Genomic DNA, 55,726 nt, shown 5'->3' with positions numbered 1-55,726 from the left:
CGTTCGGTTCTGTTCCAGAATCAGGTACCGGTGAATATCTATCGGAGTGCTTAATGTCTGACAGCCGCATTGCTGAATGTCATCCTGTTGTTCGTCAGGTTACTGAACGGCTGACAGAGCGCAGCCGGGAGAGCCGGCAGGCGTATCTCGACATGATTCAGCAGGCGGTCAGCCGCGGGCCGGTGCGTAGCGGGTTAAGCTGTACCAATCTGGCCCACGATTATGCGGCAGCCCCCGATCACGACAAGCTGATCCTGCGCTCCAGTGAACGGGGCGCCAATATTGCCATTGTTTCGGCCTATAACGACGTACTGTCGGCTCATGCGCCGTATCAGCATTACCCTGATATCATCAAAACCACGCTGGCGCAGCAGGGTCATGTGGCTCAGCTGGCGGCTGGGGTGCCGGCCATGTGTGATGGCGTGACCCAGGGCCAGGACGGTATGGAACTGTCGTTATTCAGCCGTGATGTTATTGCCATGAGCACTGCCATTGGTTTATCTCATCAGGTGTTCGACGGCATGCTGATGTTAGGCATCTGCGATAAAATTGTGCCCGGACTATTAATGGCGGCACTGAGGTTTGGCCATTTACCCGCGGTGTTTGTTCCTGCCGGACCGATGCCTTCCGGCATCAGCAACGCTGAAAAAGCCAAAACCCGTCAGGCTCATGCCGCCGGTGAGCTGGACGACGATGCCTTGTTGGCCAGTGAAATGGCTTCTTACCATTCCCCCGGCACCTGTACCTTTTATGGGACCGCAAACTCCAATCAGATGCTGGTTGAAATGTTGGGCCTGCAGCTGCCGGGTTCCTCATTTGTTAACCCGAATGATCCGTTACGCCTGCCGTTAACCCGTTATGCCGCGCAACAGGTTGCTGCCATTACGGCATTGCAGCCCGGGTTTATGCCGGTGGGACAGATGATTGATGAACGCAGTATCGTTAACGCCGTGGTGGGGTTATTAGCTACCGGTGGCTCGACGAATCACAGTATTCACCTGATCGCCATCGCCCGCATGGCGGGTATCCGGCTGAACTGGCAGGATATGGCCGATTTATCCAATGTGGTACCGCTGCTGGCGCGGGTCTACCCCAATGGCAGTGCCGATATTAATGCGTTTCAGCGCAGTGGCGGGATGCCGCTGCTGATGCGTGAACTGGCCGGCGCCGGGTTATTACACCAGAACGTCAACACCATTCTGGGAGCCGGGCTTGAACACTATTTTAATGAACCCTATTTGGATGCTGAGCAACGCTTACAATGGCGTCCGGCAGCGGCTGAAAGCAGCGATTTAACGGTGTTGGCTGCGGCCCATGCCCCTTTTATGCGTGAGGGGGGAATGAAGCTGGTCAGTGGTAACCTGGGGCGCGCGATTATGAAAGTGTCAGCGGTTCCCGATGATCGCTGGCTGGTGGAAGCTCCGGCACGGGTATTCACTGACCAGCACCAGGTGCTGGCGGCGTATAAAGCCGGTGAGTTACACCGGGATGTAGTGGTGGTGGTAAAACAACAAGGGCCAAAAGCCAATGGTATGCCGGAGCTGCACAAGCTGACTCCGGCATTAACCAATCTGCAGGATGCCGGTTTCCGGGTGGCACTGGTGACCGATGGCCGTTTGTCCGGGGCTTCCGGTAAAGTGCCGGCAGCGATTCATGTGTCACCGGAGGCTTGTGCCGGCGGTCTGATCGGCGTGATTAACGATGGCGATATTCTGCGCCTCGACGGTCATAGCGGTGAGTTAACGGTGTTGACGCCCGGTTTCAGTGAGCGGGAGTTTCAGGTGCCGCAGCCCGGTCCGTCGCTTGGTCTGGGTCGTGAGTTGTTTCAGGTGTTCCGCAATAATGTGAGCTCTGCTGAGCAGGGTGCCATCAGTATTGATTTTTAGGCTCGACGGCGGATCAGGAGGTCTGTGAGATGAAATGGGATTTATGGCTTGAGCGCGCCAAACCGCTGGTGCCTGTGATTGTGATTGATGACCTGGAGCAGGCCGTGCCGATGGCGCAGGCGCTGGTCGATGGTGGTGTGCGTTTACTGGAAGTGACATTACGGACGGAGCTGGGGCTGGATGCCATTCGTCTGATCAAACGCGATGTGCCGGATGCCATTGTTGGCGTTGGTACCGTCACTTCCGCCCGGCAGCTGGAAGATGCACTGAATATGGGCGCTGAATTTGCCGTCAGCCCCGGAATATCGCAGGAATTACTCGATTGCGCACGTAACTGGGGGGGGCCTTATCTGCCCGGCGTGGCGACCCCGAGTGAGGTGATGCAGGCGCGCCAGGCGGGTTTTCGTTATCAGAAGTTTTTCCCCGCCGCAGCGGCCGGTGGTCTGGATATGCTGAATGCGTTTGCCGGGCCGTTCCATGATGTGATGTTTTGCCCCACAGGCGGTATTGGCGGGGAAAACTATCAGCAGTACCTGCAGGCGGACAATGTGTTTGCCGTGGGTGGCAGCTGGTTAACCCCGAAAGAAGCGTTATCGGCACAAAACTGGCAAGCAATAACGGCATTAGCCATAGCCAGTTAGTCATCGCTGCGGCGGTGATAAGGGGAAAACATGTCAGACACTGCCCGGCAAACCTTCAGATCGCGGCTGCAGCAGATTTATCTGGGTGCCGGTTTTGATGAACAGCAGATCGACCAGCTGAGCGACTCAATATGGCACTGTTGCCAACAATTCTCTGAACAGACAGCTCCCCGGCAGCCAGTGCAACAACGCTGGTCAGAAAACGACGTTATTCTGATTACTTACGCCAACAGTATTCAGAATGGGGACGAGCTGCCACTGCATACGTTAAAACGCTTTCTGAGCCGTTATCTGGCCGACGCTATTAACAGCGTTCATATATTGCCGTTTTTCCCTTATAGCTCCGACGACGGTTTTGCGGTGATTGATTATTATCAGGTGAATCCGGAGTGGGGCAGCTGGCAGGATATCGAGGCCATCGCCGGGCAGTTTGATTTAATGGCTGATTTGGTGATCAATCATTGTTCGCGGGAAAACCTCTGGTTTATCGACTTTATTGGCGATCGTGCGCCTTATAACGGCTATTTTATCGAAGCTGATCCAGGCAGTGATGTGTCCCGGGTAATACGGCCGCGTAATACGCCGCTGCTGACGCCGGTGCATACGCATCAGGGTATCAGGCATGTGTGGGCGACATTCAGTGAAGATCAGGTCGATCTGAATTTTGCCAATCCGGCGGTGTTGCTTGAATTTATCACCATCTTTCTCAGTTATATCCGTCACGGAGCGCGTTTTATCCGCCTGGATGCGATTGCATTTTTATGGAAAGAGATCGGCACAGACTGCCTGCATCGGCCTCAGACTCACCAGGTGGTCAAGCTGTTACGCGATATTGTTGATCTGGTAGCCCCTCAGGTGGTGCTGATCACGGAAACCAATGTGCCGGTGGCGGAAAATCTCAGTTATTTTGGACATTCTGATGAAGCGCATCTGGTGTATCAGTTTGGTTTGCCGCCATTGGTATTACACGCGCTGAATCGTGGTAATGCCGACTTCCTCAGTGACTGGGCGCTTAATATTCCGCAATTACCGGATAACTGCAGTTATCTCAATTTTACCGCCTCTCATGATGGCATTGGTGTTCGTCCGGTAGAGGGCATATTGCCGGAGCGCGAAGTGCAGGATTTGATTGATTGTATGCACCGCTTTGGTGGTTTTGTCAGTATGAAAGCTAACGCTGATGGCAGCGAAAGCCCTTATGAAATCAATATCACCCTGTTTGATGCCTGCATGGGAACACGCCGGGGGGTGGATCATTTTCAGGTGCCCCGGTTTATCTGCTCGCAGGCGATTATGCTGGCGATGCAGGGGATTCCGGCGGTGTATATTCATAGTCTGACGGCGACGCCGAATGATCTGACACACGTTGAACAAACCGGCCGCACCCGGTCGATTAACCGGCGAATCTGGGACGAAGATGAATTAATGTGTCTGCTGAATAACCCGGTGACACCCCAGGCGGAAGTGTTTGCCGAGGTGCGGCGCCTGATTGCTATTCGTCGGCAGCAGCCGGCTTTTCATCCCCAGGCCAGGCAACAGGTCATTAAAATTAATTCCGATTTGTTTATTATCAAACGCAGTACCGCCGATAAATCGCAGGTAATTTTTGCTATTGCCAATGTCACTGAGCGGATATTGCGTTTGCCGCTGGCCAGTCTCGGATTTTTGCCGCATGGGTTATCGGATTTATTAACGCAACAAGCGGTTTGTGATGAGCTGGTGTTGTCGCCGTATCAGAATCGCTGGCTGACGCTTCAGTCGTGAGCGACCTGATTACGCCCCTGGCTTTTCGCCTGGTATAAGCGCTGAAAACGTACCGCTTCTTTCAGCGCCTGATTGCCCAGCCGGAAAAATGCGCGGCGGTTGTTCAGGCCGGTTAGGGCATCGGTGTCTGCCAGGCTTTCGGCTTTATGGCGCGCTTGTTGGAACTGTTCTTCTATGTGTTTGCGGTCGGTAATATCGGTGGCGACTTCAATACGTACCAGGCGACCATCAGTCCAGCGTACAGCCTGATCGCGGCACTGAAACCAGCGGCCGGTTTTGGTATTGCGGAACTCCCAGACATAGGGTTCGGCGGCGTCGCCTGTGGTCGTGATCAGCTGGTCGTTGGTACAGAACTGACAGGGCCCGTCCTGATTGCTCTGTAAATATTGCCAGCATTTACGCTCACCGGGGTCGCCCCATTTTTTCAACGCATAATCATTAACGAAAATCAGCTCATGAGTGTCCATGTCGGCCACGTATACCAGTGCATCCAGGCTGTTCAGTACCGTTAATAAGGCATTGGCGTCCGGGATGGCGTGGCTACTGGCGATCAGATCGGGAGACTTTTTCATAACAAGGATTGTATACGACTGTGCTGTAAGCCTAGACGGGTTGTTGCTGTCTGGCTATTAATTCTGTTGTGCCGGGATCATAGTCTTAAATCAACTGACAATGATACAAAACACAAAATAATAAACAGAGTTTTACAATCAAAGGTCGGCTGTTGGCCGCTAACAATTATTGATAGCATGGCCAACTTTCATCTCAGGCAGTTAATAGTGAAGGTAGTTAATAGTTGAGGTGGTTAATAGTTAAGGTGGTTAAGAGCTATGGCAAATAACAATAAAGCAGTCACTCTGGCATTAATGGCCGTGTTGTTGTGGTCAACGGTGGCGACGGCTTTTAAACTGGCACTGGCTGATCTGACCCCGTTATGGCTGCTGGCTATTGCCAGTCTGACATCGTTGCTCTTTTTAACCGGCCACTTGTTGTGGCAGCAGCGGTTAACCCAGGCCTGGCAGGCGTTGCAGCGGCAGCGGTTTTTCTACCTGAGGCAGGGGCTGATTAACCCGTTATTTTATTATCTGGTGTTGTTTCAGGCGTACGATTTATTACCGGCGCAACAGGCGCAATCGATCAATTATACCTGGGCGCTGACCATGAGTTTGCTGGCTGTCCCTATGCTGGGACAACGCTTGTTTGGTCGCGATATTTTGGCGCTGTTCATGGCCTATATTGGCGTGGTTGTTATTGCCACGCAGGGACGCTTGCTGGCGCTGGAATTTGCCAGTATCAGTGGAGTGTTGCTGGCGTTATTCAGCACCTTATTGTGGTCGTTGTACTGGATCTGGAATACCGCGGCTAAAGATGAACCTGAGATCAGTTTATGGAGTGGCTTCCTGATTGCCACGCCGGTTATCTGGCTGTTAGCAGGATGGCAGGGAGTTCCATCGTCGCTGGCGGTCAGTGCCGGACTAGCTGCAGTTTATGTGGGTTTATTTGAAATGGGCGTGACCTTTTTATTATGGCAAAAAGCCATGCAGGCCACCGACCGTGCGGCCAGTATTGGATCACTGATTTTTCTGTCGCCGTTTTTATCGCTGATTTTTATCAGTCAGATTCTGGGGGAAGATATTCATCCGGCGACGTTTGTCGGATTGGTATTGATTATTGCCGGGCTGGCAGTGCAAAAGCTGAAAAAACCGGCCTGATCGGCCGCTATAAAAAAGCCCGGCTTGCTGTGGCAGCAACACCGGGCTGGTGGCAGGAGCATCAGTCCTGCAGCAGTTTAACCGCTTTTTTGGAAATCGGTTCGGCACAGTAGGCCAGGCCCAGTTTATTCAGATAGTCCATACGGTCGGCTTTTAACGGATTAATTTCTTCCAGTTCTTTGCCGCAGGCTTTGTAGACTTCTTTCAGGTGGGTCAGGTAGGCATTACCCGGCTCCATCAACAGCGCCGCACCACCCGCATCGGTTTTCACCCTGGCATTTTCTTCATCACTCAGGGTGACTTCAAAGACAACCGGTGTTTCGTCGTTGTTAAAATACAGGTTACGGCTTTTGCTTTTTTGTTCGGCCCAATAATACGCCAGCTCTTTACTCTGCGTCAGAAAGACCGGGTCTTCGGCGGTAAATGCCGGTGCTTGAATAGTTTTCAGCGTGCTTTGCATACGTTTCATCAGCGCTGCATCACCACCACCAACCAGCCCCTGGTTGGTAACAGACGGTATCAGGCCTGAGGATGTACCGTGATACCACACATTGCTGGTGGCAAAACCGTCATCCGATAACAGTTGTTTGGCATCCTGGAGAAAATCAGGGGTGTTCAGTTCAGTCATAACGATCCGGCGCAGTAACGATTTAACGGGGGCGAATCATAACAAGGAAAGCCCCGGTCGTCATAAGCCGGGGTTAAATGTTCGTCATAATTGCTGCTTATAGCTATCCCGGCGGCGTTGCCAGTGTGCCCGCAACCGGCCATACAGCAGCAGGTAGGCAACGGAACACAGCAGGCTGGCGAGGGTTCCCCAGTGCAGCCCCAGTAGCGGGTAAAGACTGCTGACCGCCAGGCAATAGACCACCAGGGCACCGATGCCATCGGGGTAATGTTTGATGCTGGCAGATAATACCGGGGCACCATAACTGATATGCAGAATCAGCATCAGCGGGAAAAACGACACCGGAAACGCTGCTAATAAGCCCGCGCGTTGCGGGCCCAGCAGTTCGGCCAGGCCGGTAATCAGCAAAATCGAGAGGGTGGCGATGCTGGCGCGGAGTAATAACGTCAGCCATTTGTTGGCCCAGATGCCTTGAGCTGCCTGCTGAATCTGAGTATCCGCCAGTGAGCGGAACAGGGTGCGGAATATCAGTATAGCGGCCATCACAACCAGCAAATTCAGGCCACGGTGTTGGGGTAACAGCTGCAGTATGCTGGCTGCCAATAAAAAGCAGCCCAGCGCCACCAGTATGGCCAGTGGCAGCCAGTTCAGACCGGCGCGACGCTGAATGACCTGCTGGTATCCCCAGGCCAGGCAAATCGCTGCACTCAGCCCGGGCAGGGTAAATACCGCACTGTCGGCAGCGAACGCAGCCCCTTGTTGCCAGCCAAAAAAGTACAGTGCAATGGCGGTGCCCAGTGGAAAGCCCGCCAGCAGGCCTGCGTGTCGCGGACTCAGACGTTCGGCCACTTTTGCGAGTAAAATAACGGTTAAAAAGGTGACCAGGATTTTAGCAACAATCAGCACGGGCTTATCTCGGTGGTTAGCTCAGTTCGGCATGGCGGATTATTGTGTCACAGATTCCTGTTATCACGCAGTTGGATTAAAGCAGCAGCCGGATACAGAAAGCGGTAATATCCGTCCCTCAAACATCAGGCTCTGAGCCGACCTTTAACCGCACCGACGTTATTACCGCTATGAAAACACTCCTTGTTATTGGCTATGTCTGGCCCGAGCCAAAATCCTCCGCGGCTGGCAGCCGTATGTTACAACTGCTTAAGGCTTTTCAGCAGCAGGGCTATGCCGTTGTGTATGCATCACCGGCGGAGGAAAGTGATCATGCGGTTGATTTGTCGCAGCTGAACATTCGGGCCGAGCGGATAGAGCTGAATAACGCCAGCTTTGATACGTTTATTGCGCAACTGAATCCCCAGGTGGTGATGTTTGACCGTTTTATGATGGAAGAGCAGTTTAGCTGGCGGGTCGAGCAACACTGTCCACAAGCGGTGCGAGTGCTTGATAGTGAAGACTTACATTTTTTACGTCACGCGCGTCACGCGGCGTTAAAAGCCGGGATCACCGCCAATCAGATGCCGGCCGACGAGTATCTGTATTCCGAGCTGGCCAAACGCGAAATTGCGGCTATTTTGCGCTGTGATATTACTCTGACCATCTCTGAGTTTGAGATGACGTTATTGCAGCGCCGTTTTCAGATACCCGCAGACATTCTGCATTATTGCCCCTTTATGCTGGAGCGGGGGCAGGCGGATTTTGAGTTGCCGGAATTTTCACAACGTCAGCATTTTGTATCCATTGGAAATTTTCGTCATGAGCCTAACTGGGATGCGGTGCGTTATCTGAAAGAAACACTCTGGCCGCTGATCCGCCGGCAGCTACCAGCCGCACAATTACATGTTTATGGCGCATATCCGCCGAAAAAAGCCACCCAGCTGCATAACGACAAGCAGGGGTTTCTGCTGAAGGGCTGGGCCGATGATGCCTTACGCGTGGTCGCTGATGCCCGGGTGTTACTGGCGCCGCTACGGTTTGGTGCCGGCTTAAAAGGCAAGCTGATTGATGCCGCGTTGTGTCATACCCCGGCGCTGACCACCACGATTGGCGCCGAAGGGTTATACCGGGATAGTGATGATGCTCGTCAGCGGGCGGGTTACGCCGCAGCAGGGGTAAATCTGGCTGATGCGGCACTGGTCGCTGATGATCCGGCTGAGTACGCTCGTCTGGCAGTGGAGCTCTACCAGCAGCAGCCACAGTGGCAGCGGGCATCACAGGCCGCTGCCCAGGTTATTGATTGTCGTTTCAGTTATGCCAGGCATCAGGCGAGGCTGAGCGATAAACTGGCACAGGTCAGCGCGCAGTTGCAGCAACACCGGCTACAGAATTTTTACGGCAGCATGTTGCGTCATCATAGCCTGAAAAGCAGCCAGTATATGTCGCAGTGGATTGAGGCAAAAAATCGTCTGAAAGATATCGGCGGCTGACATAGGCCGTTCAACCTAACCGAAGATAATAACAATAATATGAAAACCAAACTGATGAATATCTGGCGCTGTTGCGTCGTACTGTTATGTTCCGGCCAGCTGCTGGCGGCGCCGTCGCAGGATGTGGCGCGCGAACAGCTGCGCCAGCAGGCGATGAATCCGAAACTGAGCCAGCAGCAACGAATTACCGCGATTAAACAACTGCATACCGATATGTTGGTGGATGGTCAGATTCCCCGGCGTAAAATCTGTGTCTGGGATATTCTTGGCCGTAATGGTCCGATTTACAGCGCCGCTAAAGACCAGCAGGCACGTTTGCTGGAGCTCGGGGTAATGCTGGATATTGATGCTTACGCCAGTGAAAGTGTACTGGCCGAAGACCTGAAAGCCGGGCAGTGTGATGCCGCTTTATTTACCGGCATTCGTGCCCGTACCTTTAACAAATTTACCGGCACGATTGACGCCATTGGCGCTATCCCCTCAAGCCAGCATATGAATCTGCTGATGAAGGTGCTGGTGAACGCTAAAAATGCAGCGCGGATGGAAGAAGGGCAATACGTGGTGATGGGGTTTGCGCCAATGGGGGCGGCCTACATCTTTGTTAATGACAAATCAATTTCCAGCTTACCCAAAGCTGCCGGTAAAAAAGTGGCGGTTATGGATTATGAACCGATTCAGGCGGAGATGATTCTGCAGCTCGGAGCCAACCCGGTGCCAACCAGCATGGTCAGTGCCGGCAGCAAGTTTAATAACGGAGCGGTGGATGTACTACCGGCGCCGCTGGTGGCCTATCGGGTGATGGAGTTGTACCGTGGTATGGGCGAAAGCGGCGGCATTGTCGATTATCCGTTTTCACAGCTGACGCTGCAGCTGATTGGCCGGCGTGACAAGTTTCCGACCGAAATTGCTCAGCTGGTGCGTGAGGATTTTTATAAACGATTTGCTGAAATTGAAGCGCTGGTGGAAAAACAAACCGGTGATATTAATGATCGTTGGTGGATACCGATCTCTGATCAGGAAAAGTCGGAATACGAGCTGATGATGATGGAGGCGCGCGTTGAATTGCGTGAGCGCGGTTATTACGACGCTGATATGTTACGGTTGCAACGCAAAGTTCGCTGTAAATTTAACCCTGCCCACCCGGAATGTGCGCAGTCGAAGGAATAGATAACGGGAATCCATATGAAACTGTATGACGCTGATTACGCCCCAAGCCCACGTCGGGTTCGTATGTTTATGGCCGAGAAGGGTCTCAGCGGAGTCGAGACCGTTAAGTTTGATTTGCCCAAAGGTGAGAACCTGAGCGCCGAGTTTGCACGTAAGAATCCGTTGCAGAAAGTGCCGGTGCTGGAACTGGATAACGGAATCTGTATCAGCGAGGCGGCGGCGATTTATCGTTATCTGGAAGAAACTCATCCTGATAAACCGCTGTTAGGCACCAGCGCTGAAGAAAAAGCGCTGATTGAAATGTGGGACCGCCGGTTGGAGTTTGCCTTTCTCTATCCAGTGTTCCAGAGCTTTCAGCATGGCTCCGGTATCTTTAAAGACCGCATGACACCGGTGGCGGAATGGGCCGTTGAGGCGCGCAATATAGCGGCATCCTTTTACCCGCTGCTGGAGGAGCAGCTTAGCCATCATACCTACGTGGTGGGTGATAACGTTACCGCCGCCGATATTACTGCGCTGGTGACTCTGGAATTCGCTAAGGTGATTAAGCTGCGTGCAGGTGAGGAACACCCTAATATTCTGCGCTGGCATGAACTGATGAAACAGCGTCCGTCGTACAGAGCCTGATGCTATTTTAAAGGACCCGATGTTATGCCAGTCATAATCACACAATCTGGTTGCAGACTATTCAGCCCCGGCCTGCATACTCCAGGATTTTACCGGCGTTATACCCTTTAATGACTTTTCCATTAATCAGCAATAACGGTACGGGTCCACGGCCTCCTAATGCTTTATACTGGCGAACGCCTTCGTCAGACTTTTCCAGATCGTATTCGTAGTAGGTAATGCCGTTCTGGCGCATTAATTCGCGTGCTTTTTTGCAATAGCCACACCAGCTGGTGGCATATAAAATCGCCTTACCATTGTGAGCGCTGGCAAAATCGGGGGGCGGATTCAGATAAGTATCAATACGGCCCCATTGCTGGTAAACCGCCAGAACAATAAATATCAGGATTAGTTTTTTCATCGTCATTCCCTTGCGTGATCAGTGCTAACAGTAACAAAAACGGCGTGTTGTGAATATCACAACACGCCGTTTTTTATGGCTCGCTGAGTAGTGCTGCCAGCGTTTTAATCGATGCCCTGTGACTTGAGGTACTCATCATAAGTACCGTGGAAGTCGACAATTTTATTATCTTTAATTTCGATAATACGGGTTGCCAGTGAGGAGACGAATTCCCGGTCGTGGGAAACAAACACCAGAGTGCCTTCAAACATTTCCAGTGCCATGTTCAGCGACTCAATGGATTCCATATCCATGTGGTTGGTCGGTTCGTCCATCAGCAGGATATTATGATCGTGCATCATCAGCTTGCCGAATAACAGCCGGCCTTTTTCACCACCGGAACAGACTTTAACGTTCTTTTTGATGTCGTCCTGGTTAAACAGCAGGCGACCTAACGTGCCGCGTACCGCCTGGTCGTCGTGTTTTTCCGTTTTCCACTGTTCCATCCAGTCGAACAGGTTGGCATCTTTTTCAAACTCGTATTCATGGTCCTGAGCGTAATAACCGATATTGGCATTTTCAGACCATTTAATGGTGCCGGACGTTGGTTCAATGCCATCACGGTCAAAGCCGTTGACCAGACATTTCAGGAAAGTGGTTTTACCCGCACCGTTGGCACCGATGACGGCGATTTTTTCACCGGCTTCAATCATCATATCGGTATTGGCAAACAGAGTTTCGCCGTCATAACCGTGTGACAGGCCTTCGATCTCCACCGCCTGACGGTGCAGCTTTTTCTCCTGATTAAAGCGGATATACGGGTTCTGACGGGTCGACGGTTTGATGTCGTCGAGTTTGATTTTGTCGATCTGCTTGGCGCGTGAGGTTGCCTGTTTGGCTTTTGACGCATTCGCAGAGAAGCGGCTGACAAACTGTTGCAGTTCGGCGATCTGGGCTTTTTTCTTGGCGTTTTCCGATTGCTGACGCTCACGGGCGGCGGTCGAGGCAATCATAAAGTCGTCGTAGTTGCCCGGATAAATACGGATGTCACCGTAATCGATGTCGGCCATATGGGTGCAGACGGAGTTCAGGAAGTGACGGTCGTGCGAGATGATGATCATCGTGCACTTCATGTCATTGATGATGCCTTCCAGCCAGCGAATGGTGTTGATGTCCAGGTTGTTGGTTGGTTCGTCGAGCAGCAGGATATCCGGGTTGGAAAACAGTGCCTGCGCCAGTAATACCCGCAGCTTCCAGCCTGGTGCCACTTCGGTCATCGGGCCCTGGTGTAATTCGGTTTCGATACCGGCACCCAGCAGCAGCTCTCCGGCACGGGATTCAGCGGTGTAGCCGTCCATTTCGGCAAATTCGCCTTCCAGTTCAGCGGCACGCATGTAGTCGTCTTCGGTCGCTTCCGGGTTGGCGTAAATGGCATCACGCTCTTCTTTGATGGCCCACAGCTCTTTGTTACCCATCATTACTGTGTCGAGTACGGTGAACTCTTCAAACGCGAACTGATCCTGATGCAGCTTGCCCAGACGTTCGTTCGGAGTAATGGAGACGTTACCGGCGCTGGGCTCCAGCGAACCGTCGAGGATTTTCATAAAGGTCGACTTGCCACAGCCGTTGGCGCCAATCAGGCCATAACGGTTGCCATCGCCGAATTTGACAGAAATGTTCTCGAACAGTGGCTTAGCGCCAAACTGCATGGTGATATTCGCGGTTGAGATCACAGCTTTTGTCCCGGAGTGTCAGGGTGAAACATAAGATTCGAAAGGCCGCGACTATACGCGAAAAGTCAGTGAAAAACGAGCTGGGAAGCGTGTGACTTTGTAATGCTCCGAAGCCCGTTGCAGGCTCCGGAGATGGTTGGGCTGGCGCTTATTTCGCTTCGCCACGCCCCATAAACTTCTTCTCTTCGACGTTGATTTTAACCACATCGCCGGTTGAGATATGCTCAGGTACCTGAATGACAAGACCGGTAGTCATGGTCGCGGGCTTGGTGCGGGCGGTGGCCGAGCCACCTTTGATGGAAGGGTCTGTCTCAACGATTTCCAGCTCGACGTGAGCCGGCAGTTCCAGTGCTACCGGCGCATCGTCCAGTAATACCACCTGCAGGCCCTGGGTGCTTTCGTTGAAGAACAGCACTTCCTCTTCAATTTTGTCTTTGTTCAGGCTGTACTGAGAATAGTCTTCGTTATCCATGAAGACGTATTCGTCGCCGTCACTGTAGGAAAACATCACCTGACGACGCATCACGTCGGCCAGATTCAGCATATCGGAATCTTTAAAGGTTTCGTCGACTTTCTGACCGGTTGCCACGTTATACATACGCATGCGGTACAGGCTGCCACCGGCGCGGCCTTGCGGAACAGAGCGTTCGATATCTTTCACGAAATAGGCGTTGCCGTTAAATTCAATAGCGGCGTTCTTTTTGATCTCACTTGCCTTAGGCATTATCAGGTCCTCTTGATGCTATTCACTGATATCAGCGGTTTATTTTTTAATAGACAGTGTTTTACCGGATTTTTTATTGCTGACAAAGCGCTTGCGTGATTTTTCAGCTTCAGGCCGTGGCGCGGCTTCCGCTTTGTCGGATGTCTTGTGAACCGTTTTAGGTTGGCTGTGCTTCTTCTTCCCGGGGCGCGGCTTTTTCGCATCGCTGTCATTGGCAAGGCGGATATGATCGTCTTCGATGACAATTTTGCGTTCTTTATATAACTGGCCGATGGCCATTTTGAATACCCGTTTGGATACACCGAAGTGCAGTTCTATCAGATCGGCCGGGCTGCGGTCTGACAGCCCTAAGGTACCATCGCCGTCCTGCAGCTTTTTCAGAATACGGCTGGCCAGAGGTGATATCTTGGCATGACCGATGGGCTCCAGTGATAAGTCCAGCCGGTGGTCGTCCCGTACCCGTTTGATATAAGCATCAAGACGGTTGCCGGGGCGAATGGCTTTGCGGATATCGTCATGGTGAATGACCCCCCAGAATTCGTCGTCTACCACGGCTTTGTAACCCAGTTCGGTGCGATGGCTGACCAGTGCCCGGACTTTGTCACCCACCTGATACGGGTCCGGTGCTCCGGGCCAGTTGGCTTTGGCTTCATCGCTGATATAGCGGTTTAACCGGGTGCTGCCGATCAGTCGGCCGGTGTTGTCCAGCAGCACATAGACCAGGCAACTTTTGCCTTGTTCCAGCCGTTGTTTCTGTTCGGCAAAAGGCACAAACAAATCTTTTGCCAGACCCCAGTCGAGGAAAGCGCCGGTGCGGTTTACATCAACGACTTCAAGGCTGGCGACCTGATGCAGTTGTACCCGTGGGCGCTGGCAGGTAGCGATCCAGCGGTCTTCGGAATCGAGATAAACAAACACCTTAATCTCGTCGCCAATCTGAGTGTCTTCTGGCACCTGGCGGGTCGGTAGCAGAATCTGACCACCGTCCTGATCGTCCAGGTAGGCACCGTGAGGAGCCAGCTCCTGTACTTTGAGTGTGTTGTAGCGTCCGAGTTCGGCCATAAGGATCTCTGTCTTGCGGATGGGGGGCGATAATAACCGGCGCAATTCTACCAGTATCTGCAAGGGGTTACGATCAGCTTATCGCGGCACGGCAATAACTTACTTATGGCGGTGATGTAACACCCGGGAGTCGTCTTTGGGGGGGACCAATAAAGTCAGCCGTAGGGGTGGAAAGTGCCAGGCTTAGAAATTAGCGTGAACCTGTCACAGATTCTTACCACTGTTGCTTGTCCACAAATTTTGAGTATGTTATCAAGTACCCCCTCTATTGTGTTCCTGCACATCACAGCGGTTTACAGCTCCGGATTTTCCGGAAGCGGCTGACCCGGTCAGGTGATCTGCATGGGGAAGGTTATGGTGCTGATGCACCTGTGCAGGGATGTTCCATTCATAACAAGGATTACACTGGTTGACCCATGGTGGATATCAAAGAAAAGATTCGCTTCCGCTCCGACCGCAGTATTTACGATGAGCTGCTGGCTGATAAAACGATTAAAACACTGGCTGATAAACGTTTAAAAGAAGCGTCCGGCGATTCTTACCGCCGCGGACTGTTAGGCCACAGTTTACGTATTACCGAAAAAATAGCTCCGGACTTATATAGCCATGTTGCTGCGGCCCGCGATAAGCTGGGATTGTCGGATAAAAAAATTGAAATTTATATTTACAGCAGCCCTGAGCCTAATGCCAGTTGCGCATTTTTAGGTGGCGATGATGTGATCCTGACGTTCAGTTCGGGGTTATTGCAATCGATGGATCACGACGAACTGAATTTTGTTGTTGGTCATGAATTAGGCCACGCTTTATTTGAGCATTATGCATTACCGACTCATGGCATTCTGGAAGCCGGTAATCTGGATGCCGGTGATGCGATGAAACTGATGTCCTGGAGTCGTCGGGCGGAGATTTCTGCCGACCGCGCCGGCTTATTTGTGTGTGAAAGCCCGAAAGCCGCCATCAGTTCATTTCTGAAATTATCCTGTGGTTTGTCACACCCGGTGATCGAATTTGATCTGGAAGAATATTCGTCCCAGATTCAGGATTTATCTGAATTATCCAACAGTGTGGAAGATACCTCGCATTGTTATTCCAGCCATCCGTTTAACCCGATCCGGGTAATGGCCATCGATTTATACAGTAAGTCTGATGAATATCATGAGCTGACGGGTAAACAAAATTCATCGCTGTCGGTTGATGATGCGGATGAACGTATTCATTCGGTGCTGAAATATATGGAACCGGTGGCGGATGAAGAAAAACAGGCGATTCAGAGCCAGGCATTGTTCTGGGGGGGCGCCTGGGTGGCGTTCGCCGATGGTCATCTGGCTGATTCTGAAGCAGAAAACCTGCGCCAGCAGGCTGGCGATGAAATGTATGAGCAGGGAATGGCACAGCTGAACGAAACGGCGAATCCTCTGGAGCTTGCCCGCACTCAGTTTAATGAAGCCGTGCGTCCGTTGTTATCCATGGGGGCATCCGATCGTTGTTCCTTTATTCAGAAGCTGGTGGTGGTTGCCCGGGCTGATCAGAATGTGGATGACAGCGAACTGGATGCTCTGGCTGAAATGGCAAAAACCATGAAAGTGGAACCGTCTTTTGTTCAGCAGATTTTAATGTTTTTAGACTAGGAGAAATAAATGATTACTCGCGTATTCAGCAGGGTTAGCACGTTTTTCAGTGGTAACGAAAAAAGTGAAGAGGAACTGAACCCGTTCCAGAATCCGTTTACCAATAAAATTGTTGCTTACTCTAAGGAGATCGGCTGGAAATTTGAGGTCGTTTCTGAGAGCACAGTACGTATGCTGTTTGAACACGATAACGGTCGTACTCAGCTGGTATTATTCAGCCGTCAGCGAAGTGGTAATGACACGGAAGTGGTTTCTATTCATTCGCCGGTTATTTACCTGAGCACGCTGCGTAACTCCGGTGTTGATCTGAAAGCGTTCTTTAACGAGCTGCTGGTCCTGAATGCAGAATCTTCTAACTACAAGTGGGCATTTACTCCGGTTAGTGAAGAAGATGAAGTTCTGATTGCCTCGGTAGATCTGCTGCTCGATACCATGGACCTGAAAGAAATGGGCATGGCGGTATCGGCAGTTTCTGCGGTAGCGGATCAGATGGAAGAACGTTTTGGCGTCGACGAGTTTTAAGGGGAATTATTATGTCTAAGTTTTTGACCATTATGCGTCAACACGCAGAACAGCTGGGCCTGAATCTGAACGAAGAAAACGAACGTGTTATGTCAGCCATGTTCGATATGGGTGAAGGTCGTTCCCAGCGGGTACTGATTCTCCATCACCCAAGCGAAAACGGCCAGAACGATATCGTTGAAATTGCCTCGGCAGTGCTGGATCTGGAATCCATGCCGGAGCAGCAGGTGGGTGCTGAAATGGCACTGAAGCTGTTACGTGAAAATGATCAGCGTCTGTGTGCCGGTTGGGCAATCGACCGTAACAAAGGTACGCCGCACCTGGTTGCCATGGCCAACTGGTGGCTGGATGAGATGGATGCTGAAGAGTTCCAGACGTCGTTATTCAACGTTGCTGGTATGGCTGATGCACTGGAAGAACAGCTGGGCGTTGATAACTACTGAGTGTTAACTCCCGCTGACAAAGGCCGTTACTGCAAAGTAACGGCCTTTTTGTTGGTCGTGGCAAACGCTATCGGGGTCTGTTACCAGGCGCTGGTGATTCAGTGACGGTAAATGGTTTCAATCAGGTGGTAACCGAATTTGGTTTTTACCGGCCCCTGAACCTTCAGTAATGGCCCTTTAAATACCGCGTCGTCGAACGCTTTTACCATCTCTCCTTTATTAAACTCACCCAGGCTGCCCGCGTTTTTGCGTGATGGGCAGGTAGAGTGTTTCTGCGCCAACTTGCCAAAGTCAGCGCCATTGTCGAGTTGTTGTTTCAGCTTTTCAGCCTGCTCTTTGGTTTTCACCAGAATGTGCCGGGCACAGGCGCGTGGCATAACGATTCCTCGTGGTTAAGTGAGTACTAATGGCTTTGGTGCAGTTCTGCCATTTTCTCCAGTTGTTCCGGGGAACCAAACTGGCGTTTCAGCAGAGCCTGGGTTTTGTCATCGCCCTGGCGCATCAGCAGGCTGATTTTATCAAAGATGGGCTGACGTTGTGAGACGGGCAGCTCCTGATTAAACAACAGTCCGGCCAGGCTATCGCTGGCCAGGCTGCGAATATACGGGTTGTTGTCGGTTTCCAGCAGCTGAAAAAAACGATTACTCAGCCCGGGGTCGCTAACGCCGACGTAACTCAGATGCTCCAGTGCTTTGATGCGGCTGGCCTGATCGGTGCTGTTATCCGCCAATTGTAATAACGCGCGTGCCAGCTCACGGTTGCCGTACACACCGTCCGGCGCATTAATTGTGCCGCTGACCATCATCAGCTGACGTACCGCCCGCAGCCGCAGTTCGTCACTGCTGTTGACATCAAGTACCTGGTTGTAAAATTCGTTCAGCTTCTGATCGGCGTAGCCCGGGTCGGTTTTCAGCCGTTGTTCAAAGTCCGCTGGCAGGCCATCCAGCAGTTGCTGATATTCCTGTTCGGCTTCTGTCGGCGCTGACTGGCGCTGCAGCTTGGCCAGGTCGGTCTGCAGTTGTTGCAGCGTCTGATGCTGTTGCCGTAACGCCCGCTCAATATTGTGCAGGGCTGCCCGTAATGATTCTTCGTGGCTCAGGCCGGCATCATCACTGATCAGTGGCGGCAGGTCCGGGGTGAGTGGCGGGTTGATCTGTACCTGAGTCGCTGACTGTTGTTTCAGGCTCAGCCCGGCGATCAGTAATGCCAGTGTAGCGAGGGCTGGAGTGAGGAATTTCAGCATGTGGGCCGTGTCCTGAGTGGGTCCTTGTATCCTTTCAGGCCATTGAATCTGTGGCTCTGGCAGTGAATTGACCAGTTGGTTACATTTTTATTTCGCGCAACGGCGTTGCTTGTGCGAAAATCGCGCGCCAATTGTACCCCAGAGCCGCAGGCCGTGTATTCTGCTGGCTGGCCTGGCGGCTTTTTTATTCAGATCTGACAGTTTTAAGTTGAGGTAAATCATGAGCGTTCATGAAATTCGTCACCCTCTGGTTCGACACAAACTTGGCCTGATGCGCCAGAAAAATATCAGTACCCGCAGCTTCCGCCAGCTGGCTGGTGAAGTGGGGAATCTGCTGACTTATGAAGCCAGTAAAGATCTGGAACTGGAAGACTATACCCTTGATGGCTGGTGCGGTGATATCAGCGCCGAGCGTATCAAAGGGAAAAAAATCACGGTTGTGCCGATTCTGCGCGCCGGCCTGGGCATGCTGGATGGTGTGCTGGAAATGATTCCGAGTGCCAAAATCAGTGTGGTTGGTTTGTATCGCGACGAAGAAACACTGGAGCCGGTCAGTTATTTCGATAAGTTGGCCGGTGATATCGATCAGCGTATGGCACTGGTAGTGGATCCGATGCTGGCGACCGGTGGCTCAATGAACGCAACCATCGATTTACTTAAAAATGCCGGCTGTACCTCCATTCGGGCGCTGGTACTGGTTGCCGCCCCGGAAGGGATTAAGGCGGTACAGCAGGCGCACCCGGATGTGGATATTTATACGGCTTCGGTAGACGATCACCTGAATGAGAACGGCTACATTATCCCGGGTCTGGGTGATGCCGGCGATAAAATTTTCGGCACCGAATAATAAGCTTCTGCCTCGGATTGGCGTCAGCAGATAATGAAAACTAACTAACGGGGGAGACTATGTCTCAGGAGAATACTTACGCTGGCTGGCGTACCGCGCTGGCCGGGGCACAGATGTTATTTGTTGCCTTTGGTGCGCTGGTGCTGATGCCATTAATTACCGGCCTGGATCCCAGTGTCGCTTTGTTTACTGCCGGCATTGGTACACTGGTTTTCCAGCTGGTGACCAAGCGCTCTATTCCGGTGTTTCTGGCGTCGTCTTTTGTCTTTATTTCGCCGGTGATTGGCATTGTCAAACAATGGGGTGACGACGGTATTGCGGTCGCCATGGGGGCTTTGTTCTGTGCCGGTTTTGTTTACCTGGCGCTGTCGTTATTGGTGGCGCTGCGTGGTGCAGGCTTTCTCCATCGTATTATGCCGCCGGTGGTAACCGGACCCATCATTATGATTATTGGTCTGGGGCTGGCGCCGGTGGCCGTTAATATGGCGATGGGCAAAGCGGGTGATGCCTCGGCGGTGTTATTTCCGTACACGGATGCGATCTGGGTCTCTATGCCGGCGCTGGCGACCACGCTGCTGGTGGCGACGCTGGCGAAGGGGATTTTCCGTCTGGTGCCGATTCTTGCCGGTGTCGCGGTGGGTTATAGCATCGCGTTGTTTATGGGCATGGTGGATATGACGGCGGTGAACAACAGCGGCTGGTTTGCTGTACCGGATTTTGTTGCACCTAAGTTCGAGCTCAGTGCCATCCTGATTATGATGCCGGTGGCGCTGGTAGCGGCCATCGAACACGTCGGTGATGTGTTGGCTATCTCCAGTGTGACCGGTAAAAACTATGTCGAAAAACCCGGCCTTAATCGCACGTTATTAGGTGATGGTCTGGCCACGTCCACCGCTGCTTTATTTGGTGGACCACCTAACACGACCTATTCGGAAGTGACGGGTGCGGTGATGTTAACCAAAGCCTTTAATCCGGTCGTCATGACCTGGACGGCGGTGTTTGCCATTACACTGGCGTTTATTGCCAAATTTGGTGTGCTGTTGCAAACCATTCCAACGCCGGTGATGGGCGGTATTCTGATTCTGTTGTTTGGTTCAATTGCCAGCGTGGGTCTGAATATTCTGGTCAAAGCCCGGGTGGATATGGGGCAGCAGCGTAACCTGGTCATTGTTTCCACCACGCTGGTGTTTGGTATCGGTGGTATGGTGCTGGGTAGCCTGGAAGGTCTGAGCCTGTGTGGTCTGGTGGCCATTGTGCTGAACCTGGTGCTGCCCAAAGCGGATGAAACAGAAGACCTGCACGAAGAAGAAGAGATTGTTGATGGGCTGGTAAAATAACCCGGTAAATAATCCGCTGTGGTTGTGTAAACCCCGTCCTGCCGCTGCAGGGCGGGGTTTTTTATTACCTCGGTTGCCCCCATAGTAATCAGATTGCGGTTTTGTGGGGTTGCCTATGTTGGCCTGGATTTTTTTCTTTTCGTTGCTGGTGGTGCTGTATTTATTCTGGAATAAACAGCAGCAGGCCCGCGGGTTGGCGTCTGCCGTGGTCCGGCAACACTGTGATCGACAGGGATTACAATTGCTGGATGATACGCTGACCCTGGATGGCTATCAGCTGAAAAAGCGGCGTGCTGGCTGGTTATTAATGCGCTGTTACCGGTTTGAATTTTCATCCACCGGTGATGAGCGTTATCAGGGTGTGGTTGTATTGGCCGGGCGCCGGGTTGAGCGGCTGGAACTGGATACCCATCGGATGCATTAACAGGTGACAAGGCTATTGCATTCAGGCCAGTTGCTGGTACGTCAGAAAATTTCTCTGATTAAGGATCGCGGCTCAGAGCCGGGATTCAGAGTTGGAAAAACTCCAGCAACCAGCGGCCGACGCGATCGCTGTCGGTGGGCTGGTTCAGGGTGTTCATGCCCTGCTGGTAGCAGGTTTCACCAATCGCCTGGGCCCGGCGGGGTAATAACCGTGACAGATATTGTGCCGTAAACTCAGGGTGCCCCTGAAATGCCAGTACCCGCTGGTCGATAAAAAAAGCCGCATTTTCACAAAATTCACTGCCGGCCAGCCGTTTGGCCGTTGCTGGCAATTGCCCGACCTGATCCTGATGGCTGTAAATCAGCCGGATATGAGAGGTGTCGTCGTTCAGCCAGCCAGGGTGTTGTGTCACTGCGGTGGTATGCACACCAATGCCCCAGCCTTTTTCACTTTTGCCCGCCTGGCCCCCCAGGCTGTGAGCCAGGATCTGGTGGCCAAAACAAATGCCGGCGATTTTTTCGCCACCTTGGTGGGCGTTAGCAATCCAGCCGGATAATGCGGTAATCCACGGTTTGTCGTCATACACGCCGCTTTTAGAGCCGGTAATCAGGTAAGCATCACACGCCTGTGGGGCGGGGAGTTCGCCCTGCTGTACCTGATAAAAACGGTAATTCAGCTGGCCTCCGAGGCGGTTAAAAAAACCGGCAAACATGTGGCCGTAAGACTGGTAATCGGGTTGCAGATCGGCGTACAGGGTATCGGTTTCGAGAATGCCCAGTTGTAACATAATGCCTCCGGTCAGTGACGGCTGTCAGAGGATGGTGTCTGTGAGGCTCTGACCAGCTTCTGGACTGCCGGGTCTTTACGCAACGGCGTCAGGATACCTTCCAGTCCATTAATGCGGATTTCCAGTGCCAGGCTGAGTAAAAATCCCAGGCGTCCGGCTGGCATGCCCTGTTTGTTCATCCACAACAGATATTCTTCCGGGATATCAATCAGCACACGGCCGTGAAATTTCCCGTACGGCATGGTGGTGGTGATCAGCGCCACCAGGTCCTGCTTATCAAACATGTTTCAGCCTGTGGTTTTGATAATGTTGAGCGGGCCGTCAGTGGCTGAATCTGGTCGGCCTGCGGCATGTTACAGAAAGTGTAACGAGTTACCTGACGGATGAGAAGCTGTAACCCGAGGTGCGACCATTTACGCCTGATTGTCGGCTTTTTGCCGTGGCTGACGTCTTTACCAGGAGCGCTCTGAAAACTGGTCTACACTTTTTACTGGTGTTTCACTCATTAGTTTCATTCTTTTGACTTACATATTAACGATAAGTAACGACCTATGGACGGTAAGCCAAAGCGCTTTGAAGATTTAAAATTATTACCCGGCCAGTCAGTGCAGCTGGAGTTTGAGGGTTATACCAGTGAGCGGGATCGCAGTACGTTAATCGGTTATCTGGCCGGACGTTCTATCCTGGTGTCGACACCGGTTAAAAATGGCTCACCGCTGTCATTAAAAAACGGTATGCCCCTGGCAGTGCGTTTTTTTGCCTCACAATGGAACAGTGCCTGCGCTTTTAAAACGGAAATTATTCACGTCTCACGTGCACCTTTCGCTCATATTCATCTGGCGATGCCTGAAAAGCTGGTGGTGGGGGAGGTACGCAGTTCCGTGCGGGCGCGGGTCAACCTGGTATGTTCACTGGTGTTTGGTGAGCAGCAGCAACATAAATTATCTGCCCGACTGGTGGATTTAAGCCTGGGTGGTGCCCGTATCCGCGCCGCTCAGTTACCGGTCAGTAAAAATGAATCACTGCGGCTGACGGCGCAATTCAGTATCAGTGGTATTGACCGGATCGTACAGCTGGATGCGGTCGTACGTTCAGTCAATGTTGAAGACTCAGACATCGCCCTGGGGGTGCAGTTTCTGAATGTCAGTGATTCCGACAAAATCACATTGCATGCTTATATTCTCTCTCACATCACTAATCTCGGCAGCTGATATGAGGTTGTGGCCGTGGTGAGGAGCGCAAACAGACACTGGCAGGCGACGCTGGCGAAGCTGATGGCGACCGAGGACTGGCAGGGGCTGCAGCAGATTACGCCGCTGGAGTCCGGGGCACAAGCCGGGCTGCCGCTGGAAGTGTTGCTGGAACGTTGTATTAAAGTGTTTCTCACCACCCGTTCGGGTCTGCTCGACAGCGATCTGAATGCGGCTCTGACGCAATTATGTATGCAGCTGGATGCCAGCCGGGCATTGCTGGTGGTACGTCCTGAAGAAGGAGAAACCCAGCCTTATTGCATCGGTGCCGGGCGTTCCGGCGAACCGGACTGGCAGCGGGATATTCGCGCCATCAGTCAGCACCTGGATGCCTGGTGCGATATTGCCCGTGATCGTCAGGTACGGTTGCGTCACAGCCGTGATGAGTTATCGGTTGAAGAACAATATGTCTGGGCTGCGCTGCAACCTGAGGCTTTGTTAATAATCCCGGTGATTGGCCGTACCCGTGAAAGTGGCTGTTTATTTTTTTCGCTGGCGGATGATAAATCTCTGGATGATGCACAGGCATCGCTCTTATCCGTGTTCGCTCAGTTGTGTTATCTGGTTATTGACCGTACCCGTATTGTTGAGCGGCTGGAGCGCCGCGAGCGTTTGCTGCAACGTACTGAACGGCTGGCCTCGATTGCCAGCTGGCGTGACGATATTGTTAATGACCGTATTACTTTTACGCCACAAATGGCGGATATTTTTGAATTGCCGGAGGGTACGCAGGAAGTTCAGATCTCCACCTTTTTTTCTTACGTTCATCCGCAGGATAAAGAGCGGGTATCTGCGGCCATGAAACACAGTATTGAGTCGGGTGAAGCATACGATATTGTTTACCGCATACAGTTGCCTTCCGGCAAAGAAAAATACCTGCACGGCCGGGCTGAAGTGATTCACGACTCTCAGGGTAACGTGGTGGCGCGCAGCGGCTCTATTCAGGATGTGACCGAACAGCAATCCAAAGACCGGCGTCTGCACCAGGCCGCGGTGGTATTTGAGTCGACCAAAGAAGGTATTGTGATTACCGATACCCATGCCTGTATTGAAGCGGTGAACCCGGCATTCAGTGAAATTACCGGCTACGCAGAAGCAGAAATATTAGGCCAGCCGATATCGATCCTTAAATCCGGACAATACAGCAACGATTTTTATCACAAAATGTATCAGGCCATTGATCAGCAGGGCTATTGGCGGGGAGAAATCTGGAATCGTAAAAAAAGCGGTGAGCTGTTTCCCGAATGGCTCACCATCAGTGCGGTACGTGATCATGATGAACGCACCAGCCATTATGTTGGTGTGTTTACCGATATGTCGAAGCTGAAAGAGTCCGAACAGCAACTGGAACATTTATCGTATTACGATTCTCTGACCAACCTGCCGAACCGGACGTTATTACTTAACCGGCTGGAACATGCGCTGGAAAAAAGCCGTAAAAGCCAGCGCAAAGTGGTTTTGATTGCCATTGATATTGATCACTTTAAACACATCAACGACAGCCTTGGTCATCCGGCCGGTGACCGTTTATTGCAGGAATTTTCCCACCGCTTACGCAAACGACTGCGCGACAGTGACACGGTTGCCCGTCTCGGTGGTGATGATTTTATGGTGGTGCTGGAAGATGTGGTGAATGACGATCAGGTGCGGGTGGTGGCTGATATTATTAAAAACCTGCTGCAGCAGCCGTTTGACGCCGGAGTCGGGCAGGAATTATTTATCAGTGTTTCCATGGGGATCACGTTATGCCCGGACCACGGTAATTCTGTGACGCAATTGCTGAGCAATGCCGACGTCGCCATGTTTAAAGCCAAACGTGAAGGCCGTAATCATTATCGCTTTTACAGTAATGATATGACTCAGGCGGCGGCCGACCGTCTGGAGTTAGGTAATCAGTTACGCAAAGCGCTGCAGCGTGACAACGAATTGCAGATGTATTATCAGCCGCAGATCTGTATACGCAGTGGCGCGATGATCGGTGCTGAAGCTCTGATGCGCTGGCATCACCCACAGCAGGGGATGATTTCTCCAGGGCGTTTTTTACCCGTGGCAGAAGATAACGGCCTGATGCCGGAGTTGGATGCCTGGGCTCTGACGTCGGTGTGCCGCACCATCAGTGAATGGCAGCAACAACAGCGCCAGCCGGTGACGATTGCCGTCAATATTACTCAGCCGACCTTTGTTGCCGGAGGTCTGGTGGAGTTGCTTGAGCGCCTGTTGCAGCGCTATCAGATAGACCCGGGCTGGCTGGAGCTGGAAATTACCGAAGGTGCGTTACTGGAGCCGACGCCTCAGGTACTGGATACCATTGCCGGGCTGAAAAATCTGGGGGTGGCACTGGCGGTGGATGATTTTGGTACCGGTTATTCATCACTGGCTTACCTGCATCGCTACCGGGTGGATAAACTGAAAATCGACCGCAGTTTTGTCAGTTCAATCGAAAAAAATGAAGAAGGCCGGGTGATCACCACCACGATTATTAATATGGCGCGCGGGCTTGGTTTGCAGGTGTTAGCGGAAGGTGTGGAGAATGAAGCGCAACTGGCCTTTTTACGCGATAACCATTGTGAAGGGTATCAGGGCTTTTATTTCAGCCGCGCTTTGCCGCGGGATAAAATGCAGCGCCTGATTGCCGCTTCACAAGCAGACAGCCGCTGAGCAGCGACTGCCTGTTTTCAGTTATTCGTAAGTGCAGAAATACACAGTGTCGGCACTGATGGATACCTGAAATTTGACGTTAGCATCCAGGTTAAACGACTGGCCCTGGGTAAAGGTCTGAAAGGTATCGCTACCAGGCAGTTTGACCGACATGCTGCCGGATACAACGGTCATGACTTCTTTCTGGCTGGTGCCAAACTCGTAATCACCCGCAGTCATCACGCCGACTGTGGCCGGCAGGGTTTCGGTTTGCAGAGCGATGGATTTTACTTTGCCATCAAAATATTGGTTAACGTCCAGCATCTGAGCTGCTCCTGAAATCTGGAAAAAGGCCGGGCATTATACGGTGTTAATCCGGGGGTGTCTCCTGAACGCGGTGCTGAGGCAGCTGACGCGGGAACAGCAGCTGATAGTGGGTGCCTTGTCCCGGGCTGCTGCTGACATCAATGCTACCCTGCAGGGTTTCAGTAACCAGCTGATGGATGATATGGGTTCCCATACCGCTGCCGCCGTCGGCTCGCCGGGTGGTGAAAAACGGCTCAAACAGGTGATCAAGGGTGGCCTGGTCCATGCCGGAGCCATCATCACTGAAGCGCAGCCGGATCTGGTCGCCTTCACAGCGGATGGAAATATCGATGTGACCCTGCTGACCTTCACCAAAGGCATGGATCAGCGCATTCATCATCAGGTTGGTTAAAATCTGCGACAACGCCCCCGGGTAGCCGGAGATGTATATTTTTTCCGGACAATCGACCCGGACTTCAAGCGGACGATATTTGTAGTTTGGCCGCAGTGAAGTCATGATGCTGTTGATGTAATCACCCAGTTCAAAATCGCGCTGTTTTTCACTGGCCTGGTCGACCGCGACCTGTTTGAAACGGCTGATCATATCGGCGGCGCGGCGCAGGTTATCTGCCGCAATCTGTGTACCTTCCTGGGAAAATTCGATGAAGTCATTAAATTCTGCTTTATCAAGTTTGCCGGCCCGGAAGGAGCGGTTCAGTTCGTTAAGCTGTTCTTCCAGGGCGCTGACCGCCGTGACACTAACACCCAGCGGAGTATTAACTTCGTGGGCCAGGCCCGCCACCAGCTCGCCCATGGCGGCGTATTTTTCCATGTTAATCAGCTGCGCCTGAGTCAGTTTTAATTGTTGCAACGAACGCAGTGCTTCTTCTTTTTTGGCGTTCAGCTCCTGGGTACGCTCTTCGACTTTTTCTTCCAGCCGGGTATTTAATTCGGCAATTTTGGTTTGCTGGCGGGTCAGCTCTTCGTTACTTTCTGACAGCCGCCGGGTAAAACTGTCGATCTGTTTTACCAATACATTAAAGGTGGTGATGATGGGGGTAAATTCGTTCTGGTGTGGGTAAGCGATCGGGCGGATATGAATCTGTTGCTGATTGTCATTGGAGTCAACAGTGGAGCGCAACAGTGTCAGAATCTGCTCAAACGGCTGGAACAGCACCTCCAGCAGCAGCGCCATAATGGCGACAAACAACAGTGCGATGCCAACTCCCATGGTCAGGGTTTCCTGCCGTTGCTGATTGATGACCCGGGCGAAGTCTGCTTCCGGCACAATCACGCCAAGCACCAGGCCGGTGGCCGTTCTTCCGGCGTACAGCCGTTCGCCCAGGCTGGTGACCTGGAAGTCCGTGGTATTCAGGCCCGGGCTGTTACTCAGCCGGATACTGGTGTCGGCAAAAATCTGGCTGGCGTCCTGATGGGTAATCTGAAAATCCGTCACACTGCCGATGGTGCTGTCGCTGAGGCGTACCGCAGTATTGCTGAGAACGGCGGAGACGCTATCCGCCGGGCCGCTGAAGTGATTGTCCAGCAGCGGCACATTGTCGTCAGGGTGGAATAAAAATGGCCGGCTGTTATCGGTAAACCCCGACTGACTGAGGAAACGTCTGGCATCTTCGATCGACCAGTCAACGCTGGCCAGGCCAATCACTTTGCCTTGTGGATCAAACATCAGAGCGGTCACTGTCATCATCAGGGATTGGCTGGCGGCATCGTCGGTGTAGGGCGCTGACCAGTGAATCATCGTGCCACTCAGGTTATCGCGTTGCCAGTTGTCGGGTAGTGCCTGCTGATACCAGCGCTGGGCCGGGTAGTTGTATTCCGGTGTGTTTAACTCCCAGCTGAAGCGGACCGTTTTGTCGTTGCGGTAAACGTACGGGCCCATCAGGCGCTGTTCCGGGAAGAACTGATAGGGTTCAAACCAGATGCCTCCGCCTAACGCCTGAGGAAAGGAGGTGAAGGTTTTTTTCAGCAGCGATGAGAAGCGCTGCTGGGCCTGTTCGTGGCTTAGCTGCTGACGCTGCTGATGCAGCAGTTCGCCGGCCAGTGCCAGTGCGCGGGCGCTGCGCTCCATCTCGTTTGCCAGCGAATCAAAGTGTTTCAGCCGGGACTGCAGGGTGGTGCGGATCTGTTGCTGGCCGTTTTCCAGTAATGAGCGGCTGGCCTGGCCGCTGAACTGGAAGATCACCACCAGGAAGCCGGTTAACTGAAGAATAATAACGCTGAGTAAAATCCGGGATTTAATACTCATAAAAAGCTGAATGCTGCTGTCACGTGTCAATGCCGCCTGTTGTTTTTGTTCAGAGTAGCAGTCACCGTTGAAGATGGCTGTGGCCGGGCGGGTTTATCCGGGCCAAATGGCAAGAATATCAGTATCGTTGGCAGGGTTTAAGAGCAGAGATGGGCCAGATGGCAGAATGAGCCGGTTTTGTCTGCTGTGCACGCTGTCAGGTGTAGCAGCGTGAAAATAACTACATAAAATCACATAAAAGGCAGGCGCAGCAGCAAAGATTTATGTATAATCGCCGCCCTTTTAAACCCCTAGTCGGGCATCGCCGTCCTGTTGGCAAGTCGGAAACTCCTTTACAGCTGAACATTTATTGTTACTCGTCCCGGTTCTTCCCGGACGTGATCGGCTCTGGTGTACCCTTGTGTGAGAGTGAACACGGCCTGCGCCCGCTTTCTGAACAGGTACAATATGACCGATTCTACGCCAACAGGCTTCGCCAGCCTGGGCTTACCTTTTTCTATTCTGCGCACACTGGACGAACTGGGCTACGAAGCTCCGTCACCGATTCAGGCCAGCAGCATTCCTTCTTTGCTGGAAGGTCGCGACGTGCTCGGTATGGCGCAAACGGGTACCGGTAAAACCGCTGCGTTTGCGTTGCCGATTCTGGCCCGTACTCAGGCTGAGATGAACTCCCCGCAGGTGCTGGTACTGGCGCCGACCCGTGAACTGGCACAGCAGGTTGCGGAAGCGGTAAAAACCTACTCCAAATATCTGCCGGGTATTAATGTCTCTGCCATTTATGGCGGCACCGATTACGGCACTCAGCTGCGCGAACTGAAGCGTGGCCCACAATGGGTTGTGGGTACCCCGGGCCGGGTGATGGATCATTTACGTCGTGGCACACTGAATCTGGCGGATATTAAAGCCGTGGTGCTGGATGAAGCCGATGAAATGTTGCGTATGGGCTTTATTGACGATGTGAACTGGATTCTTGAGCAGGCGCCTAAGCAACGTCAGGTTGCGTTATTTTCGGCCACTATGCCAAAAGAGATTCAGGCGGTTGCGGAGAAACACCTGACTGACCCGGTGCAGGTAAAAATTAAAACCAAAACCACCACCAACGATAAAATCCGTCAGCGTTACTGGTTTGTGGGTGGCGTGCATAAAAACGATGCGTTATTACGCATTTGTGAAGTCGAAGATTTCGACGCCATGATGGTGTTTGTCCGCACCAAGCAGGCTACCGAAGAAGTGGCTGATTTTATGCAGGCTAACGGTTTTAAATGTGCCCCTCTGAACGGTGATATTCCACAGCAGCTGCGTGAAAAAGCGGTGGAAAAATTAAAGGCCGGTAAACTCGATATTCTGGTTGCTACCGATGTGGCTGCCCGTGGTCTGGACGTTGAGCGTATCAGCCATGTTATTAACTACGATATTCCTCAGGATACCGAATCTTACGTTCACCGTATTGGCCGTACCGGTCGTGCCGGGCGTGAAGGTGAAGCGATTGTGTTTGTTCGCGGCCGCGAAAAACGGATGTTACGGGATATCGAAAAAGCGACTCGTCAGAGCATTGAAGAGATGCCACTGCCAACCGCCAAAGACGTTAACGCCAAGCGTAAAGAACGTTTTCAGGCGCGTATTCTGGATGCCATTCATTCTGAGAAGAATCAGGTATTCCGCGATATGATTGAAGCAATTCTGGTGGAAAATCCGGTGGATACGCTGGATGTGGCCGCTGCTATTGCGCGTTTGGTGCAAGGCAATAAGCCGCTGTTCCTGGATGAGAAAAACGATGGTCGTATGATGGAGCGACGTGAGCGTGAGCCGCGTGAAAAACGCGAGCGTGGTGACCGTCCGGAACGTGGTGATCGTGGCCGTAAAGCGTTACCGGAAGCCCGTCCGAAACCATTAAAAGGTCAGCCGGATGTTGAGATGGAACGCTACATTGTCAGCGTCGGTTACGATGATGGTTTACGCCCTGGTAATCTGGTAGGAGCCGTGGCGAACGAAGCTGAGCTGGAGAGCCGCTTTATTGGCCATATCGAAATTCTGGAAACGTTTTCCGTGATCGATCTGCCTCAGGGGATGCCGCCGGCAACCATGGCGGTGCTGAGAAAAGCACGTGTGTGTGGTCAGCCGCTGGATATGAAAGTGTATAAAGAAGCGGACATTCCCCAGCGTCAGGCGAAAAAGCCTCGTCCGGATCGTGGCCCGAAAAAACCACACCGTGGTGGCAAGCCGGGTGGTAAGCCGGAATTTAAAAAACGTAAGCCAAAAACGGATCGTTGATCCGTTGCCCGAAAGGGCGCGGAGCGGATATAAAAAAAACGCCTGAGGATCATCTCCTCAGGCGTTTTTTTATTGGCGTGAGCCGGGGTCAATATTGACGATTGATCAGCTCATTCGCTTTTTGCTGTGCCCGGCGTGCGACGCTGGTGTTCGGGAACTCCGCGGCTATTTTGCGGAAATAGGCCAGTGCTTTTTTATTGTCGCCGTGGCGGTTGTAAGGGCTCATATAAATCAGACCGAGCTGATACAAGGCCTTGGCGCGCATTTCATCGGATGATGCTTTGTTATCGTACAGAATCAGGTAGACACTTTCGGCATCGGCAACCCGCTCATCGGTGATGGCACGTTCGCTCATTGGTGTCAGCTCAGCATCAAATGGTGTTTCATTACGGGATAACAGTTTGGCGCGGTTAACCTGCTTAAGTAATTGTTTGGCGCTCAGGTTCACGGATTCGCTGGCACGCTGATCAAGGATCTCAAGGCGTTTATCAACCCGTGGCTTTAGCCGGGAATCGGGGAATTCGATACGGTGTTGGGTGAAATAGGCCCGGGCTTTGCTGTCATCGCGATAATCGTTATAGCGGTTCATATACAGCAGGCCAATCTGATAAATCGCCAGTGATTTAATGTTATCGCTGTAATCCGGATCGGCGTAACCTTTGAGGTAAGTGGCAACGGCTTCGTCGGTTTTGCCACGGGCAATGGCCTGAACGGAATAGGTCAGCAGGTCGCGTTCTTCTGCCAGGGCGGCAGCCGCACGGACTTTGATATCTTCATCGCGGCGTACAATTCCGTGCCCCGCACCTTCTACCACCAGCAGCGGAGTGGCTGCGGCGCAGCCACCAAGTGCAGCCAGCACACTAAGCAGCATAACTGTTCTGATCATTAGTCGGTTCCCTGATCGTTGAGTGAGAATATTGTTACAAGTGTAATAATATGTAACATACCTGAAAAGGTACGGATGGGCCATTCATCCTGTCATGGTGCGGATGTAAAGGCTCAGAAAAAGCGGAATGCCACGGCGGCGAGGATACCGGCCAGCGCCCCCAGGCTGGCGCCGGTTATTAATGCCCGATTGCTGGCGCTGCGGATCTGTTGCTGCAGCTGCTGATTCTGCTCAGCCAGCATGGCGCTCAGTTCATCCTGGTTGCTGCTGGCAACGGCGGCCATATCCGCGGCGGCCTTTTTGTCCAGGCGGTCGGCAACCACCATCGCCAGGCGCTGGTTCATGGTCTGAGTTTGTTTAAATAATGCCTGCGGCTGCAGGGCGGCATTGAGCTCCTGCTGTAATTGTTGGTATTGCTTACGCAGCTGAGTCTGAATCTGTTCCAGTTGATGGCTTTGTGCGCTTTGCAGTTGCTGAGTACTGCTGTCGAGCCCGGCGGTGATTTCGGCTTTGGCTTCCGTGATGGCAATTTTCAGGTGTTTTTGCACCAGTTTGTCAATTTCCACCAGAGCGACGGCACTGCTGTGTTCCGGGTCTGTTTTTGCTTCATCATTGGCCGCCGGTGCATCAAGCGACTGAATAACCGCCATCACCGCTTCCTGATTGGCCGGCTTGGCCAGTACCCCCTGAGCGCCGTGGGAGCGGGCGATGTTGATGTATTCTTCACCTTCTTTCGAGGTGTACATAATCGTTGGGATAGTGGCTGTTTTCGGGTTGGACTTAATCAGCTGGGTGGCTTCCAGGCCATCCATACCCGGCATCATATGATCCATAAAAATCACATCGGGCTGACTTTTGTCGAGGAAGGTTAAAGCGGCTTCGGCACTGTCTACCACGTCGGCTTTGACGTTCATTTTATTCAGCAGGCGCTGCAGCATCATGCGGGCGGATTTGGAGTCGTCAACGACCAGGGCATTTTTAATAGGCATTATGCTTTCCTCAAGCAGCTCCTGATAACAATCGGGTATAAGACCAATATGTCTCCCTGTGGTCAAGGGCGTATAGAGCCATCTTGATCTGTGACCGCTACCGGACGCTGCGAACCTACTCCGGCGCCGGCCTTTCCGCTATAGTGTCGCGTTAATCGTTCTCTCAGTTGTTGCAGGAAATTCCGCATGTCCGATGTCCGGTCTTCTCGTCTGGTAAAACAGGCGGCTTACGCTTCAATGCTGGTGGCAGCCGTTCTGTTGTTGTCCAAACTGGTGGTCTGGGCCATGAGTGATTCCACCAGTGTGCTGTCATCAATGCTGGATTCGATGATGGATATCGTGGCATCGGTGGTGAATTTTTTCGCGATTCGTTATGCCCTGATGCCCGCCGATGACGACCACCCGTTTGGCCACAGCAAAGCCGAAGGCATAGCGGCGTTATTACAGGCGGCGTTTATCTGCGGTTCGGTCATGATGTTATTACTGCAGGTGGCAGACCGGCTGCTGCACCCTCAGGCGCTGGCGGCGTTGCCGGAAAGTATTGGGGTGATGGTGTTTTCTACGCTGCTGACACTGTTGCTGGTGTTGTTTCAGCGTTGGGTGTATCGCCGCACCGGGTCGTTGGCTATCAAAGCAGACTCGGCCCATTACGCCAGCGATATCCTCACAAATATTGCCGTTGTCGGGGCTTTGCTGGGGGTATATTTCGGTTGGTTATGGCTTGATCCGGTGATCGCGCTTGTGGTCGCTATGGTGTTGCTGAAGAGCGTTTACAGCATTGTGGTTATGGCACTCGATGTGCTGATGGATAAGGCGCTGGAGCCGGAGGCTGAACAGCAGATCGCTGACCTGATTGAAGCCCAGGCGGGTGTCCAGGGTTTCCATGATCTGAAAACCCGTCAGGCCGGAGCGGTACAGTTTATTCAGCTGCACCTGGAGCTGGAGGCCAGTCAGCCGCTGCATCAGGCTCATGCCACGGGGGATCGGGTTGAACAGGCAATTCGTGCGGTGTTTCCCCGTGCCGAAGTTCTGATTCATCACGACCCGGTATAGGAGCAGCGGGTGCGGGCGATCAGGCGACAGGGACGGTGGCTGTTATTGTGGTTGTGTGTCGGCTGGCCGTTATCGGCCGCGGCGCTGACCGGGCCGGTGTATTATTATCCGCCGGCGCAACCGCAGTTGCCGGGCGAAGATATTATTGAGCCGCCAGCCGCTGATGGTGAGCTGGAAACCCGGGTATCGGAAGATGCTATGGATCGCTCACGAGACTGGCTGGTGGAATATCTGGATGGTCTGTCCGGCAATATCGATTCATTTTTTGTTGATACTTTTTTCAGTGAAGAAATTCTTGCCGATGATGTAAACGGCAGCCGCGCTAAGTTTTCGGTATATACCCGGCGCCAGTTAGGAAAGCCGGTTGATTATAAATTTGGTGTCAGCGTTAAAATGGTATTTCCTAATACCAATGAGCGGCTGAAATTATTGCTGGAATCGGAAGATGAAGAAGAAGCGCGTGAAGCGGATCCGATTGAAAGTGTCGAAAACGTCGATTACAGCGCGGCCTTGCGTTTTATCATTAATGAATCCGATCAATGGAAAACCAACATCGATACCGGTATCCGCTGGGGCTTTCCTCCGGATGCCTTTGTTCGCTTTCGCGCCCGTCGCTATGGGTATTTTTCCGAATGGGAGCTGAAAACCACACAAACGGTATCCTATTACACCAGTGAAGGCTGGCGCGAGACTACTCGTCTGCAAATGAATTACCCGATTAACATCGAAAAACAATTCCGTATCAGTGCCAAAGCAGACTATCTGCTTAACGATGGTTTTTTTACCCTGAATTATGGTGCTGGCCTGTACCACCGCCTCAGTCGTAAAGCCGCGCTGGGTTTTGTGGCTAATGCCAGTGGTAATACCGAACAGGCCGTCACATTTAATGCCTATGCAGCCGGAGTCCGTTATCGTCGTCAGGTCTGGAAAGAGTATGTGTTTGCCGAGCTGGCGCCGGAGTTTATCTGGACCACGGACACCGATTACGATTCCACGCCGGTGTTAATGTTCCGTCTGGAAACCGTTTTCTCTGATTAATCACAGCGCTGATCAGTACAGGATCTGACGAAACGTCAGATTGATTCGTGGCTGCTGGACATTGGCGCGTTTCGGCAGCGCGTGTTGCCAGTGGCTTTGCATACCGGCATTCATCACCAGCAAACTGCCGTGAGCCAGGGCCAGACGGCCTGCCTGACGGCTTTCGCCGCGTCGCCGCAGGGTAAAATCACGTTCCGCACCAAGACTGAGGGAGGCGATGACCGGTGCGGGGCCGAGCTCCGCTTCGTCATCACTGTGCCAGCCCATACTGTCCTGACCATTGCGATACAGGTTTGCCAGCACTGAGTTAAATGGCTGTTGCAGCTGGTGGCTGATTAATGCCGCCAGTTGCTGCAGCAGTGGGTCCCAGGCCTGGCTGATAAAGGTTTTGCCACTGTAGCGATAACTCAGGCCGTGTTCACCGAGCCAGCACTGCAGCCGTGGTGATACTTGCCGGCGGCCATAAATGGTCAGGCTTTCCTGGCGCCAGGGCAGGGTGTGGAGCAACTGCTGAAATAGCTTATCCGCGTTGTTGTACGGCAAAAAAGCCGGGAAATAATGCAGTGCGCCATCCAGTAATGATTCCGCAGGCGCCGGGTTGAGCGCCTGCGGGTCGGGCAATAATGGTTGATTATTGCTCAAAACGGCCGGCAAACAGTGGTGAGGTCAGGTAACGTTCGCCGGAATCCGGCAGAATCACCACGATGGTTTTATCCTGAAATTCCGCTTCGTCGGCCAGGCGCAAAGCGGCCTGCATAGCGGCGCCACAGGAGATACCGGCCAGAATGCCTTCTTCCGCCATCAGTCGGTGTGCCATTGCCATTGCGTCGTCGTTACCCACGGTTTCGACCCGGTCGAGAATATCGATATCGAGGTTGCCGGGAATAAAGTTGGCGCCAATGCCCTGAATTTTATGAGGTGCCGGTTTAATCGCTTCACCATTAAGGGTCTGGCTGATAATCGGTGAGTCTTCCGGTTCAACCGCTACCGAGGTGATGGCTTTGTGTTGCTTGATAAAACGTGAAATCCCCGAAATGGTACCGCCGGTACCGACGCCGGCCACCACAACATCGACTTCGCCATCGGTGTCCTGCCAGATTTCAGGGCCGGTGGTTTTTTCGTGGATCGCCGGGTTGGCCGGGTTGTCGAACTGTTGCAGCATAATGCGTTCATCGGGGGCTTCCGCCAGCAGCGCTTCGGCTTTTTCGACAGCGCCACGCATCCCTTTGGCCCCTTCGGTCAGTACCAGGTTAGCGCCCAGTGCCTGCATCACTTTGCGGCGTTCAATACTCATGGTTTCCGGCATGGTTAACGTCACTTTATAACCCCGGGCAGCGCCGACAAATGCCAGTGCAATACCGGTATTGCCACTGGTGGGTTCAATGATTTCCATGCCGGGTTTCAGTAACCCATCCTGCTCCGCCTGCCAGATCATATTGGCACCGATTCGGCATTTGACCGACTGGGCCGGGTTGCGGTTTTCGAGTTTGGCGTAAACCCGTGGATGTTGTGTCAGGTGACGGATACGAACCAGTGGTGTATTGCCAATGGACTGACTGATGTCCTCATAAACCTTCATAAGTAAAACCTCTCGTGGCGGTGACTGATGTTAACTTGCTGTAATCTGTGTCATTCTAGGTTGTCATAGCACTTCGGTATAATGGACAACCTGTGTAAGGGAGCGCGTGTTCTGAAAAACAGTCAACGCCCGGTTAAAGAGCGTACCTTAAGGTCTGTTGAAAACGAGATCAACCTGCTGATGCAAGCGCTGCAGGCCCGGACGCCGGGTTTGCGTTTTTCACCGAGAATTGAACAGGATTATCTGCAACACCGTGACCAGCATTTTCTTGATGTCGATCGTAAAATCATTATCGGCGGGCTGATTGTTTATCTGTTGTTCAGCTGGTCGGATTTTTATCTCGGTGGCGATAATACCCTGACCATTGTTGCCTGGCGGCTGGTGATTGCCGGTCTGCTGTTTGTTATTACCCAGGCATTATCCCGTACCCGCTATACCTATCTGGTAGTGCCGGTAACGGCGATTGGCATCAGTCTGATTGGTGCTTCGGTGGTGTATTTTATCTCTTTGCTGGATGGCATTGACCGTTATGCCTATCATCTGGGGATGATTCCGATTCAGGTGTTTGCCATCGTGTCGATGCGGCTGAGTTATCGCGCATTTTTATTCACATCGGTGGTGATGTTGTTTACCTACATCATCGGCGGTCATTGGCTAGACCTGACCGATCGTTCTGAGGTAGGGGAAATTATCCTGGCATTGCAGCCGTATTTTATCGCCTTCTGGACGGTGTTAATTCTGCTTGGTGGTTACCTCGCTTATGTGATGGAAAGTGGTTTTCGCAGCGAAACGATTAAAAATCGCCTGCTGGCACTGGAGGCTGAGCGGCTGAGTTTTCTCACCCAGCAGTTGCGCCAGTTATCGACCACCGATGGCCTGACTCAGATTGCCAACCGGCGTTATTTTGAGCAGCTGATTCAGACCGAGTGGAGCCGCTGCCAGCGTCATCAGCAAGTGTTGTCGCTGGTGATGATTGATATCGATGCGTTCAAAGAATTTAACGATACTTATGGCCACCAGAGCGGTGATGACTGTTTACGCCGGGTGGCCAGCACTATCGATGGTTTATGCCGCCGTTCGGCGGATGTGTGTGCCCGTTATGGCGGCGAGGAATTTGTTATGTTATTGCCGGCGATGACGCATGATGAGGCCCGGGCACTGGCGCAGCAGGCCTGTCAGCAGGTGGCTGAACTGAAGATTGTGCATCGTGGCAGTCATGCCGGTGTGGTGACCATCAGTGCCGGAGTGGCGAGTTGTATTCCGCAGCAGGGGCAGCACAGTGACGCTTTGTTAAAACAGGCTGATGAGTTGTTGTATCGTGCCAAAGCGGCAGGGCGCAACCGGGTCGAGGCGTAATACCTGTACCGGTTGCGCATTGTCGGCCGTTAGCCGTTGTCACTTAAATGTGCCAGCCGCTGATCTTTATCCTGCCACAGGGTTTGTACCCACTGCTGGAATTCACTGCGAAACGTTTCATCGTTTTCATAATCGCCCTGACGCAGGTTTTGCGGGATCGGTGTTTCTTCCACGACGATGGTGCAGCGTTTCATTTTACCTTGTAAAAAATCCCAGTAGCTGGGAATGCCGTCGGGATAATGAATCGTGACATCGACAATCGACTTAAACTGTTCGCCCATGGCGCTCATGGCGAATGCCATGCCGCCGCTTTTGGGTTTTAACAGGTGTGCAAACGGTGATTGTTGTTTTTGTTGCTTCTGCGGATTAAAACGCGTGCCCTCCAGAAAGTTCACCACGCTGGTGGGAATTTCTTTGAATTTTTCACAGGCTTTACGGGTGGTTTCCAGATCCTGGCCGCGTTTTTCCGGGTGCTTTTCCAGGTAGGCTTTACTGAAGCGCTGCATAAACGGGAAGTCCAGCGCCCACCAGACGGCGCCCATCACGGGTACCTTAATTAATTCCTGCTTAAGGAAAAACTTAAGAAACGGGATATGACCTTTCAGGCTGTGTTGCAGCAACATGATATCCACCCAGGACTGGTGGTTGCTGACAACAAAATACCAGCCTTTCTGATCAAGGCCTGGCGGAATGCGGATATCCCAGTCCATTTTCTGGGTCAGGCGGAACCAGCCGCTGTTGCAATACACCCAGGCCGTGGCAAACGCCGTCATCACCCGACTCAGCAGCCGCCTGAGCGGCGCCAGCGGCAGCAGTTTGCTGATCAGGGTGAGGGTAAGGATACCCGTGGCCCAGACCAGAACGTTAATGGCTAACAATATGCTGGCGATGACGCCGGTTACGAGCGGAGGCATAAAGTGAGATGTCCCTGTTGATTATTGTTGTGTTTGGTTTTTGCGTTGCTGTGCCTGAATCGCTGTCAGCGCGATGGTGTAGACAATGTCCTCCACCAGTGCACCGCGTGATAAATCGTTTACCGGTTTGGCCAGGCCCTGCAGCATCGGACCGATACTGATGACGTTGGCACTGCGCTGCACGGCTTTATAGGTGGTGTTGCCGGTATTCAGATCGGGGAAAATTAATACCGTGGCCTGGCCGGCTACCGCGCTGTCCGGTGCTTTTGAACGGGCAACACTCATGGTGGTGGCGGCATCGTACTGCAATGGGCCATCAACCATCAGCTGCGGCTTTTGTTGCTGCACCAGGGTGGTGGCATTACGGACTTTTTCCACGTCGGCACCGGTGCCGGATTTGCCGGTACTGTAACTGACCATGGCGACCCGTGGTGGAATGCCCATCGCGGTGGCGGACTCGGCACTCTGAATGGCGATGTCTGCCAGTTCTTCGGCATTCGGGTCCGGGTTTACCGCACAGTCACCGTATACCAGTACCTGGTCCGGCAGACCCATAAAAAATACCGACGACACCAGTTTGGCACCGGGGGCCGTTTTGATCAGCTGCAGTGCCGGGCGAATGGTATTGGCGGTGGTGTGTACCGCTCCGGAGACCAGGCCATCGACGTCGTCTTCGGCCAGCATCATGGTTCCCAGCACAACATTATCTTCCAGTTGGGCCAGAGCCATTGGATCGGTCAGTTGTTTGTGTTTCCGCAGTTCGACCATCGGTGGTACATAATGTTCGCGCACATCCGCCGGATCGATGATCTGCAGATCGTCGGGTAAGGTAATTTCGTTGGCCTGGGCGACCTGCAGAATGCGCTCGCGATCACCCAGTAAGACACAGTTGGCGATGCCACGCTGCTGACAAATAGCGGCGGCCTGAACGGTACGTGGCTCATCACCTTCCGGTAACACGATACGTTGTTTGTCGGAGCAGGCTTTGGCGACGATCTGATAACGGAAAGCTGCCGGCGACAGACGGGTAGCATGGGGTTCACCCAGGCGTTGCATCAGCAGTTCACTGTTCAGGTGGCTGGTGACAGTATCCATAATACGTTGTACCCGATCGACATCGTCCATCGGTACATGGGTATCCATCCGGGTCAGCTTTTCGGCGGTATTAAAGGTATCCAGATGGGTCTGTAATACCGGGATGCCGGTTTTTAAGGCGCTCTGGCATAAGTCGATGACACCCTGATCCGGGGTCAGGCCACCGGTCAGCAGCAGGCCGGCCAGCGGGGTTCCGTTGTTGGCGGCCATGGCCGCAGCGAGAACGATATCGTTGCGGTCGCCCGGGGTGACCAACAGGGTACCGGGGCGCAGTGTATCCACCATATTGGCCAGTGTACGGGCACATAACGTCGTCCGGATGACCCGCCGGCTGTTAAGTTCACCTTCGTTCAGCACCCGGGCATTCAACAGCCGGGCAATATCCAGCATGCGCGGGCTGACCAGCTCATTCTGCCAGGGAATAATCCCGACGACCGGGCAGTGAGGTTCACTCAGTTTCCAGCAGTCGTCGACACTGGCCAGCGCCGGATCGTCCTGCTGGTCGGTGTCGTTCGTGGTGCTGATAGCGCTGCTGCTTGCCGGACGACCAACTTTATTAATAATCGCCCCCAGCAGGCTGGCGCGGGCTCCACCAAATAACCCTGTCTGCAATTTCAGTTCGGCGCGTAATTCACTGAGCTGACGCTGATCGCCGTCGGCGACCAGTAACACATCGGCGTTCATCGCTTTGGCCATTTCGGCATTCAGCTTGGCGGTATAAGGCTCAGAACGATCCGGAGCCAGGCCTTCGATTAACACCACGTCACAATCTTTGGCAACCTGATCGTGTAACGCCACCACATCTTCCAGAACGCGGTCTAACATGCCGTCACTGATGCGTTGCTGCACCAGTGGCAGGTGCATCGGATCCGGTGTCTGCAGGTGCAGTACGGTACGTACCAGATGGGTTGAGCGTTCGCTGCTGGCATAACGTGGAGCGATGGGTTTGACAAAGCCGACCCGTAAGCCCTGGGCGTCGAGTGCCCGGATCAGGCCCAGGCTGATAGTTGTCAGGCCGCTTTCAACGCCGGTTGGCGCAATAATTACATTAATCATGGTTCACCAGTTGGTAGGTATCCCGGGCAATCATCAGTTCTTCGTTGGTCGGCACCACCATAACCGGTTGTACGCCGGGTGGGGTGATCAGACCGCGTTCATCGCCGTTGGCCGCGTTCAGTGCGCTATCCAGGCGGCATGGCAGTGAGCGCCAGGCGGCAATAATACGGCGCCGGATTTCGCTGGCGTGTTCGCCGATACCGCCGGTAAACACAATGGCATCAATGGTTGATAATGAGGTGCTTAAGGCTGCCAGCTGGCGCGCGGTGCGGAAACAGAACACGTCGATCGCGCGTTTGGCACTGGCATCGCCGTCGGCTTCCGCCTGTAGCAGGGTACGCATGTCGTTACTCAGCCCGGACAGGCCTTTCAGACCGCTGTTGCGATTCAGCTCGGTCATGACCTGTTCCAGCGTCATGTCCTGATGGCTGACCATATAATCAGCCAGGCCCGGGTCGATATCGCCACTGCGGGATCCCATGACCAGGCCTTCCAGAGGTGTCAGCCCCATGGTGGTATCGACGGATTGCCCCTGGGAGATGGCGCAGGCGCTGCAGCCATTCCCCAGGTGAGCAATAATCAGATTCAGGTCGTCGCTGTTCCGATCCAGCCGGCGTGCGGTTTCGGCGGCGACATAGCGATAACTGGTACCGTGGAAACCATAACGACGCACCCCGGCCTGTTGATACCAGTCGTAAGGCACGGCATACAGGTAGGTGTGTTCCGGAATGGTTTGGTGAAAAGCGGTATCGAACACGGCAACGTTAGCCACTTCGGGTTTCAGCTGGCGGCATAATTCAATGCCCAGCAGATTAACCGGATTGTGCAGCGGAGCGAGGTCGGAGATTTGTCGCAGGCGGTTGATTTCATCATCCCCCAGCAGGGTACTCTGACTGAAACTTTCACCGCCATGCACTACCCGGTGGCCAATGCCTGCCAGCTGCTGCAGGTCGTCGCGGCAGTGGTCAATAAAGCATTCTAATGCGTCTTTGTGAGTGGCCTGAGCTGCTAATGACAGGGTTTGACGATGGCTTGTTTCAAGAGTCAGTTGTGGTTCATCTTCTCCCAGTCGTTCAGCTAACGCTTTAATGGTGGGTTCTGTGGCCTGTGGGGTCGGGTACAGAGCAAATTTAATGGACGAACTGCCACAGTTGATGACAAGAACAGATTGGCTCACAAGGCTTCCTTAATTTTGTTTACGGTGTTGCAACGTGTTCTTTCAGCGTACGTTCCAGACGTTGCAATACTGTGTAGGCTCCGCGGCTGGCCGCCTCCGGAACCTGTCCCATGGAAAATTTCAGTGCATACAGGTAATCCCCTTCACAGGGCTCGGCGCGTAATACTTCTGCCGGGATTGCCTGTATGCGGTGGTCGTCGCTGGTAATCGCTACCAGCAGACGTTTGCCGGGTTTCATCCGCAACGGTGAAATCACCGACGCGCCACCCAGAGAAAAGTCTCTGGCGATAGCCTGGTGGCGTTTACCGGCGCGGCCGAAAAAATTCAGTTGCCGCAATTCCAGCTTTAATGGCGAGGCATCATAGCGCTGGCGGAAACGGCGTTCACTGGTGCTCATCTGCTTCAGCCCTGATTTGGTTGCGGATCTTGCCCGAGGTCAAATTTTGCCAGCTTATTGTGGCGGATCATGGCACGGATTTCTTTGACGTATTCTTCACCCCGTTCGGAATATTTCAGCAGGCCACCGGCCAGGTTACTACCGGTACTGTAGGCCTGATCGCTCAGTTCCTGGGCACGTAATGTGCGGAGTTGCTGATAACTCGGATGGCTGTTCAGGTTGCGGATATAACTGGCAACCGACTCATAGGGGCTGTCGAAGCGGGCGACTTCGTGGTTTGCGCCACTGTTACGGGAGGATGGAACGATGCCGCAGCCTTTGGAGAAACACCACTGGCCAAACAGGTTATTGCCTTCAAGGGCAAAGCGGGATGTGCCCCAGGCGGATTCGTTGGCTGCCTGGGCCATGACCAGAGAAGGTGGAATTGTGTGTATACGCTGTTCCAGTTGCTGCAGTTGTTGTTCCGGGGTTTCGGCATCAACACGGTATTTTTTAGCCAGCTGCTGCAGTGCCTGGCGGTCGTCATCATTCAGCGCATCCTGTTGCTGCCAGGCCAGCACCTGCTGGCGTTCAGCCATTACAGCCTGGTTTGCCTGGTCAATCAGGGGCTTCATAAAATCGAAGAATGCCTGTTTTTTCTGTTTCACATCGATAAATGAAGAAAAATCCGGCAGCAGCGGATTCAGGCCAGCCTGACGCCCACCGGAAGGGGACTGATCACAGCTCGCCAGAAGTACGCTGATCAGTAGTAAAAATGCTTTAACAAAGAATACATTACGCATAATCGTTCACCATCAAAAAAGTGTACTGTGAGTATACCGTAAATAAGTATTTGCCCAAGTCCGTAACTTTTTGTGTATGCTGGCCGATAGCTATATGGCTCTGTATCGATTTCCGGATGTTGCTCTGCTCATGCCTGCCTTATCTCTCCCCCGTATCCTGATTGCTGACGAAAACTTGGCCGTCCAGGCCCAGCTGGCTGAGACCCTGGCGAGCGACGCAGAGGTTATCAGTGTGGTGCGTCGTGGCCAGCTGGCAGCCTGGCTTGATCATCCGGCGTTAGCGGCGGATGTGTTATTGCTGGAGCGGGATTTTATTCGTCAGGATCTGGATGGCTTTTGTCGTCGCTGGCAGCAGAATCCGGCCAGTCGCGGCTGCGATCTGGTATTGATGGGAGAGGCGGATGATGACGCTGAAATTCAGGCGCTGGCGATGGGGGCGCAGGATTATCTGCGTAAACCGCTGAATCCGTTGTTGTTGCAGGCGCGTATTAAGCGGCTATTGGCAGTCAGACAGCAGTTGCAGCAGCTGCGGGCGCAAACCACCACCGATGGCCTGACTCAGGTCGCTAACCGGCGTTATCTGGATGAATTTCTGGCCGCCGAATGGCGTCGGGCGCAACGCCAACAGGGCGACAGTCTTCGTGGAATTGGTCTGATTATGGCCGATCTTGATCATTTTAAACTTTACAATGATCACTACGGTCACCCGGCCGGCGATGAATGTTTACGGCGGGTGGCTGCGGCATTAAAACACACGGCGCGGCGGCCCCGGGACCTGGTGGCACGTTATGGCGGTGAGGAGTTTGCAGTGGTGCTGCCGTCTATTGCTGTGGCGGGTGTCGAAGTGGTGGCGCAACGTCTGCAACAGGCTGTGGCAGCGCTGGAGATTGCTCATCCGGCGTCACCTACGCATTCGCGGTTAACCCTGAGTATGGGTTTAGCCTGGTGCGAACCGGCACCCGGAGAGGCACTTGGTTTATTACTGGAAGCCGCCGATGAAGCGCTTTACAGCGCCAAAGCGGCGGGACGGAATCGCTACTCTGCAACCGTTGATCTGGCGGTTGTCCGTTCGTTGCTGAGCGATTAACACAGTGTGTGGTGTTATTGGTTACGGCTCAGGTAAGAACTCAGTTGATTGACCAGGTTGCGCAGCTTCAGGGCGGTTACCTGACGTCGCACTGTGTCGTTACTGTGTTGCTGGAAACTCACCAGGGTTTGTTGCAGGGCCTCTTTGCTGGTGGTAATCACCTCGTATTCGTAGTGGTGATCCTGAATGCTGATTTTTGCCAGTTCCATATTTTCGCTGTTCAGTAACTGCAGCAGGTTAAAAACCAGGTCTTTATCTTTGCAGGTGCTGGCTTCCCAATACGCATCTTCCAGCGTTTTTAACAGATCCCAAATCAGTTCACTGGCCTGACTGATGGTGATGTGGCTCATAACTTCTCCGTTAACGGTTACAACTGTCTATAGCCTAGCAGAGAGTTTGCTTCTGCGACGGAGCGGAACCGCTATCCGTCCCCGTTTGCCGGGCGATCTGCAGCAGTCATGAGCCAGATCAGGCTGGCGGTGGAAAAACACAAGTTGCGGGCCGGATGCAGCTTGTGTTGTTTCGCCGGGTTGCCCGTCAGCCTTCGTTTTTGGCGAAGTGGCGCAGATAGCGTTGATTGATATCGTCTTTACCGAGCAGAATCAGGGCATCGCAGACGTTAAAGTCTTTATCCAGGAAGGGCTCGCCACAAACTTTGACACCGATGCGCAGGTAGGCCTTCAGCAATGGTGGTACCAGGCTTTTGCCATCCAGCTCAACTTCAGTACGGGGCATGTGTACCTTAGGTTCGGCACGCATGGTGTTGCTGGTGAAGTGTTTTTCCCGCAGGTAATCGATAATGGCAATGGCACGGGAGTAACCGTCGGCCAGCGAGATGCTGGCACAGCCCATCAGGTAGTCCATATCATTAGCTGACATAAACTGGGCGATGCCACCCCATAACAAACCAATCACTGCACCGCTGCGGTAATCCGGATCGACGCAGGTGCGGCCGATTTCCATGTATTGCTTACCGGATTGAAGAATATTGCTCAGATCAAACTCGGTGGCAGAATAAAATCCACCGGCCTGTTCGGCCAGTTCATTGGTCAGGATGCGGCTGTAACCAACCACCTGATCCTTGTGAACGTCTTTTACGACCAGATGCAGGCAGATATCGTCAAATGCGTCTTTGTCGATGCCTTCGCTGGCGCTGGGTAACTGGGCTCCCATGCCTTCGGCGAACACCCGGTAGCGCAACTGCAGCGCCTGGCGGATCTCGGCCGGGTCCGTGGTGATACGTGCTACCAGTGGCGACTCACTGGTATGGGTTTGCTGTTGACTGGCTGTGGCTTGTTGCATATTCAGTCTCATCAGTTCATTTTGCGTGACAGTAAAACAGACGTATGACAGCTGGGTTACAGGGGAGCAGCTGTTCGGCTCATTGAAAATTCTGACCCGGAAACCCGACATTCGTCGCATGCCGGCTATCCTAAGTGAGAGGGGGGGAAGATGAAACCACTGTTTATTGCATTTTTATTACTGTTTCCGGCCTGTGGCTGGGCGGATCAGCCGTTTCTGGGCGAGAACTACGCCGCCAAACTGATTGATCAGGCGTTGCAGCAAAAGGACCTGAAATGGCTGCCGTTTCCGATGCCGTACCGCATCGACCGCGCTGCCAATTCAAAGGAAGCACGGTTTTTATCGGCGCTGGCCGATCACCGTCTGCTGGTGCGGGAAAAGGAGACCCGCATGGTGACGGTTGAAGTGAACGGTGCCAAGCGACGTAAGGTACAGGTTGGCTGGCTGTACAACTACCCGGGGGCCGATAGCAGTGACATTACTGACGAGGGGTTTTATTACGGATTCGGCCGGCTGAAAAACATCATGGAGATATCAAAGCCATATCAGATTGGCGAATATTATTACGTTGAGGCTTATGTTCAGTGGTATGTCGATGACCTGCAGTCCTGGGTGCAGGATGCCGCGTTTGATGGCGCCCGGACCTTAAGACGCTCGCGTGAATCTTTCAGTAAACCCTTTGAGCGTCGGGTTTATCTGCAATACGACGGCCATAGCTGGGCGTTCTGGGATGGACAGCCGGGCCAGCTGTAGGCCGTTGCTTTGTTCAGAGCCGGGTTCTGAGCCATAAACCGGGTGGCGTGCTTAGCCCACGGTCTTTATGGATCACCTGGCCCTGGCGGTTAACGACGTAGTAACTGGGGTAACCACTGATCTTAAAGGTATCCCGCAGGGCGTCGTTGCCCAGCAATACCGGGTGCCGGAAGCCGGTGTCGGCGATAAATGCTTCCACTTCTGAAACCGTTTGATAGTCCAGAGCGATGGCGACAATGCGTAGCTGCTCGCTGCTGTCCAGGGTATTCAGGCCGGGCATGCTGATACGGCAGACGCTGCACCAGGGAGCAAAAAAATAGATCAGGGTTTTTGGCTGTTGCGCCGGCCAGCTCAGCGTCATATCCGAGGGGGTATTAAGCTGCGCTAACGTCATATCCGGTAACTGGCTGCCATCATCCAATAAGTGGCGGCTGAGCCATTGGCTTAACAGCACAAATGCCAGTACCAGCAGCAGTCCTTCAAGGATGTGTCGGTACCAGCGTTGTGCGCGGCTGCGGAGCGGCGCTGCGGTTGCTTCAGATGGCTTTGGAGAATCGTTGTTGCTCATGTTGTTTCAGGTAGCTGTCGAACGCCATACAGGCGTTGCGGGCCAGCAAACGTCCTTTTTCGGTAATACGAATCTGGACATCATCAATCAACACAAGTTCATCCGCCAGCATAGGTTGCAGCGCCTGCAGGCTGGCCTGCAGATATTCACGGCTATTAATGCCATAGCGGTTGTCCAATGTGTCAAAGCGGACGGACAGGTGGCACAACAGTTCGGCGATGACTTCGCGGCGGATTTTGTCGTCCAGGCTGATGTGGCGGTATTTTAACGTCGCCAGCCGGTCGTCACTGAGGCAGTGTTCGTAAGCATCCACCGTGACCTGATTCTGCAGGTAATAATCGCCAATCTGGCTGATGGAGGAGACCCCGAAACCAATCAGGTCGCAATCACCATGGGTGGTATAACCCTGAAAGTTGCGGTGCAGTTTGCCGCTGGCCTGAGCTTTGGCCAGTTCGTCGTCCGGGCGGGCAAAATGATCCATACCGACATAATGGTAATCGGCGGCGGCAAGTTTTTCGATGCAGTGACCCAGGATGGCGAGCTTTTCATGAGCTGACGGCAGATCCTCGGCATTTATGCGGCGCTGGGGTTTAAACCGTTCCGGCAGGTGGGCGTAGTTAAACACCGACAGGCGGTCGGGGTTGAGCTCGATAATGGTATCCAGTGTACGATCGAAACTTTCCAGTGTCTGGTGTGGCAGGCCGTATATCAGATCCATATTGATTGAGCGGTAACCCAGCTCACGGGCTTCGTTCATCACCGCCCGGATCATGCTTTCCGGCTGCACCCGGTTGACCGCAATCTGAACCGCTTCTTCCAGGTCCTGTACGCCGAAACTGATGCGGTTAAAACCGAGTTCACGTAACAGTGTCAGGGTATTGGGGCGCAGCTCACGCGGATCGATTTCGATGGAGTAATCAGCACTGTCGGCGTCACTGAACTCAAAATGCTGTTGCAGAAACTCAACCAGCTCCTGCAGTTGCTGATCCGAAAGGAACGTTGGTGTGCCGCCGCCAAAATGCAATTGTTCAACCCGGCGATGGTCACCCAATAAGGCTTTTTTCGCCAGGATCTCGCGTTTCAGCAGCTCCAGATAGGGTTCTGCCTGTTCGCGCCGTTTGGTCACAATTTTATTACAGCCGCAGTAATAACAAACGTGGGCACAAAAGGGGATATGCAGGTACAGCGACAGTGGCCGGGAAGGGTCACGTTTGGCGAATGCATCCCGTTCCGGCCGGTCATTGCTGGCAGGCAAAAATTCGACCGCAGTCGGGTAGGAAGTGTAACGCGGGCCGGGGCGGTTATAGCGCTGAATCAACAGCGGATCCCATTGTAAATTTTCGCTCATAAAATGCTCTGAATTCTGCTGCAGGCTGAGTTATTCGTTATCAATGCTGCTCAGTGTAAAAGCGTTGCCGGTCACGGTCTTGTTTCATATCAAGGTGTGGCGTGTTAGCTGCGGGCAGCAATGTAAAAACCATTTTGCAAAATTTTACTTTTGCCTTCGTCATGGTTCAGCGCCTGTTCAAATAAGGGATGAAAGGCAGTTTTGTCACGGAAAGGGGTGGTAACCGGCCAGATAGTGGCGCCTGGCTACCTTGATTTTGTGAATAAACGATCGTTTTATGGACGGGCTTATGAAAAATGAGCTTAACGATAAATAAAAACAGATTTCGCTTCATCCTCGGATGTTCGAAAATGTGACAGGGGTAGGGGAATGCCAAAAAAGCCATTTACTGCGGAAGAAATTATTGCCCAGCGCCAGCGGATTATGGACAGCGCTTCCAGCGTGATGGCCGAGGTTGGCTTTCATCATTTGTCGATGCGTAAGCTGGCCTCCCAGCTGGGGATGACGGCCAGTAATATTTATAACTATTTCCCGAATAAAGAGTCGTTGTTTTTACATACCCGCTGCCGCGGTTTTGAACTGGCGTTTCTGGATATCAATGAGCAGATTCGCCGGGGTGTGGCACCGGATGTGGGGGTGTATCAGTTTGCTACTGATCTGATTCAGTTTGCCCAGCGCTTTCCGGGGTATTATCAGCTGATGTTTCAGCCACCGCTGTTGTCGCTGGGGGATGCTGACCCGGCCGATCAGGAAGTTCGCCATCAGCTGGAGCGGCTGGAGGCCGAATGGCAGCAGCATGCGTTAACCCTGCTGGTGGATGCCATTCCGGGTCTGGTGGACCGGCCGGAATCTTTACAGAAACAAATGGCGCTGTTTTTTGTGTCTTCCATCCACGGTCTGATTGATACCTACCGCTATCAGGCGTTATCGACCCTGATTGCCGGTATGGAACTGATTCCACAGGATATGGTGCGCAGCCGGGTGAGCTGGCTGCTGAGTTCGTTACGTCAGGCATTGACGGATGTCAGTGCTAACGCCTCTGAGGCTGGCTGACGTCGTTATTGCGGCGTTTTTCCTTCCAGGCGGTATACAAACGCCAGAATTTCGGCGATCACCTGATACAGGTTCTCCGGAATTTCATCGCCCAGCTCAAGCTGGCTGAGCCAGCGCAGCAGGGTGGCGTTCTCATAAACCGGCACCTCGTGTTGCAGTGCCAGCTGAATAATGGCCTGCGCCAGCTCATCTTCACCTTTGGCGCTCACTCTGGGCGCCGATAAACCATCGTAACTCAGCGCGATGGCCTGGCTGGCTTCAAATAATGACTCAGGTAACGACATTGCTGCTCCTCAGGTGTGGCAATCGACCAGACCGGTATGGATCTGGTTGTGCTGGGTTTCCGGCAGCCGGCCGTAACGTGCTGCCAGGCTGTCGACTTCCACCCCCATCTGACTCAGGCGGCTGTGTAATGGTTGCAGCGCGCTGTTCAGGCTGGCCAGGGTCGTCCGGGTTTCCGACCAGAAAGTAGCTGATAGCTGCGGCAGTCGCATGTCGACAGCGACATCCAGCGGGCCGAGCCGGGGTAAATCAAAATGCAGGTGTAAGCGCCACTGTGTGACTTTTTTAGTGTCACGCTGAGGATGTTCATCGTCTTGTTGCTGGCGCTGCAGGTGCAGCCGTACTTCCTGCAATACACCGTCGTGGCGCACCAGCAGAGGCAGGTTGATCTGCCATTGCTGTTCCGGTTGTTGCAGCCGCTGGATTTGTTCAACTTCGATTTGCGCCAGCGCCGTCTGCAGCAGCCGCACCCCGTTTGGCAGGCCCGCCGGGTCAGAGGAGCTGACCGGCGACGTGCCTGTGGACGAGGTGCCTGTCTGGGAAGACGCTTTGACCTGGGTCTGGTTCAGTTGCGCCAGCCACAGCTGCAGGCTGCGGCTTAATACGGCTTTGTGATCGTGTTGCAGCAGCCCGCTCAGCAATGTGTTCGCGGCTGATGAGGGCAAACGGGTGAGTGCCGCCTGTTCTGTGTCTGCCGGGCTTTCAGCCGGATCAGAGCTGGCCTGTTTCAGGCTTTGCTCCAGCCGTTGCCGGGTGGCCAGCAGGAGTGCGCTGATCCCCTGAGTGGCCGGTTTGGCTGCCGCCGTTTGCGGGGGCTGCAGCGTGGTTGCTGAGTCTTTGGCGGGGATTGGAGCTTGCCATAAACGATTAAGCAGGGATTGTGCTTGTGCCGGCTGGCTGTTGTTGTCGTTGTTGTTGGCCAGCTGCAGCAGGCCGCTGACCAGTTTGTTTTCGAAGGTCAGGCCACTGTTATTGATTTGGGCGCGTGCGCCGCCAGGGGTATCCGGCTGTGGCGGATTGTGTAACAGCTGTTGTAACGGTTGCCGGACTTTATCGGGCAGTTCGCTGGCCAGCAGTTGCTGCAGCAGCGGTAATAACCGTGGCTGGGCGCTTGTATCCGGGCTGCTGCCGTAGCTGGTACTGATCGCGGTGACATTGGTCGTATTAGCGTTGGTCGTATTAGCGTTGGTCGTATTAGCGTTGCTCGTATTGGCGTTAATGTGCTGCCTGGCCGGCGCCTGATACAGCGCTGTGGCGTTGGCCGCGGCTTTGCCGGGGCGTTGCTGCAGCAATGGTAGTTTTTGCGCCAGCCAGCGGTTTATCTGTGTCTGTGTCGGCTGGTCTGTGGCCGTTTGATGCCCTGCTGGAGGGCCGTCGGTCGTTTGCCGGGTGGTGTGGTGCAGCAATCTGGCGATACGTTGCAGCAGCACGGCGGTATCGTCGCCAGCGGTGTTGCTGTGGCTGGTGCTGGTTGTCTGGCTGTTGATTACCGCTTTGTCTGACGGTGGTGGAATGATCTCCAGTACCCGGACAGCACTGACCTGTTCACCACTTGTGCGGTTGTTGTTGATGTCGATGGCCAGTTTTAAACGGCTTTCAGGTGGAAGTGGATACTCACTTTCCAATGTCAGCCGGCGGCCGTTCAGCTCAACGGTCAGCTGATAGTGCGTCCCTTTGCTGTGATCGCCGGAGCGACTTGTCGTCTGGCTGGTGATCACCCGGGCGCTGACCTCTTCTGTGCGCGACGGAGCCTGCACCCGCTCACTGGCACTGCTGCTCAGGCGTGCTGCTTTCAGGGTATTGGCGGTGATCAGGGGCAGGCTTTCAGACATAAATTTGATATCGGCCAAGGTTTACTCATCTTTACCCATGTTAGTTTGTGCCGCTCCGTCCTAACAGAGGGAATTTGTATATAATGCGGCGGTTTTGTGCGACTCCCGGTGCGGAGTGGCGGATTTTTTCAGCAGTAATAGGGGTCATTATGACCGCCGCAACCGGCAGCCATACGATAGATTTACAGGCCCGTCAGCTCTGTTGTGAGCGCGACGACCGGGTGCTGTTCGATAACCTCGGGTTGCAGCTTAAAAACGGTGAATTGCTGCAGCTGGCAGGGCCGAACGGCGCCGGAAAAACCACCCTGTTACGACTGCTGGCAGGCCTTAATCGTGATTACCAGGGCGAGCTGTTATGGCAGGGCCGGGCATTAACCGCGGTCTACAGCGAGTACGCCGCTCAGCGCCTGTATATGGGCCATCTGGCAGCGCTTAAAAAAACCCTTACCCCGATCGAAAATCTGCGTTGGTTAACGGCCGCCTGGGCCGTCGGCGAAGATGACCTGTGGCGGGCACTGGATGAAGTGCAGCTTTACGGTTACGAAGAAACGCCGTGTATGCAGCTGTCGGCAGGTCAGCAGCGCCGGGTAGGGCTGGCGCGTCTGGCGCTGGCTGAGCGTGGTGTTGGGCCGTGTCCGCTGTGGATCCTTGATGAACCCTTTACCGCTCTTGATAAAGCCGGTGTAGCCTGGCTGGAAGGCCGTTTACAGCAACACGTTGAAAGCCAGGGAGCGGTGGTGATCACGTCTCACCACGCACTGGAAAATATTGCTTCGTTGCGGCGTCTGGAGTTGGGGGCGCTGATATGAGCCTGGTACTGGCAACGGTTAAACGCGACTTCCTGCTGGCTGCGCGTAATCCGGGAGAGTGGCTGAATCCGCTGATGTTTTTTCTGATGGTGGCGGCGCTGTTTCCGCTGGCGGTCGACCCGGATCCGAAATTTCTCGGCAAAATTGCTGGCGGTGTTATCTGGGTGGCAGCTTTGCTGGCCACGCTGTTATCACTGGACGCGTTGTTTAAAGCCGATGTCGAAGATGGCTCGCTGGAGCAATGGCTGGCATCCGGTGAATCGTTATATGTGATGGCGCTGGGAAAAGCGCTGGTGCACTGGTGTATCAGCGGCTTGCCGCTGACGTTGATGGCACCGGTACTGGGACTGATGCTGAATTTGCCCGCTGATGCGTATGCTGCACTGCTGGCCAGTCTGCTGATTGGCACTCCGGTACTGAGCCTGTTAGGAGCAGTGGGGGCAGCGTTAACGGCCGGCGTTCGCAGTGGTGGTTTGCTGTTAAGCCTGCTGATTTTACCTCTGTATATCCCGATACTGATTTTTGCCGCCAGTGCGGTGTATCACGCCAGTATTGGTATGGCCTATAACGGCCAGTTAGGATTTCTCGGTGCTTTGCTGGCACTGGCGATGTGTTTAACTCCGTTTGCTGTGGCAGCAGCGCTGAAACTTAATTTATCGCGGTAATTTACATTATGTGGCAATGGCTGGTTCGCTTATATCATCGCTTGGGATCGCCTAAGTGGTTTTATGAAATTACAGAAAAGTGGATTCCCTGGCTGGCGCTGGTGTCGCTGGTGGGGGGCGTAGCCGGGCTGATTCTGGGGCTGGCTTATGCACCGGCTGATTACCAGCAGGGCAATAGTTTCCGCATTATTTATATTCATGTGCCGGCGGCGATTCTGGCTCAGAGCGCCTTTATGATGATGGCGGTGGCCGGTGCCGTATTTCTTATCTGGCGGATGAAAATGGCCGCCTGGGTGGCCAAAACCATCGCGCCGATTGGTGCCAGCTTTTGCCTGATTGCGCTGCTGACCGGCGCTATCTGGGGCAAACCGACCTGGGGAACCTGGTGGGTCTGGGATGCACGCTTAACCTCAATGTTGTTACTGCTGTTTTTGTATTTTGGGGTGATGGCATTACATCAGGCGATGGAAACGGAAGACAGCGGCCATAAAGCGTCGGCCATTCTGGCGCTGGTCGGGCTGGTGAATATTCCGATCATTAAATATTCGGTCGACTGGTGGAATACCCTGCATCAGCCGGCAACGCTGAAGCTGACAGAAAAACCCAGCATGGACATCGATATGCTGATCCCGCTGCTGATCATGATTGTCACCACTTATACCTTTTTTGCGTTGTTGGTGATTTTGCGTACCCGTAACGAAATCCTGCTGCACGAACGCAAGCGCAGCTGGGTGAAAAAGATTCTGGAGTCCTGATGCAGTTCGACAGTTTTGCTGAATTTATCGCCATGGGCCGCCACGGCTTTTATGTCTGGCTGGCGTATGGCTTATCGGCCCTGATCATTATGTATAACCTGCTGGCGCCGCTGTTGCGTCGTCGTCAGATAATACGAGAACAAGCACAGCGTTTGCGACGCGAACGTAACCGTAGCAGCCAGGTGGAGAATAACGATGCACCCTCAGCGTAAAAAACGTTTAACCCTGATTCTTTTTATGGTGCTGGGCATCGGCAGTGCTGTCGGACTGCTGATGTATTCCCTCAGTCAGAACATTAACCTGTTTATGACTCCGACCCAGATTGCCGACGGTGAAGCGCAGGTTGGCCGCACAATCCGGGCCGGCGGCCTGGTGGTGGAAGGATCGGTTGAACGACAGCAGGATGGCCTGGGTGTGTTGTTCAAAGTGACTGACGGCAAAGCCGAAGTACCGATTTTCTACGACGGTATTTTGCCGGATCTGTTCCGCGAAGGGCAGGGGATTGTGGCACTGGGCAAACTGAATGCCGAGGGTGTGTTTCAGGCATCAGAAGTGCTGGCGAAACACGATGAAAATTACATGCCTCCGGAAGTCAAAGAGGCGCTGGAACAAGCCCACAACGACGGTGTGCAGGATCTGCAATCGGCGCGGCAATAAGGTGTCATGATGAATAGTTTACAGGCAATTGCGCCGGAATTCGGACAGCTGGCTTTAATTCTCGCTCTGGTACTGGCGGCTTTTCAGAGCGTGGTGCCTCTGGTTGGTGTACAGGCCCGGCGAGAGTGGCTGATGGCTTATGCCCGCCCGTTAGCGACGGGGCAGGCGGTATTTTTATTAGCCAGTTTATTGGCCCTGAGCTACAGCTTTGTGGTGGATGATTTTTCCGTGGCTTATGTGGCGGCCAACAGCAACACCGCACTGCCAACGGCGTATAAAATCAGCGCCGTCTGGGGGGCTCACGAAGGGTCTCTATTATTGTGGGTTGCCATGCTGGGTTGCTGGGGCTTGGCTGTGGCCTGGTTCAGCCAATCGCTGCCACTGGAAATGGTGGCCCGGGTGCTGGCCATTATGGGCATGATTTCTGTCGGTTTTATTTTATTTACCGTGGAAACCTCTAACCCGTTTACCCGTATTCTGCCATCGCCACCGGCGGAAGGCGGCGATCTGAACCCGTTATTGCAGGACTTTGGCCTGATTGTGCACCCACCCACCTTGTACATGGGCTACGTCGGCTTATCCGTGGCCTTTGCTTTTGCCTTGGCGGCATTGATGGGGGGGCGGCTGGATGCGGCCTGGGCACGCTGGTCACGACCATGGACCGTGGCGGCCTGGATTTTTCTGACGCTGGGGATCGCGCTCGGCAGCTGGTGGGCGTATTACGAACTGGGCTGGGGCGGCTGGTGGTTCTGGGACCCGGTTGAAAATGCCTCACTGATGCCCTGGCTGGTGGCAACGGCGTTGCTGCATTCGCTGGCGGTAACGGAAAAACGTGGCTTATTTAAAAGCTGGACGGTACTGCTGGCAATTTTTGCTTTTTCACTGAGTCTGCTGGGAACCTTCCTGGTACGTTCCGGCGTGTTAACGTCGGTACATGCCTTCGCCTCTGATCCGGAGCGTGGTGTGTTTGTACTGGCATTGCTGGGTATCTGTGTCGGTGGCTCACTGCTGTTGTATGCCTTAAAAGCGCCAACTGTAGCGTCGGTTGGCCGTTATGACTGGATCTCGCGCGAAAGCGCATTGCTGGGCAATAACCTGGTGTTACTGGTGGCGGCACTGGCGGTGTTATTGGGCACTTTGTATCCGTTAATTATTGATTTCCTCGGTATGGGTAAAATTTCAGTCGGTGCGGCCTGGTTTAACACCATGTTTGTGCCGCTGGCGGTGTTACTGAGTTTCTTTATTGGCTTAGGGGCGATGTCTCGCTGGAAAAGTGACAGTCCAAAACGCCTCAGCAAAGAACTGATGGCAGCGTTTGTGTTGTCGGTCATTCTGGGGTTTGCCACGCCGATCATTAAAACCAGCGAAATGAACTGGCAGGTGGTGCTGGGCATGACTCTGGGTATCTGGGTGATTGCTGCCAGCACGTGGGATGTGTGGAAGAAGTCCCGTGGCCAGCTGAGTCGTATTCCCAAGCTGGGTATCAGTTACCTGGGCATGATTGTGGCGCACATTGGTGTTGGTATCAGTGTGATTGGTGTCACTATGGTGGCGAATTACAGTGTCGAAAAATCGGTAAAAATGGCGCCGGGCGAAAGTGCGGAGTTTGCCGGATACCGGTTTGAATTTGT

Annotated in this window: 57 protein-coding genes (2 of these 57 cut by a window edge); 29 read left to right on the top strand and 28 right to left on the bottom strand. The window is 53.4% G+C overall.

What is annotated here, in order from left to right; translation table 11 throughout:
* The 4 genes in view from pgl to ACFOMG_RS12530 are tightly spaced (at most 30 nt apart) and all read left to right on the top strand, a layout consistent with a single transcriptional unit that may run on beyond the window.
* On the top strand, positions 1 to 54 hold the 3' portion of the coding sequence (gene pgl / locus ACFOMG_RS12545) for a 6-phosphogluconolactonase (RefSeq protein WP_376867031.1). The gene continues 651 nt to the left of window position 1, outside the view; 54 of the gene's 705 nt are visible here — the last part of the coding sequence; the start codon falls outside the window, past its left edge; the stop codon is at positions 52 to 54.
* The gene (gene edd / locus ACFOMG_RS12540) at positions 54 to 1,886 is read left to right on the top strand and encodes a phosphogluconate dehydratase (RefSeq protein ID WP_376867030.1); all 1,833 of its coding nucleotides are present in this window, start codon (positions 54 to 56) and stop codon (positions 1,884 to 1,886) included. Before pgl ends, edd begins: the two co-directional genes overlap by 1 nt.
* Positions 1,887 to 1,915: 29 nt before the next feature.
* Entirely contained in the window at positions 1,916 to 2,527 is a 612-nt protein-coding gene (gene eda / locus ACFOMG_RS12535) for a bifunctional 4-hydroxy-2-oxoglutarate aldolase/2-dehydro-3-deoxy-phosphogluconate aldolase (RefSeq protein ID WP_376867029.1), read from the top strand.
* Positions 2,528 to 2,557: 30 nt separating this feature from the next.
* Entirely contained in the window at positions 2,558 to 4,291 is a 1,734-nt protein-coding gene (locus ACFOMG_RS12530) for a sugar phosphorylase (protein WP_376867028.1), read from the top strand.
* Here the strand turns inward: ACFOMG_RS12530 and ACFOMG_RS12525 are convergent.
* Complete coding sequence (locus tag ACFOMG_RS12525) at positions 4,282 to 4,863, bottom strand: hypothetical protein (protein WP_376867027.1); 582 nt, start codon at positions 4,861 to 4,863, stop codon at positions 4,282 to 4,284. The two genes, ACFOMG_RS12530 and ACFOMG_RS12525, sit on opposite strands and share 10 nt — an antisense overlap.
* Positions 4,864 to 5,121: 258 nt before the next feature.
* Between ACFOMG_RS12525 and ACFOMG_RS12520 the strand changes: the two genes are divergently transcribed.
* Positions 5,122 to 6,003 carry a DMT family transporter gene (locus ACFOMG_RS12520; protein ID WP_376867026.1) on the top strand — a complete coding sequence of 294 codons (882 nt, stop codon included), beginning with the start codon at positions 5,122 to 5,124 and terminating at the stop codon, positions 6,001 to 6,003.
* 61 nt (positions 6,004 to 6,064) lie between these two features.
* Here the strand turns inward: ACFOMG_RS12520 and ACFOMG_RS12515 are convergent, their stop codons facing one another.
* Positions 6,065 to 6,631 carry a hypothetical protein gene (locus ACFOMG_RS12515; RefSeq protein WP_376867025.1) on the bottom strand — a complete coding sequence of 189 codons (567 nt, stop codon included), beginning with the start codon at positions 6,629 to 6,631 and terminating at the stop codon, positions 6,065 to 6,067.
* Positions 6,632 to 6,715: 84 nt separating this feature from the next.
* Positions 6,716 to 7,537, bottom strand: a complete 822-nt coding sequence (locus ACFOMG_RS12510; protein WP_376867024.1) for a hypothetical protein — start codon at positions 7,535 to 7,537, stop codon at positions 6,716 to 6,718.
* 236 nt (positions 7,538 to 7,773) lie between these two features.
* Here ACFOMG_RS12510 and ACFOMG_RS12505 point away from each other — a divergent pair, with 236 nt between their 5' ends.
* The 3 genes from ACFOMG_RS12505 to ACFOMG_RS12495 are packed head-to-tail and all read left to right on the top strand — an operon-like array spanning position 7,774 to position 10,803.
* The gene (locus ACFOMG_RS12505) at positions 7,774 to 9,009 is read left to right on the top strand and encodes a glycosyltransferase (protein ID WP_376867023.1); all 1,236 of its coding nucleotides are present in this window, start codon (positions 7,774 to 7,776) and stop codon (positions 9,007 to 9,009) included.
* A 39-nt stretch (positions 9,010 to 9,048) separates the two neighbouring features.
* On the top strand, positions 9,049 to 10,176 hold the full coding sequence (locus ACFOMG_RS12500) for a putative solute-binding protein (protein ID WP_376867022.1): 1,128 nt from the start codon (positions 9,049 to 9,051) through the stop codon (positions 10,174 to 10,176).
* A 15-nt stretch (positions 10,177 to 10,191) separates the two neighbouring features.
* Positions 10,192 to 10,803, top strand: coding sequence for a glutathione S-transferase family protein (locus ACFOMG_RS12495; protein WP_376867021.1), 612 nt, complete (start codon positions 10,192 to 10,194; stop codon positions 10,801 to 10,803).
* A 61-nt stretch (positions 10,804 to 10,864) separates the two neighbouring features.
* On the opposite strand, the gene ACFOMG_RS12490 is transcribed toward ACFOMG_RS12495, so the two are convergent.
* The 4 genes from ACFOMG_RS12490 to ACFOMG_RS12475 form a co-directional block, all read right to left on the bottom strand.
* Positions 10,865 to 11,203 (bottom strand): glutaredoxin domain-containing protein, encoded by a 339-nt coding sequence (locus ACFOMG_RS12490; protein WP_376867020.1) that lies wholly within the window; start codon positions 11,201 to 11,203, stop codon positions 10,865 to 10,867.
* A gap of 104 nt (positions 11,204 to 11,307) precedes the next feature.
* Entirely contained in the window at positions 11,308 to 12,915 is a 1,608-nt protein-coding gene (locus ACFOMG_RS12485; protein ID WP_376867019.1) for an ABC-F family ATPase, read from the bottom strand.
* A 148-nt stretch (positions 12,916 to 13,063) separates the two neighbouring features.
* Positions 13,064 to 13,639, bottom strand: coding sequence for an elongation factor P-like protein EfpL (gene efpL / locus ACFOMG_RS12480; RefSeq protein WP_376867018.1), 576 nt, complete (start codon positions 13,637 to 13,639; stop codon positions 13,064 to 13,066).
* 39 nt (positions 13,640 to 13,678) lie between these two features.
* Positions 13,679 to 14,701, bottom strand: a complete 1,023-nt coding sequence (locus ACFOMG_RS12475; RefSeq protein WP_376867017.1) for a CvfB family protein — start codon at positions 14,699 to 14,701, stop codon at positions 13,679 to 13,681.
* Between the two features lie 416 nt (positions 14,702 to 15,117).
* Between ACFOMG_RS12475 and ACFOMG_RS12470 the strand changes: the two genes are divergently transcribed.
* Genes ACFOMG_RS12470 through ACFOMG_RS12460 form a run of 3 tightly spaced genes read left to right on the top strand, consistent with a single transcriptional unit; the run spans position 15,118 to position 17,294 of the window.
* Entirely contained in the window at positions 15,118 to 16,329 is a 1,212-nt protein-coding gene (locus tag ACFOMG_RS12470; protein ID WP_376867016.1) for a M48 family metalloprotease, read from the top strand.
* 9 nt (positions 16,330 to 16,338) lie between these two features.
* A complete protein-coding gene (locus ACFOMG_RS12465) occupies positions 16,339 to 16,851 on the top strand; it encodes a hypothetical protein (RefSeq protein WP_376867015.1) in 513 nt (170 codons plus the stop codon).
* An 11-nt stretch (positions 16,852 to 16,862) separates the two neighbouring features.
* Complete coding sequence (locus ACFOMG_RS12460; RefSeq protein ID WP_376867014.1) at positions 16,863 to 17,294, top strand: hypothetical protein; 432 nt, start codon at positions 16,863 to 16,865, stop codon at positions 17,292 to 17,294.
* Between the two features lie 98 nt (positions 17,295 to 17,392).
* On the opposite strand, the gene ACFOMG_RS12455 is transcribed toward ACFOMG_RS12460, so the two are convergent.
* Positions 17,393 to 17,671 (bottom strand): peptidylprolyl isomerase, encoded by a 279-nt coding sequence (locus ACFOMG_RS12455; RefSeq protein WP_376867013.1) that lies wholly within the window; start codon positions 17,669 to 17,671, stop codon positions 17,393 to 17,395.
* A 26-nt stretch (positions 17,672 to 17,697) separates the two neighbouring features.
* A complete protein-coding gene (locus tag ACFOMG_RS12450; RefSeq protein WP_376867012.1) occupies positions 17,698 to 18,537 on the bottom strand; it encodes a hypothetical protein in 840 nt (279 codons plus the stop codon).
* Between the two features lie 220 nt (positions 18,538 to 18,757).
* Between ACFOMG_RS12450 and upp the strand changes: the two genes are divergently transcribed.
* From upp to ACFOMG_RS12435, 3 genes are all read left to right on the top strand, one after another.
* Positions 18,758 to 19,384 (top strand): uracil phosphoribosyltransferase, encoded by a 627-nt coding sequence (upp, locus tag ACFOMG_RS12445; RefSeq protein ID WP_376867011.1) that lies wholly within the window; start codon positions 18,758 to 18,760, stop codon positions 19,382 to 19,384.
* 59 nt (positions 19,385 to 19,443) lie between these two features.
* Entirely contained in the window at positions 19,444 to 20,721 is a 1,278-nt protein-coding gene (locus ACFOMG_RS12440) for a uracil-xanthine permease family protein (RefSeq protein ID WP_376867010.1), read from the top strand.
* Positions 20,722 to 20,836: 115 nt separating this feature from the next.
* Positions 20,837 to 21,145, top strand: coding sequence for a DUF3301 domain-containing protein (locus ACFOMG_RS12435; protein WP_376867009.1), 309 nt, complete (start codon positions 20,837 to 20,839; stop codon positions 21,143 to 21,145).
* A gap of 85 nt (positions 21,146 to 21,230) precedes the next feature.
* On the opposite strand, the gene ACFOMG_RS12430 is transcribed toward ACFOMG_RS12435, so the two are convergent.
* Both ACFOMG_RS12430 and ACFOMG_RS12425 read right to left on the bottom strand, forming a co-directional pair.
* Positions 21,231 to 21,932, bottom strand: coding sequence for a glutamine amidotransferase-related protein (locus ACFOMG_RS12430; RefSeq protein WP_376867008.1), 702 nt, complete (start codon positions 21,930 to 21,932; stop codon positions 21,231 to 21,233).
* Between the two features lie 11 nt (positions 21,933 to 21,943).
* Positions 21,944 to 22,216 carry a DUF3820 family protein gene (locus tag ACFOMG_RS12425; protein ID WP_376867007.1) on the bottom strand — a complete coding sequence of 91 codons (273 nt, stop codon included), beginning with the start codon at positions 22,214 to 22,216 and terminating at the stop codon, positions 21,944 to 21,946.
* A 267-nt stretch (positions 22,217 to 22,483) separates the two neighbouring features.
* Between ACFOMG_RS12425 and ACFOMG_RS12420 the strand changes: the two genes are divergently transcribed.
* Both ACFOMG_RS12420 and ACFOMG_RS12415 read left to right on the top strand, forming a co-directional pair.
* Positions 22,484 to 23,143, top strand: coding sequence for a flagellar brake protein (locus ACFOMG_RS12420; protein WP_376867006.1), 660 nt, complete (start codon positions 22,484 to 22,486; stop codon positions 23,141 to 23,143).
* A gap of 15 nt (positions 23,144 to 23,158) precedes the next feature.
* Entirely contained in the window at positions 23,159 to 25,840 is a 2,682-nt protein-coding gene (locus tag ACFOMG_RS12415) for a bifunctional diguanylate cyclase/phosphodiesterase (protein WP_376867005.1), read from the top strand.
* 21 nt (positions 25,841 to 25,861) lie between these two features.
* On the opposite strand, the gene ppnP is transcribed toward ACFOMG_RS12415, so the two are convergent.
* Both ppnP and ACFOMG_RS12405 read right to left on the bottom strand, forming a co-directional pair.
* Positions 25,862 to 26,143, bottom strand: coding sequence for a pyrimidine/purine nucleoside phosphorylase (ppnP, locus tag ACFOMG_RS12410; RefSeq protein ID WP_376867004.1), 282 nt, complete (start codon positions 26,141 to 26,143; stop codon positions 25,862 to 25,864).
* A gap of 46 nt (positions 26,144 to 26,189) precedes the next feature.
* Positions 26,190 to 28,391 (bottom strand): ATP-binding protein, encoded by a 2,202-nt coding sequence (locus ACFOMG_RS12405; RefSeq protein WP_376867003.1) that lies wholly within the window; start codon positions 28,389 to 28,391, stop codon positions 26,190 to 26,192.
* Positions 28,392 to 28,838: 447 nt separating this feature from the next.
* Here ACFOMG_RS12405 and ACFOMG_RS12400 point away from each other — a divergent pair, with 447 nt between their 5' ends.
* On the top strand, positions 28,839 to 30,662 hold the full coding sequence (locus ACFOMG_RS12400) for a DEAD/DEAH box helicase (protein WP_376867002.1): 1,824 nt from the start codon (positions 28,839 to 28,841) through the stop codon (positions 30,660 to 30,662).
* Positions 30,663 to 30,750: 88 nt separating this feature from the next.
* Here the strand turns inward: ACFOMG_RS12400 and ACFOMG_RS12395 are convergent, their stop codons facing one another.
* Together ACFOMG_RS12395 and ACFOMG_RS12390 are read right to left on the bottom strand one after the other, a co-directional pair.
* Entirely contained in the window at positions 30,751 to 31,548 is a 798-nt protein-coding gene (locus ACFOMG_RS12395; RefSeq protein WP_376867001.1) for a tetratricopeptide repeat protein, read from the bottom strand.
* Positions 31,549 to 31,661: 113 nt separating this feature from the next.
* Positions 31,662 to 32,537, bottom strand: a complete 876-nt coding sequence (locus ACFOMG_RS12390; protein WP_376867000.1) for a response regulator — start codon at positions 32,535 to 32,537, stop codon at positions 31,662 to 31,664.
* 186 nt (positions 32,538 to 32,723) lie between these two features.
* On the opposite strand from ACFOMG_RS12390, the gene ACFOMG_RS12385 reads away from it, so the two are divergent.
* Entirely contained in the window at positions 32,724 to 33,590 is an 867-nt protein-coding gene (locus tag ACFOMG_RS12385) for a cation diffusion facilitator family transporter (RefSeq protein WP_376866999.1), read from the top strand.
* 9 nt (positions 33,591 to 33,599) lie between these two features.
* Positions 33,600 to 34,628, top strand: coding sequence for a hypothetical protein (locus tag ACFOMG_RS12380; protein ID WP_376866998.1), 1,029 nt, complete (start codon positions 33,600 to 33,602; stop codon positions 34,626 to 34,628).
* 12 nt (positions 34,629 to 34,640) lie between these two features.
* Here the strand turns inward: ACFOMG_RS12380 and ACFOMG_RS12375 are convergent, their stop codons facing one another.
* Positions 34,641 to 35,270: an alpha-ketoglutarate-dependent dioxygenase AlkB family protein gene (locus ACFOMG_RS12375; protein WP_376866997.1), complete on the bottom strand. Its 630-nt coding sequence runs from the start codon at positions 35,268 to 35,270 to the stop codon at positions 34,641 to 34,643.
* Entirely contained in the window at positions 35,260 to 36,207 is a 948-nt protein-coding gene (gene cysK, locus ACFOMG_RS12370) for a cysteine synthase A (protein ID WP_376866996.1), read from the bottom strand. Before cysK ends, ACFOMG_RS12375 begins: the two co-directional genes overlap by 11 nt.
* Positions 36,208 to 36,288: 81 nt before the next feature.
* On the opposite strand from cysK, the gene ACFOMG_RS12365 reads away from it, so the two are divergent.
* A complete protein-coding gene (locus tag ACFOMG_RS12365; RefSeq protein WP_376866995.1) occupies positions 36,289 to 37,563 on the top strand; it encodes a GGDEF domain-containing protein in 1,275 nt (424 codons plus the stop codon).
* 29 nt (positions 37,564 to 37,592) lie between these two features.
* On the opposite strand, the gene ACFOMG_RS12360 is transcribed toward ACFOMG_RS12365, so the two are convergent.
* Genes ACFOMG_RS12360 through ACFOMG_RS12340 form a run of 5 tightly spaced genes read right to left on the bottom strand, consistent with a single transcriptional unit; the run spans position 37,593 to position 42,984 of the window.
* Positions 37,593 to 38,477 (bottom strand): acyltransferase, encoded by an 885-nt coding sequence (locus tag ACFOMG_RS12360; RefSeq protein ID WP_376866994.1) that lies wholly within the window; start codon positions 38,475 to 38,477, stop codon positions 37,593 to 37,595.
* Positions 38,478 to 38,498: 21 nt separating this feature from the next.
* Positions 38,499 to 40,628 (bottom strand): phosphate acetyltransferase, encoded by a 2,130-nt coding sequence (pta, locus tag ACFOMG_RS12355; RefSeq protein WP_376866993.1) that lies wholly within the window; start codon positions 40,626 to 40,628, stop codon positions 38,499 to 38,501.
* Positions 40,621 to 41,805 (bottom strand): acetate/propionate family kinase, encoded by a 1,185-nt coding sequence (locus tag ACFOMG_RS12350; protein WP_376866992.1) that lies wholly within the window; start codon positions 41,803 to 41,805, stop codon positions 40,621 to 40,623. The genes pta and ACFOMG_RS12350 overlap by 8 nt, the downstream gene beginning before the upstream one ends.
* 19 nt (positions 41,806 to 41,824) lie before the next feature.
* Positions 41,825 to 42,202, bottom strand: coding sequence for a PilZ domain-containing protein (locus ACFOMG_RS12345; protein ID WP_376866991.1), 378 nt, complete (start codon positions 42,200 to 42,202; stop codon positions 41,825 to 41,827).
* Between the two features lie 5 nt (positions 42,203 to 42,207).
* Complete coding sequence (locus tag ACFOMG_RS12340; RefSeq protein WP_376866990.1) at positions 42,208 to 42,984, bottom strand: glucosaminidase domain-containing protein; 777 nt, start codon at positions 42,982 to 42,984, stop codon at positions 42,208 to 42,210.
* 94 nt (positions 42,985 to 43,078) lie between these two features.
* Here ACFOMG_RS12340 and ACFOMG_RS12335 point away from each other — a divergent pair, with 94 nt between their 5' ends.
* Positions 43,079 to 44,071 carry a diguanylate cyclase domain-containing protein gene (locus ACFOMG_RS12335; protein ID WP_376866989.1) on the top strand — a complete coding sequence of 331 codons (993 nt, stop codon included), beginning with the start codon at positions 43,079 to 43,081 and terminating at the stop codon, positions 44,069 to 44,071.
* 14 nt (positions 44,072 to 44,085) lie between these two features.
* On the opposite strand, the gene ACFOMG_RS12330 is transcribed toward ACFOMG_RS12335, so the two are convergent.
* Both ACFOMG_RS12330 and ACFOMG_RS12325 read right to left on the bottom strand, forming a co-directional pair.
* On the bottom strand, positions 44,086 to 44,421 hold the full coding sequence (locus tag ACFOMG_RS12330) for a hypothetical protein (protein ID WP_376866988.1): 336 nt from the start codon (positions 44,419 to 44,421) through the stop codon (positions 44,086 to 44,088).
* Between the two features lie 187 nt (positions 44,422 to 44,608).
* Entirely contained in the window at positions 44,609 to 45,373 is a 765-nt protein-coding gene (locus ACFOMG_RS12325; RefSeq protein ID WP_376866987.1) for a GNAT family N-acetyltransferase, read from the bottom strand.
* A gap of 150 nt (positions 45,374 to 45,523) precedes the next feature.
* Between ACFOMG_RS12325 and ACFOMG_RS12320 the strand changes: the two genes are divergently transcribed.
* A complete protein-coding gene (locus ACFOMG_RS12320) occupies positions 45,524 to 46,126 on the top strand; it encodes a hypothetical protein (protein WP_376866986.1) in 603 nt (200 codons plus the stop codon).
* A 13-nt stretch (positions 46,127 to 46,139) separates the two neighbouring features.
* Here ACFOMG_RS12320 and ACFOMG_RS12315 read toward each other — a convergent pair whose 3' ends face one another.
* Complete coding sequence (locus ACFOMG_RS12315) at positions 46,140 to 46,694, bottom strand: TlpA family protein disulfide reductase (protein ID WP_376866985.1); 555 nt, start codon at positions 46,692 to 46,694, stop codon at positions 46,140 to 46,142.
* Positions 46,663 to 48,042 carry an oxygen-independent coproporphyrinogen III oxidase gene (gene hemN, locus ACFOMG_RS12310; protein ID WP_376866984.1) on the bottom strand — a complete coding sequence of 460 codons (1,380 nt, stop codon included), beginning with the start codon at positions 48,040 to 48,042 and terminating at the stop codon, positions 46,663 to 46,665. The genes ACFOMG_RS12315 and hemN overlap by 32 nt, the downstream gene beginning before the upstream one ends.
* Positions 48,043 to 48,411: 369 nt before the next feature.
* Between hemN and ACFOMG_RS12305 the strand changes: the two genes are divergently transcribed.
* Complete coding sequence (locus tag ACFOMG_RS12305; protein ID WP_376866983.1) at positions 48,412 to 49,095, top strand: TetR/AcrR family transcriptional regulator; 684 nt, start codon at positions 48,412 to 48,414, stop codon at positions 49,093 to 49,095.
* Positions 49,096 to 49,100: 5 nt separating this feature from the next.
* Here the strand turns inward: ACFOMG_RS12305 and ACFOMG_RS12300 are convergent, their stop codons facing one another.
* Both ACFOMG_RS12300 and fliK read right to left on the bottom strand, forming a co-directional pair.
* A complete protein-coding gene (locus ACFOMG_RS12300; protein ID WP_376866982.1) occupies positions 49,101 to 49,379 on the bottom strand; it encodes an EscU/YscU/HrcU family type III secretion system export apparatus switch protein in 279 nt (92 codons plus the stop codon).
* 9 nt (positions 49,380 to 49,388) lie between these two features.
* Positions 49,389 to 51,209, bottom strand: a complete 1,821-nt coding sequence (fliK, locus tag ACFOMG_RS12295; protein ID WP_376866981.1) for a flagellar hook-length control protein FliK — start codon at positions 51,207 to 51,209, stop codon at positions 49,389 to 49,391.
* Positions 51,210 to 51,358: 149 nt separating this feature from the next.
* Between fliK and ccmA the strand changes: the two genes are divergently transcribed.
* The 6 genes in view from ccmA to ACFOMG_RS12265 are tightly spaced (at most 8 nt apart) and all read left to right on the top strand, a layout consistent with a single transcriptional unit that may run on beyond the window.
* Positions 51,359 to 52,018, top strand: a complete 660-nt coding sequence (ccmA, locus tag ACFOMG_RS12290) for a cytochrome c biogenesis heme-transporting ATPase CcmA (protein WP_376866980.1) — start codon at positions 51,359 to 51,361, stop codon at positions 52,016 to 52,018.
* Positions 52,015 to 52,683 (top strand): heme exporter protein CcmB, encoded by a 669-nt coding sequence (ccmB, locus tag ACFOMG_RS12285; protein ID WP_376866978.1) that lies wholly within the window; start codon positions 52,015 to 52,017, stop codon positions 52,681 to 52,683. Before ccmA ends, ccmB begins: the two co-directional genes overlap by 4 nt.
* A gap of 8 nt (positions 52,684 to 52,691) precedes the next feature.
* On the top strand, positions 52,692 to 53,438 hold the full coding sequence (locus ACFOMG_RS12280; RefSeq protein ID WP_376866977.1) for a heme ABC transporter permease: 747 nt from the start codon (positions 52,692 to 52,694) through the stop codon (positions 53,436 to 53,438).
* Positions 53,438 to 53,650 carry a heme exporter protein CcmD gene (gene ccmD, locus ACFOMG_RS12275; RefSeq protein ID WP_376866975.1) on the top strand — a complete coding sequence of 71 codons (213 nt, stop codon included), beginning with the start codon at positions 53,438 to 53,440 and terminating at the stop codon, positions 53,648 to 53,650. The genes ACFOMG_RS12280 and ccmD overlap by 1 nt, the downstream gene beginning before the upstream one ends.
* The gene (gene ccmE, locus ACFOMG_RS12270) at positions 53,634 to 54,095 is read left to right on the top strand and encodes a cytochrome c maturation protein CcmE (protein WP_376866973.1); all 462 of its coding nucleotides are present in this window, start codon (positions 53,634 to 53,636) and stop codon (positions 54,093 to 54,095) included. Before ccmD ends, ccmE begins: the two co-directional genes overlap by 17 nt.
* A gap of 6 nt (positions 54,096 to 54,101) precedes the next feature.
* A protein-coding gene (locus tag ACFOMG_RS12265; RefSeq protein WP_376866971.1) for a heme lyase CcmF/NrfE family subunit crosses the window boundary here: on the top strand, positions 54,102 to 55,726 show its 5' portion. It continues 379 nt past the right edge of the window; only the first 1,625 of its 2,004 coding nucleotides appear in the window; the start codon lies at positions 54,102 to 54,104; its stop codon lies off the right edge, out of view.

It is taken from the genome of Bacterioplanoides pacificum, assembly GCF_042648445.1.
In the GTDB taxonomy this organism is placed as follows: domain Bacteria; phylum Pseudomonadota; class Gammaproteobacteria; order Pseudomonadales; family Oceanobacteraceae; genus Bacterioplanoides; species Bacterioplanoides pacificum.
This window is presented reverse-complemented; position numbering and strand designations above follow the sequence as displayed.

Bases quoted from the DNA above. Each gene is read 5' to 3' on its own strand.
- ACFOMG_RS12430 (WP_376867008.1), bottom strand. From the start codon at position 21,932: ATGTTACAACTGGGCATTCTCGAAACCGATACCCTGTACGCCGATCTG.
- ACFOMG_RS12345 (WP_376866991.1), bottom strand. From the start codon at position 42,202: ATGAGCACCAGTGAACGCCGTTTCCGCCAGCGCTATGATGCCTCGCCA.
- ACFOMG_RS12365 (WP_376866995.1), top strand. From the start codon at position 36,289: ATGGACAACCTGTGTAAGGGAGCGCGTGTTCTGAAAAACAGTCAACGC.
- ACFOMG_RS12320 (WP_376866986.1), top strand. From the start codon at position 45,524: ATGAAACCACTGTTTATTGCATTTTTATTACTGTTTCCGGCCTGTGGC.
- ACFOMG_RS12325 (WP_376866987.1), bottom strand. From the start codon at position 45,373: ATGCAACAAGCCACAGCCAGTCAACAGCAAACCCATACCAGTGAGTCG.
- ccmA (WP_376866980.1), top strand. From the start codon at position 51,359: ATGACCGCCGCAACCGGCAGCCATACGATAGATTTACAGGCCCGTCAG.
- ccmE (WP_376866973.1), top strand. From the start codon at position 53,634: ATGCACCCTCAGCGTAAAAAACGTTTAACCCTGATTCTTTTTATGGTG.
- ACFOMG_RS12455 (WP_376867013.1), bottom strand. From the start codon at position 17,671: ATGCCACGCGCCTGTGCCCGGCACATTCTGGTGAAAACCAAAGAGCAG.
- ACFOMG_RS12340 (WP_376866990.1), bottom strand. From the start codon at position 42,984: ATGCGTAATGTATTCTTTGTTAAAGCATTTTTACTACTGATCAGCGTA.
- efpL (WP_376867018.1), bottom strand. From the start codon at position 13,639: ATGCCTAAGGCAAGTGAGATCAAAAAGAACGCCGCTATTGAATTTAAC.
- ACFOMG_RS12460 (WP_376867014.1), top strand. From the start codon at position 16,863: ATGTCTAAGTTTTTGACCATTATGCGTCAACACGCAGAACAGCTGGGC.
- ACFOMG_RS12475 (WP_376867017.1), bottom strand. From the start codon at position 14,701: ATGGCCGAACTCGGACGCTACAACACACTCAAAGTACAGGAGCTGGCT.
- pta (WP_376866993.1), bottom strand. From the start codon at position 40,628: ATGATTAATGTAATTATTGCGCCAACCGGCGTTGAAAGCGGCCTGACA.
- upp (WP_376867011.1), top strand. From the start codon at position 18,758: ATGAGCGTTCATGAAATTCGTCACCCTCTGGTTCGACACAAACTTGGC.
- ppnP (WP_376867004.1), bottom strand. From the start codon at position 26,143: ATGCTGGACGTTAACCAATATTTTGATGGCAAAGTAAAATCCATCGCT.
- ACFOMG_RS12500 (WP_376867022.1), top strand. From the start codon at position 9,049: ATGAAAACCAAACTGATGAATATCTGGCGCTGTTGCGTCGTACTGTTA.
- ACFOMG_RS12390 (WP_376867000.1), bottom strand. From the start codon at position 32,537: ATGCCTATTAAAAATGCCCTGGTCGTTGACGACTCCAAATCCGCCCGC.
- ACFOMG_RS12505 (WP_376867023.1), top strand. From the start codon at position 7,774: ATGTTACAACTGCTTAAGGCTTTTCAGCAGCAGGGCTATGCCGTTGTG.
- ACFOMG_RS12515 (WP_376867025.1), bottom strand. From the start codon at position 6,631: ATGACTGAACTGAACACCCCTGATTTTCTCCAGGATGCCAAACAACTG.
- ACFOMG_RS12305 (WP_376866983.1), top strand. From the start codon at position 48,412: ATGCCAAAAAAGCCATTTACTGCGGAAGAAATTATTGCCCAGCGCCAG.
- ACFOMG_RS12470 (WP_376867016.1), top strand. From the start codon at position 15,118: ATGGTGGATATCAAAGAAAAGATTCGCTTCCGCTCCGACCGCAGTATT.
- edd (WP_376867030.1), top strand. From the start codon at position 54: ATGTCTGACAGCCGCATTGCTGAATGTCATCCTGTTGTTCGTCAGGTT.
- ACFOMG_RS12405 (WP_376867003.1), bottom strand. From the start codon at position 28,391: ATGAGTATTAAATCCCGGATTTTACTCAGCGTTATTATTCTTCAGTTA.
- ACFOMG_RS12315 (WP_376866985.1), bottom strand. From the start codon at position 46,694: ATGAGCAACAACGATTCTCCAAAGCCATCTGAAGCAACCGCAGCGCCG.
- hemN (WP_376866984.1), bottom strand. From the start codon at position 48,042: ATGAGCGAAAATTTACAATGGGATCCGCTGTTGATTCAGCGCTATAAC.
- ACFOMG_RS12300 (WP_376866982.1), bottom strand. From the start codon at position 49,379: ATGTCGTTACCTGAGTCATTATTTGAAGCCAGCCAGGCCATCGCGCTG.
- ACFOMG_RS12450 (WP_376867012.1), bottom strand. From the start codon at position 18,537: ATGCTGAAATTCCTCACTCCAGCCCTCGCTACACTGGCATTACTGATC.
- ccmD (WP_376866975.1), top strand. From the start codon at position 53,438: ATGCAGTTCGACAGTTTTGCTGAATTTATCGCCATGGGCCGCCACGGC.
- ACFOMG_RS12435 (WP_376867009.1), top strand. From the start codon at position 20,837: ATGTTGGCCTGGATTTTTTTCTTTTCGTTGCTGGTGGTGCTGTATTTA.
- ACFOMG_RS12385 (WP_376866999.1), top strand. From the start codon at position 32,724: ATGTCCGATGTCCGGTCTTCTCGTCTGGTAAAACAGGCGGCTTACGCT.
- ACFOMG_RS12400 (WP_376867002.1), top strand. From the start codon at position 28,839: ATGACCGATTCTACGCCAACAGGCTTCGCCAGCCTGGGCTTACCTTTT.
- ACFOMG_RS12330 (WP_376866988.1), bottom strand. From the start codon at position 44,421: ATGAGCCACATCACCATCAGTCAGGCCAGTGAACTGATTTGGGATCTG.
- ACFOMG_RS12425 (WP_376867007.1), bottom strand. From the start codon at position 22,216: ATGTTTGATAAGCAGGACCTGGTGGCGCTGATCACCACCACCATGCCG.
- ACFOMG_RS12440 (WP_376867010.1), top strand. From the start codon at position 19,444: ATGTCTCAGGAGAATACTTACGCTGGCTGGCGTACCGCGCTGGCCGGG.
- ACFOMG_RS12335 (WP_376866989.1), top strand. From the start codon at position 43,079: ATGGCTCTGTATCGATTTCCGGATGTTGCTCTGCTCATGCCTGCCTTA.
- cysK (WP_376866996.1), bottom strand. From the start codon at position 36,207: ATGAAGGTTTATGAGGACATCAGTCAGTCCATTGGCAATACACCACTG.
- ACFOMG_RS12495 (WP_376867021.1), top strand. From the start codon at position 10,192: ATGAAACTGTATGACGCTGATTACGCCCCAAGCCCACGTCGGGTTCGT.
- ACFOMG_RS12490 (WP_376867020.1), bottom strand. From the start codon at position 11,203: ATGAAAAAACTAATCCTGATATTTATTGTTCTGGCGGTTTACCAGCAA.
- ACFOMG_RS12530 (WP_376867028.1), top strand. From the start codon at position 2,558: ATGTCAGACACTGCCCGGCAAACCTTCAGATCGCGGCTGCAGCAGATT.
- ccmB (WP_376866978.1), top strand. From the start codon at position 52,015: ATGAGCCTGGTACTGGCAACGGTTAAACGCGACTTCCTGCTGGCTGCG.
- eda (WP_376867029.1), top strand. From the start codon at position 1,916: ATGAAATGGGATTTATGGCTTGAGCGCGCCAAACCGCTGGTGCCTGTG.
- ACFOMG_RS12465 (WP_376867015.1), top strand. From the start codon at position 16,339: ATGATTACTCGCGTATTCAGCAGGGTTAGCACGTTTTTCAGTGGTAAC.
- ACFOMG_RS12395 (WP_376867001.1), bottom strand. From the start codon at position 31,548: ATGATCAGAACAGTTATGCTGCTTAGTGTGCTGGCTGCACTTGGTGGC.
- ACFOMG_RS12280 (WP_376866977.1), top strand. From the start codon at position 52,692: ATGTGGCAATGGCTGGTTCGCTTATATCATCGCTTGGGATCGCCTAAG.
- ACFOMG_RS12520 (WP_376867026.1), top strand. From the start codon at position 5,122: ATGGCAAATAACAATAAAGCAGTCACTCTGGCATTAATGGCCGTGTTG.
- ACFOMG_RS12525 (WP_376867027.1), bottom strand. From the start codon at position 4,863: ATGAAAAAGTCTCCCGATCTGATCGCCAGTAGCCACGCCATCCCGGAC.
- ACFOMG_RS12420 (WP_376867006.1), top strand. From the start codon at position 22,484: ATGGACGGTAAGCCAAAGCGCTTTGAAGATTTAAAATTATTACCCGGC.
- ACFOMG_RS12360 (WP_376866994.1), bottom strand. From the start codon at position 38,477: ATGCCTCCGCTCGTAACCGGCGTCATCGCCAGCATATTGTTAGCCATT.
- fliK (WP_376866981.1), bottom strand. From the start codon at position 51,209: ATGTCTGAAAGCCTGCCCCTGATCACCGCCAATACCCTGAAAGCAGCA.